This window comes from Pseudomonas sp. Z5-35 (assembly GCF_051131945.1).
GTDB classification, from domain to species: Bacteria; Pseudomonadota; Gammaproteobacteria; order Pseudomonadales; family Pseudomonadaceae; genus Aquipseudomonas; species Aquipseudomonas marvdashtae.
This window is the reverse complement of the sequence record NZ_CP071640.1, coordinates 3,403,438-3,458,623: the sequence shown is the minus strand read 5'-3', so window position 1 is coordinate 3,458,623 and position 55,186 is coordinate 3,403,438. Positions and strand designations below refer to the sequence as shown.

At 61.3% G+C, this 55,186-nt stretch carries 53 protein-coding genes and 2 pseudogenes (1 of these 55 cut by a window edge); 28 read left to right on the top strand and 27 right to left on the bottom strand.

Annotated elements, in window-relative coordinates; translation table 11 throughout:
• Positions 1-128 precede the first annotated feature (128 nt).
• Complete coding sequence (locus J3P95_RS15805; protein ID WP_434580603.1) at positions 129-1,358, top strand: acyl-CoA dehydrogenase; 1,230 nt, start codon at positions 129-131, stop codon at positions 1,356-1,358.
• Between the two features lie 81 nt (positions 1,359-1,439).
• On the opposite strand, the gene J3P95_RS15800 is transcribed toward J3P95_RS15805, so the two are convergent.
• From J3P95_RS15800 to J3P95_RS15785, 4 genes are all read right to left on the bottom strand, one after another.
• Positions 1,440-2,309, bottom strand: a complete 870-nt coding sequence (locus J3P95_RS15800; RefSeq protein WP_434557731.1) for an isocitrate lyase/PEP mutase family protein — start codon at positions 2,307-2,309, stop codon at positions 1,440-1,442.
• 138 nt (positions 2,310-2,447) lie between these two features.
• Positions 2,448-3,482, bottom strand: coding sequence for an arginine N-succinyltransferase (gene astA, locus J3P95_RS15795; protein WP_434557730.1), 1,035 nt, complete (start codon positions 3,480-3,482; stop codon positions 2,448-2,450).
• A 61-nt stretch (positions 3,483-3,543) separates the two neighbouring features.
• Positions 3,544-4,560, bottom strand: a complete 1,017-nt coding sequence (locus tag J3P95_RS15790) for an arginine N-succinyltransferase (protein ID WP_434557729.1) — start codon at positions 4,558-4,560, stop codon at positions 3,544-3,546.
• A 104-nt stretch (positions 4,561-4,664) separates the two neighbouring features.
• Positions 4,665-5,417 carry an N-formylglutamate amidohydrolase gene (locus tag J3P95_RS15785; RefSeq protein WP_434557728.1) on the bottom strand — a complete coding sequence of 251 codons (753 nt, stop codon included), beginning with the start codon at positions 5,415-5,417 and terminating at the stop codon, positions 4,665-4,667.
• A 420-nt stretch (positions 5,418-5,837) separates the two neighbouring features.
• Between J3P95_RS15785 and J3P95_RS15780 the strand changes: the two genes are divergently transcribed.
• A complete protein-coding gene (locus J3P95_RS15780; RefSeq protein ID WP_434580605.1) occupies positions 5,838-6,416 on the top strand; it encodes a histidine phosphatase family protein in 579 nt (192 codons plus the stop codon).
• Entirely contained in the window at positions 6,413-7,168 is a 756-nt protein-coding gene (gene cobF / locus J3P95_RS15775) for a precorrin-6A synthase (deacetylating) (RefSeq protein WP_434557726.1), read from the top strand. Before J3P95_RS15780 ends, cobF begins: the two co-directional genes overlap by 4 nt.
• Positions 7,169-7,215: 47 nt before the next feature.
• Here the strand turns inward: cobF and ftrA are convergent, their stop codons facing one another.
• Complete coding sequence (gene ftrA, locus J3P95_RS15770) at positions 7,216-8,175, bottom strand: transcriptional regulator FtrA (RefSeq protein WP_434557725.1); 960 nt, start codon at positions 8,173-8,175, stop codon at positions 7,216-7,218.
• Positions 8,176-8,276: 101 nt separating this feature from the next.
• Between ftrA and J3P95_RS15765 the strand changes: the two genes are divergently transcribed.
• From J3P95_RS15765 to J3P95_RS15750, 4 genes are all read left to right on the top strand, one after another.
• The gene (locus tag J3P95_RS15765) at positions 8,277-8,711 is read left to right on the top strand and encodes a rhodanese-like domain-containing protein (protein ID WP_434557724.1); all 435 of its coding nucleotides are present in this window, start codon (positions 8,277-8,279) and stop codon (positions 8,709-8,711) included.
• A 252-nt stretch (positions 8,712-8,963) separates the two neighbouring features.
• A complete protein-coding gene (locus J3P95_RS15760) occupies positions 8,964-9,743 on the top strand; it encodes an ABC transporter substrate-binding protein (protein WP_434557723.1) in 780 nt (259 codons plus the stop codon).
• A 104-nt stretch (positions 9,744-9,847) separates the two neighbouring features.
• Positions 9,848-10,960, top strand: a complete 1,113-nt coding sequence (locus J3P95_RS15755) for a succinylglutamate desuccinylase/aspartoacylase family protein (RefSeq protein WP_434557722.1) — start codon at positions 9,848-9,850, stop codon at positions 10,958-10,960.
• A gap of 65 nt (positions 10,961-11,025) precedes the next feature.
• On the top strand, positions 11,026-11,742 hold the full coding sequence (locus J3P95_RS15750; protein WP_434557721.1) for an alpha/beta hydrolase: 717 nt from the start codon (positions 11,026-11,028) through the stop codon (positions 11,740-11,742).
• A gap of 12 nt (positions 11,743-11,754) precedes the next feature.
• On the opposite strand, the gene J3P95_RS15745 is transcribed toward J3P95_RS15750, so the two are convergent.
• Both J3P95_RS15745 and J3P95_RS15740 read right to left on the bottom strand, forming a co-directional pair.
• On the bottom strand, positions 11,755-12,342 hold the full coding sequence (locus tag J3P95_RS15745; protein WP_434557720.1) for a hypothetical protein: 588 nt from the start codon (positions 12,340-12,342) through the stop codon (positions 11,755-11,757).
• A gap of 115 nt (positions 12,343-12,457) precedes the next feature.
• Entirely contained in the window at positions 12,458-13,393 is a 936-nt protein-coding gene (locus tag J3P95_RS15740) for a LysR family transcriptional regulator (RefSeq protein WP_434580609.1), read from the bottom strand.
• A gap of 146 nt (positions 13,394-13,539) precedes the next feature.
• On the opposite strand from J3P95_RS15740, the gene J3P95_RS15735 reads away from it, so the two are divergent.
• Positions 13,540-14,004: a DMT family transporter gene (locus tag J3P95_RS15735; RefSeq protein WP_434557718.1), complete on the top strand. Its 465-nt coding sequence runs from the start codon at positions 13,540-13,542 to the stop codon at positions 14,002-14,004.
• A 1-nt stretch (position 14,005) separates the two neighbouring features.
• Positions 14,006-14,458: a DMT family transporter gene (locus J3P95_RS15730; protein ID WP_434580612.1), complete on the top strand. Its 453-nt coding sequence runs from the start codon at positions 14,006-14,008 to the stop codon at positions 14,456-14,458.
• Positions 14,459-14,463: 5 nt separating this feature from the next.
• On the opposite strand, the gene J3P95_RS15725 is transcribed toward J3P95_RS15730, so the two are convergent.
• Positions 14,464-14,733: a hypothetical protein gene (locus J3P95_RS15725; RefSeq protein ID WP_434580613.1), complete on the bottom strand. Its 270-nt coding sequence runs from the start codon at positions 14,731-14,733 to the stop codon at positions 14,464-14,466.
• A 156-nt stretch (positions 14,734-14,889) separates the two neighbouring features.
• Between J3P95_RS15725 and selD the strand changes: the two genes are divergently transcribed.
• Complete coding sequence (gene selD, locus J3P95_RS15720; protein WP_434580615.1) at positions 14,890-15,924, top strand: selenide, water dikinase SelD; 1,035 nt, start codon at positions 14,890-14,892, stop codon at positions 15,922-15,924.
• Positions 15,924-17,027, top strand: coding sequence for a tRNA 2-selenouridine(34) synthase MnmH (gene mnmH / locus J3P95_RS15715; RefSeq protein ID WP_434580617.1), 1,104 nt, complete (start codon positions 15,924-15,926; stop codon positions 17,025-17,027). Before selD ends, mnmH begins: the two co-directional genes overlap by 1 nt.
• Positions 17,028-17,114: 87 nt before the next feature.
• Here mnmH and J3P95_RS15710 read toward each other — a convergent pair whose 3' ends face one another.
• Positions 17,115-17,789, bottom strand: coding sequence for a histidine phosphatase family protein (locus J3P95_RS15710; protein ID WP_186643213.1), 675 nt, complete (start codon positions 17,787-17,789; stop codon positions 17,115-17,117).
• 326 nt (positions 17,790-18,115) lie between these two features.
• Here J3P95_RS15710 and J3P95_RS15705 point away from each other — a divergent pair, with 326 nt between their 5' ends.
• From J3P95_RS15705 to J3P95_RS15695, 3 genes are all read left to right on the top strand, one after another.
• Entirely contained in the window at positions 18,116-18,814 is a 699-nt protein-coding gene (locus J3P95_RS15705) for a glutathione binding-like protein (protein ID WP_434580619.1), read from the top strand.
• Between the two features lie 202 nt (positions 18,815-19,016).
• The gene (hemB, locus tag J3P95_RS15700) at positions 19,017-19,991 is read left to right on the top strand and encodes a porphobilinogen synthase (RefSeq protein WP_434580620.1); all 975 of its coding nucleotides are present in this window, start codon (positions 19,017-19,019) and stop codon (positions 19,989-19,991) included.
• Between the two features lie 79 nt (positions 19,992-20,070).
• Positions 20,071-21,165, top strand: coding sequence for a DUF1615 domain-containing protein (locus tag J3P95_RS15695; RefSeq protein WP_434580621.1), 1,095 nt, complete (start codon positions 20,071-20,073; stop codon positions 21,163-21,165).
• A 139-nt stretch (positions 21,166-21,304) separates the two neighbouring features.
• On the opposite strand, the pseudogene J3P95_RS15690 reads toward J3P95_RS15695, so the two are convergent.
• Positions 21,305-21,577, bottom strand: a pseudogene (locus tag J3P95_RS15690) (hypothetical protein); the annotation flags it as partial.
• Between the two features lie 197 nt (positions 21,578-21,774).
• Here J3P95_RS15690 and J3P95_RS15685 point away from each other — a divergent pair.
• A complete protein-coding gene (locus J3P95_RS15685; RefSeq protein ID WP_434557710.1) occupies positions 21,775-22,404 on the top strand; it encodes a glutathione S-transferase family protein in 630 nt (209 codons plus the stop codon).
• Here J3P95_RS15685 and J3P95_RS15680 read toward each other — a convergent pair whose 3' ends face one another.
• From J3P95_RS15680 to J3P95_RS15660, 5 genes are all read right to left on the bottom strand, one after another.
• The gene (locus J3P95_RS15680; protein ID WP_434557709.1) at positions 22,405-22,941 is read right to left on the bottom strand and encodes a PqiC family protein; all 537 of its coding nucleotides are present in this window, start codon (positions 22,939-22,941) and stop codon (positions 22,405-22,407) included. It abuts the gene before it with no gap.
• A 17-nt stretch (positions 22,942-22,958) separates the two neighbouring features.
• Positions 22,959-24,614, bottom strand: coding sequence for an intermembrane transport protein PqiB (locus J3P95_RS15675; RefSeq protein ID WP_434625837.1), 1,656 nt, complete (start codon positions 24,612-24,614; stop codon positions 22,959-22,961).
• Entirely contained in the window at positions 24,595-25,254 is a 660-nt protein-coding gene (locus J3P95_RS15670; protein ID WP_434557707.1) for a paraquat-inducible protein A, read from the bottom strand. The genes J3P95_RS15675 and J3P95_RS15670 overlap by 20 nt, the downstream gene beginning before the upstream one ends.
• Complete coding sequence (locus J3P95_RS15665; protein ID WP_434557706.1) at positions 25,251-25,847, bottom strand: paraquat-inducible protein A; 597 nt, start codon at positions 25,845-25,847, stop codon at positions 25,251-25,253. Before J3P95_RS15665 ends, J3P95_RS15670 begins: the two co-directional genes overlap by 4 nt.
• 70 nt (positions 25,848-25,917) lie before the next feature.
• Positions 25,918-26,358, bottom strand: coding sequence for a CBS domain-containing protein (locus J3P95_RS15660; RefSeq protein ID WP_434557705.1), 441 nt, complete (start codon positions 26,356-26,358; stop codon positions 25,918-25,920).
• A 210-nt stretch (positions 26,359-26,568) separates the two neighbouring features.
• Between J3P95_RS15660 and J3P95_RS15655 the strand changes: the two genes are divergently transcribed.
• Entirely contained in the window at positions 26,569-28,932 is a 2,364-nt protein-coding gene (locus J3P95_RS15655; RefSeq protein WP_434580623.1) for a DNA polymerase II, read from the top strand.
• Between the two features lie 29 nt (positions 28,933-28,961).
• On the opposite strand, the gene J3P95_RS15650 is transcribed toward J3P95_RS15655, so the two are convergent.
• Together J3P95_RS15650 and J3P95_RS15645 are read right to left on the bottom strand one after the other, a co-directional pair.
• Positions 28,962-29,783, bottom strand: a complete 822-nt coding sequence (locus tag J3P95_RS15650; RefSeq protein ID WP_434580625.1) for an aldo/keto reductase — start codon at positions 29,781-29,783, stop codon at positions 28,962-28,964.
• A gap of 110 nt (positions 29,784-29,893) precedes the next feature.
• Positions 29,894-31,042 carry an aldose epimerase family protein gene (locus J3P95_RS15645; RefSeq protein ID WP_434580627.1) on the bottom strand — a complete coding sequence of 383 codons (1,149 nt, stop codon included), beginning with the start codon at positions 31,040-31,042 and terminating at the stop codon, positions 29,894-29,896.
• A 297-nt stretch (positions 31,043-31,339) separates the two neighbouring features.
• Between J3P95_RS15645 and J3P95_RS15640 the strand changes: the two genes are divergently transcribed.
• The 4 genes from J3P95_RS15640 (at position 31,340) to J3P95_RS15625 (ending at position 35,088) form a co-directional block, all read left to right on the top strand.
• A complete protein-coding gene (locus J3P95_RS15640) occupies positions 31,340-32,089 on the top strand; it encodes a hypothetical protein (protein ID WP_434580628.1) in 750 nt (249 codons plus the stop codon).
• 101 nt (positions 32,090-32,190) lie between these two features.
• Positions 32,191-32,976 carry a sulfite exporter TauE/SafE family protein gene (locus J3P95_RS15635; RefSeq protein ID WP_434557700.1) on the top strand — a complete coding sequence of 262 codons (786 nt, stop codon included), beginning with the start codon at positions 32,191-32,193 and terminating at the stop codon, positions 32,974-32,976.
• A gap of 69 nt (positions 32,977-33,045) precedes the next feature.
• Entirely contained in the window at positions 33,046-34,404 is a 1,359-nt protein-coding gene (locus tag J3P95_RS15630) for an erythromycin esterase family protein (protein ID WP_434557699.1), read from the top strand.
• Between the two features lie 135 nt (positions 34,405-34,539).
• Complete coding sequence (locus J3P95_RS15625; protein WP_434557698.1) at positions 34,540-35,088, top strand: DUF4174 domain-containing protein; 549 nt, start codon at positions 34,540-34,542, stop codon at positions 35,086-35,088.
• 37 nt (positions 35,089-35,125) lie between these two features.
• Here J3P95_RS15625 and ampC read toward each other — a convergent pair whose 3' ends face one another.
• A complete protein-coding gene (ampC, locus tag J3P95_RS15620) occupies positions 35,126-36,274 on the bottom strand; it encodes a class C beta-lactamase (RefSeq protein ID WP_434581190.1) in 1,149 nt (382 codons plus the stop codon).
• Between the two features lie 227 nt (positions 36,275-36,501).
• On the opposite strand from ampC, the gene J3P95_RS15615 reads away from it, so the two are divergent.
• Together J3P95_RS15615 and J3P95_RS15610 are read left to right on the top strand one after the other, a co-directional pair.
• Complete coding sequence (locus J3P95_RS15615; protein WP_434580630.1) at positions 36,502-37,380, top strand: Dyp-type peroxidase; 879 nt, start codon at positions 36,502-36,504, stop codon at positions 37,378-37,380.
• A gap of 98 nt (positions 37,381-37,478) precedes the next feature.
• Positions 37,479-38,225 carry an SDR family oxidoreductase gene (locus J3P95_RS15610; protein ID WP_434557696.1) on the top strand — a complete coding sequence of 249 codons (747 nt, stop codon included), beginning with the start codon at positions 37,479-37,481 and terminating at the stop codon, positions 38,223-38,225.
• A gap of 30 nt (positions 38,226-38,255) precedes the next feature.
• Here J3P95_RS15610 and J3P95_RS15605 read toward each other — a convergent pair whose 3' ends face one another.
• The 3 genes and pseudogenes from J3P95_RS15605 to J3P95_RS15595 all read right to left on the bottom strand — a co-directional run bounded on the left by J3P95_RS15605 (position 38,256) and on the right by J3P95_RS15595 (position 39,565).
• Positions 38,256-38,687, bottom strand: coding sequence for a hypothetical protein (locus tag J3P95_RS15605; protein WP_434580632.1), 432 nt, complete (start codon positions 38,685-38,687; stop codon positions 38,256-38,258).
• Between the two features lie 131 nt (positions 38,688-38,818).
• Positions 38,819-39,301, bottom strand: a pseudogene (locus J3P95_RS15600) (aminotransferase class I/II-fold pyridoxal phosphate-dependent enzyme); the annotation flags it as partial.
• A 27-nt stretch (positions 39,302-39,328) separates the two neighbouring features.
• Complete coding sequence (locus J3P95_RS15595) at positions 39,329-39,565, bottom strand: DUF3203 family protein (protein ID WP_434557694.1); 237 nt, start codon at positions 39,563-39,565, stop codon at positions 39,329-39,331.
• 138 nt (positions 39,566-39,703) lie between these two features.
• Here J3P95_RS15595 and J3P95_RS15590 point away from each other — a divergent pair, with 138 nt between their 5' ends.
• Complete coding sequence (locus tag J3P95_RS15590) at positions 39,704-40,204, top strand: MgtC/SapB family protein (RefSeq protein ID WP_434557693.1); 501 nt, start codon at positions 39,704-39,706, stop codon at positions 40,202-40,204.
• 66 nt (positions 40,205-40,270) lie between these two features.
• Here J3P95_RS15590 and J3P95_RS15585 read toward each other — a convergent pair whose 3' ends face one another.
• A complete protein-coding gene (locus tag J3P95_RS15585; RefSeq protein ID WP_434557692.1) occupies positions 40,271-40,435 on the bottom strand; it encodes a hypothetical protein in 165 nt (54 codons plus the stop codon).
• Between the two features lie 207 nt (positions 40,436-40,642).
• On the opposite strand from J3P95_RS15585, the gene J3P95_RS15580 reads away from it, so the two are divergent.
• From J3P95_RS15580 to glgB, 3 genes are all read left to right on the top strand, one after another.
• Positions 40,643-42,640 carry an alpha-1,4-glucan--maltose-1-phosphate maltosyltransferase gene (locus tag J3P95_RS15580; protein ID WP_434580634.1) on the top strand — a complete coding sequence of 666 codons (1,998 nt, stop codon included), beginning with the start codon at positions 40,643-40,645 and terminating at the stop codon, positions 42,638-42,640.
• Between the two features lie 192 nt (positions 42,641-42,832).
• A complete protein-coding gene (treS, locus tag J3P95_RS15575) occupies positions 42,833-46,177 on the top strand; it encodes a maltose alpha-D-glucosyltransferase (RefSeq protein ID WP_434580635.1) in 3,345 nt (1,114 codons plus the stop codon).
• 11 nt (positions 46,178-46,188) lie between these two features.
• Complete coding sequence (gene glgB / locus J3P95_RS15570; RefSeq protein WP_434580637.1) at positions 46,189-48,423, top strand: 1,4-alpha-glucan branching protein GlgB; 2,235 nt, start codon at positions 46,189-46,191, stop codon at positions 48,421-48,423.
• A gap of 79 nt (positions 48,424-48,502) precedes the next feature.
• On the opposite strand, the gene gudD is transcribed toward glgB, so the two are convergent.
• Entirely contained in the window at positions 48,503-49,846 is a 1,344-nt protein-coding gene (gene gudD, locus J3P95_RS15565) for a glucarate dehydratase (protein WP_434580639.1), read from the bottom strand.
• 293 nt (positions 49,847-50,139) lie between these two features.
• Here gudD and J3P95_RS15560 point away from each other — a divergent pair, with 293 nt between their 5' ends.
• On the top strand, positions 50,140-50,853 hold the full coding sequence (locus tag J3P95_RS15560; RefSeq protein WP_434557687.1) for a FadR/GntR family transcriptional regulator: 714 nt from the start codon (positions 50,140-50,142) through the stop codon (positions 50,851-50,853).
• Between the two features lie 328 nt (positions 50,854-51,181).
• Here the strand turns inward: J3P95_RS15560 and J3P95_RS15555 are convergent, their stop codons facing one another.
• Genes J3P95_RS15555 through J3P95_RS15545 form a run of 3 tightly spaced genes read right to left on the bottom strand, consistent with a single transcriptional unit; the run spans position 51,182 to position 53,774 of the window.
• Positions 51,182-52,363, bottom strand: a complete 1,182-nt coding sequence (locus tag J3P95_RS15555; RefSeq protein ID WP_434580641.1) for an acetyl-CoA C-acetyltransferase — start codon at positions 52,361-52,363, stop codon at positions 51,182-51,184.
• An 11-nt stretch (positions 52,364-52,374) separates the two neighbouring features.
• Positions 52,375-53,040, bottom strand: a complete 666-nt coding sequence (locus J3P95_RS15550) for a CoA transferase subunit B (protein ID WP_434557685.1) — start codon at positions 53,038-53,040, stop codon at positions 52,375-52,377.
• 35 nt (positions 53,041-53,075) lie between these two features.
• Positions 53,076-53,774, bottom strand: a complete 699-nt coding sequence (locus J3P95_RS15545; protein ID WP_434557684.1) for a CoA transferase subunit A — start codon at positions 53,772-53,774, stop codon at positions 53,076-53,078.
• Positions 53,775-53,941: 167 nt separating this feature from the next.
• On the opposite strand from J3P95_RS15545, the gene J3P95_RS15540 reads away from it, so the two are divergent.
• On the top strand, positions 53,942-54,844 hold the full coding sequence (locus J3P95_RS15540) for a LysR substrate-binding domain-containing protein (RefSeq protein ID WP_434557683.1): 903 nt from the start codon (positions 53,942-53,944) through the stop codon (positions 54,842-54,844).
• A 14-nt stretch (positions 54,845-54,858) separates the two neighbouring features.
• Here J3P95_RS15540 and J3P95_RS15535 read toward each other — a convergent pair whose 3' ends face one another.
• Positions 54,859-55,186, bottom strand: the 3' end of a protein-coding gene (locus J3P95_RS15535; RefSeq protein WP_434557682.1) for an NAD-dependent protein deacetylase. It continues 500 nt past the right edge of the window; the window shows 328 of its 828 coding nt (coding positions 501-828); the start codon falls outside the window, past its right edge; its stop codon occupies positions 54,859-54,861.

The following is a 55,186-nucleotide window of genomic DNA, read 5'->3' as shown; positions in this document are numbered from 1 at the left end:
CGAATCAGTGAAACATATATCGGTGATGAATGTTAATACACGCCGAGAATAGGTTAGGTAAATTTTCGTAGCTGAACTAGCATCGATTTCATGACCTAAAAACAACCTCTGCCAAGAAGGTGCTGCCCATGGATTTTGCCTATTCCCCCAAGGTTCAGGAACTGCGTGAACGCGTCAAGGCGTTCATGGACGCCTATGTCTACCCGGCTGAAGCCGTGTTCGAACGGCAAGTGGCTGAAGGCGACCGTTGGCAGCCCACCGCGATCATGGAGGAACTCAAGGCGAAGGCTCGGGCCGAGGGACTGTGGAATCTTTTCCTTCCGGAGTCAGAGCTGGGAGCCGGGCTGACCAACCTGGAATACGCGCCGCTGGCAGAAATCATGGGGCGTTCGTTGCTGGGGCCGGAGCCGTTCAACTGTTCGGCGCCGGACACCGGCAACATGGAAGTGCTGGTGCGTTATGCCAACGAAGAACAAAAGCAGCGCTGGCTCGAGCCGCTGCTACGGGGCGAGATTCGGTCGGCCTTCGCCATGACCGAACCGGACGTCGCCTCTTCTGACGCCACCAACATGGCCGCCCGTGCCGAGCGCGACGGCGATCAGTGGGTGATCAATGGCAAGAAGTGGTGGACGTCAGGTGCTTGCGATCCGCGCTGTAAAATCCTGATCTTCATGGGCTTGAGTAATCCCGACGCGCCGCGTCACGCCCAGCACTCGATGATTTTGGTGCCCGTTGATACCCCTGGGGTGAAAATCGTCCGGCCGCTGCCGGTGTTCGGCTATGACGATGCGCCCCACGGTCACGCCGAAGTGCTGTTTGATAACGTGCGGGTTCCGTACGAAAACGTCCTGTTGGGCGAGGGGCGCGGCTTTGAAATCGCCCAAGGTCGCCTGGGCCCGGGTCGGATTCATCACTGCATGCGGTCGATCGGCATGGCCGAACGGGCATTGGAGTTGATGTGCCAGCGGGCCATCAGCCGCACCGCGTTTGGCAAGCCGTTGGCGCGCCTGGGGGGCAACATCGACAAGATTGCCGATTCGCGGATGGAGATCGACATGGCTCGCCTGTTGACCTTGAAGGCGGCTTATATGATGGACACTGCAGGTAACAAAGTGGCCAAGAGCGAAATCGCCCAGATCAAGGTCGTTGCGCCGAACGTCGCCCTGAAGGTAATCGACCGTGCGATCCAGATCCACGGCGGCGCTGGGGTTTCCAACGATTTCCCGTTGGCCTATATGTACGCCATGCAGCGCACCCTGCGCCTGGCCGACGGTCCGGATGAAGTCCACCGCGCCGCCATCGGCAAGTTCGAGCTCGGCAAGTACGTGCCCAAGGAAATGCTCCGCAGCGGGCAGTGAGGATTACTTCAATCTGCCTACGCCATCACGAGCCTGCTCGCGATGGCGTACTTGCATTTACCTACCGGTCACTGATCAACCCTACTCTTTGACGCTCATGTATTCCTCGGCCCAGCGGATGTATTCCTCGGGCTGGGTGTAGGTGTGGGTCAGTTCGGTGGCGCTGAGGTCCGACGCCTGCGTGAAGATCTGCCGCTGTTCCCGCAGGCTGTCATAGGTGGCCTTGATCGCGGCGAAATAGGCGCCGTGGCCATCGATGGTGATGCGTACGCCCAGCTCGGCCAGGCGTTTGTCGTCGCGCAGCAGCGGGTTTCCGTAAGTGACCAGCATCAATGGCACGCTCAGGTTCTCGCTGATCTTTTCCAGGTGTTCGAAGTCCTGCACGCCCACCATGCAAATCCCGTCGGCGCCGGCGCGTTCGTATTGCTGGGTGCGGCTGATGATTTCCTGGACTGGCAGGATCCCGGCATTGGTGCGGGCGATGATCGCCATTTCCGAATCGACTCTCGCTTCCAGTGCCGCGCGGATCTTGCCGACGCCTTCGGCCACGCTGATCAGGTCAGTGGATTTGCGGCCAAACTGCGCCGGGAGCAGGGTGTCTTCAATCGTCAACGCAGCTACGCCCGCACGTTCCAGCTCGATGATGGTGCGCATCACGTTCAGCGCGTTGCCATAGCCGTGGTCGGCGTCGGCAATCACCGGCAGTTGAGCCACGCGACCAATGCGGGTGGCCTGTTCGGCGAACTCGCTGAGGGTGATCAAGGCAAAGTCCGGCGCGCCCAGTACCTGCAATGACGCGACGGAGCCGCCCAGGATACCCACTTCAAAACCTAGGTCGGCGGCAATGCGCGCCGACATCGGATCAAACACCGAGGCGGTGTGGTAGCAGGTTTGGGAAGCCAGCAGTTGGCGAAAGTTGCGACGCAAATGTTGATGGGAAAGCCTGGACATGTGAGTTCCACCAATGGGAATGGAAGGGCTTGAGCAAAGATGTCAACGCCGAATGTCCAAAGGCTATCACGTGGCAGGCGAAAAGATGATGACGAATGCGCATGGGCCATGTTCCCGGCGCATCCAACTGTGCCAAGGCTAGGCCGCCACGGCATGTCGCCCATGCTTGAGTAATGTCACGGCGCGAACCGTGTCGCCCGGTTGCACTTGCAAGCGTTTGGCGGTGGCGCGATCGACGAGCAGGCTTTCACCGTGCTGGTGCGCCCGGGCGCTGGTGACGCGGCAGTTTTCCAGGCGACGGTTATGAATCAGCCAGATCGGCGCCTGTTCGTCGGGCGTGCCGATCATCAAGGACAGCGAACGGCTATCACGCACGCTACGGATCGTCGATACCGGCGCCTCGATCACCGGGCCGGCATCGAAAATATCAACGTATCCCTTGTGGACGAAACCTTCGGCGTTGAGGATCTTGAGGGCGGGTTCGGTGTCCGGATGCGCCTTGCCAATGACAGCCTGGGCCTGTTTGGTGAGCAGGCAGGTGTACAACGGTTGACGTGGCATCAACTCGGCGATGAACGACTTGTTGCCCATCCCGGACAACTGATCGGCGCAGCTGAAGTCTTTCTTGAAAAAGTGCCGCCCCAGGCTGTCCCAAAATGGCGAGCAGCCTTGTTCATCCGCTTGGCCTCGTAATTCGGCGATCAGCTTTTCTCCAAACAACCGGGAAAATTCGGCGACGAACAGCAGGCGTGCAAGGGACAACAAGCGCCCGTTGTGGCCGCGACGCAGCTCCGGGTGGAGGAATAACGAGCAGATCTCCGATTGCCCGGTCATTTCATTGTTGAGGAACAACGTGGGGATTTGCCGTTGGATGCCCAGCTCAGGCGCCGAGTTGACCGTTACACCGACGCGATAGTTGTACCAGGGCTCGCGTAGCCCGACCGCGCCGGTCAGTGCGCTGATGCCCACTACTCGACGGTCATCGTCCTCGAGCACGAACAGGTAGTCAGCGTCGGCCCGCTCGACCTGCCCGGCAAAGGTGCGTTGGGCCCAGCGCACGCGGTGCGCCAGGCGCTCCTCATTGCCCGGCAGGCTGGTAAACCCCGGGCCGGCGCAACGGGCCAGTTCCAGCAGGGCGGGGAGGTCGGTCAGGGCGACCGGGCGAACTATCATGACGTGGCTCCTTCATCATGCCGGGCACGGTCTCGGCACAAGGTACGAAATCGAACGCGTTTCATAGGCTGACCACCCGGACCCGATCACCTTCTGCGATACCCAGCGCTGCCAGCATGTCAGGGTGCAGGGACACCGGCTCTTCGGCGTTGACCTCCAGCTCGGCGATGATGGCCCGGAAGTTTCCAAGGCCCTCATTGCTGACCAGGTAACGACCCCGGGCATCGATCTGCCGTCTCTGTCGCGCGATGGTTGAACGGCTGTGGGTGATCGAGCGAATGTTCGTTATCCGGGCATGCAGCGTCGGCCCGCCGTCAAAGATGTCCACGTAGTTATTCGTTTCGAAACCCTCGCGCTCCAAAATGTCGAAGGCTTCCTGGCCATCGGGATGCACCCGGCCGATGCAGGCCTGCGCCTCTGGCGGCAGCATGGGGACATAGATCGGGTATTGAGGCATCAGTTCGGCGAGAAAGGTACGGCTTTGCAGGCCGCACAGACGTTCGGCTTCGGTATAGGGCAGGTCGAAGAAATGCTGGCCGATGGCGTCCCAGAAGGGCGACTGGCCGTCTTCACTGCTGAAACCGACGATTTCGGTGATTACCGCCTCGGCAAAGCGCCGGGGATGAGCACCGATGAACATCAGCCGGGCCCGGGAGAGCAGCTCCGACTCAGGCGTGCGCACGCGCGCGGCGTCGATGTGGAAACCGCGTAGCAGCGTCTGGCCGTTGAGGTCCTGGCACAACGACAGCGCTGGTACGCCATGCTGAATGTTCAGCTCCCGGGACTCGCTGGAAAACGGCCGGTTGCGCAGGCTGTAGAACGGTTCGTTGCAACCGGTCGCGGCGACAATTTCGGAGCAGCCCACCAGACGGCCTGACGCAAGGTCCTGCAAGACAAAAAAGTAGTTCTCTGCGCCAGGGCTCTGCAGATCGGCGTCGAAAGAGGCGCACGAAGCGAGGATTCTGTCCCGCAGGTGATCGGTGTCGTCAGGCAGAGAAGTGACACCTACCAGGCTGTCGCGGGCCAGCTGTTGCACTTGCGGCAAATCGGTTAACCGAACTGGACGTAGAACCAGCATGGATAGCACTCCTGTTCAAAGAGCCCGCGGATAGGTACCGGGCTTGACGATCACTGTCGATGTCCACGCGTTGTAGCTGTAGCCGGAATTTCATCACCGTCGTGTTATAGCAGCGCAGCGAGATAAGCGCTCCAGGTCCGTACTGACTCGGGACTGCGCAACTGGTCATTGCGTACCTCGATCAGCACCGATTCCAGGCCACGGCCGTCGCCGTGTACCGGAACTGTCATGTCGCTCAAGGGACTGACTTTGTAAGGCTGGTTACCGGCCGCCCGCAGCGAATGTCGCCCGAGCCCGTCGACGATGCGCTGGGCGTAGTCCCTGGCTTCGCCAAACAGCACGCCGGCCTCGAGGGCACGCGGTTGTCCATAGAAAACCGGTGTAAAACTGTGGATACCCACCACTCGCACGGTGCGATTTTCGCCCAGGCGTTGGTCGATCAAAGCCCGCAATTGATCATGAAATGGATGGAAGAGGCACTGTTGGCGATATTCGCGCGTTGTGCCGTCCAGGGACTGATTACCGGGAACCTGGTAGATCTCGCTTTGTGCCGGAATGCTGTCGGCGACGTGAAGTGGGCGGTTCAAGTCGATCAACAATCGCGAGTAATTAGCGGACAGCAGGGTTGCTCCGAGGGTTTCGGACAGCCGCTCGGCGAGGGCCAAGGCCCCAATGTCCCAGGCAATATGTTCCTGGGCGGCCGTTTCATCCAGGCCCAGGTCGTTCAGCGCGTCTGGGATGAAGCGGCTGGCGTGCTCGCAAACCAGCAGCACGGGGTGCTCGGATTCCTCCCGGAGCAATCGGAACGCCGGCTTGGTGTACAGACCCCATTCGGTACATTCAATGGATTCACGCATAGAGTTCACAAAGTTTGGCAGGCGACGGTGCCTGGGCCAAGGCCAGCTTCTGGGCCTTCAAGGCTAAACGGGTTTGCACCAACAGGCCAGGTACGGATCGGTGATCGGGTCTCTGGAGAGAGGATCCATGCTCCTTGCCTGGATGGGTACTGAGTTCTTCCGTAACTTCGAAAATAGTATTTGGTTAGCAGGGGCCGCATGTCCAGAGGTTTTTATGATCCGTTTAAAAACCCCTGAAATTATCCGCAAGCCTTGTAGGGCAAGGGTTTGGCTCGAATAATCGAGGTATGTCAGGCATTGCTCCTGTCTGTGTAGGACAAGGCGCCTTTTTGTCTCGAATAATTGATTTCATATAAGGTGCTGTACAAGAAAGCACGGGGCTTTCCCCTCCATCGATTTCCAAATGCCTGAGTATCCAGCGTGCGAGCAACCCACCTGACCCTGATGTGCCATGCGCGTACCGCCGCCCAAAAACAAGCACGCTTCGGGCTGGACGAACCGTTGGATGCCGCCTGGCTGGCGAAGCGTGCTGAGATGGGGCGCGAATATCGGAACGTCCGCGGTCTGCTGTGCGGACCGGAGCTGCGCACGCGCCAGACCGCCGCGTTGTTGGACAACGAGCCGCGGTTGGTACAAGCGTTGGCCGATTGTGACTTCGGTCGCTGGCGCGGGTTGTCCGTCGATGAATTGCTCCAGACTGAACCGCAGCAGCTTCAAGCCTGGCGCGACGATCCGGATGCCGCGCCGCATGGTGGTGAATCCGTCTCCCGTTTGTGTCGCCGTGTCGGCGACTGGCTGGCCTCCCTGGAAAATACACCGGGCCACTGGCTGGCCGTCACCCATCCGTTCGTGATCCGTGCGGCCTTGATCAATGTCCTCAGGTGTCCTGCCGTCATGGTCAACCGGATCGACATTGAACCGCTTTCTGTCATCGACCTGCGGTTCAACAATGTCTGGCGTTTTCGCGCTCGGGGGCCTGCCAGGGAGGTGCTGGAATGAAGAAATTATCGGTGATCGGCATCGGCGCCGGCGATCCGGAACACCTGACGATGCAGGCGGTGAAGGCCTTGAACCTGGTGGATGTGTTTTTCCTGATGGATAAGGGGCCTGCCAAGGACAAGCTGCTGGACCTGCGGCGTGACATTTGCCAACGCTACATCGTCGACCATCCCTACCGTTTCGTCGAAGCCCATAGCCCTGAGCGCCGGCGCAACGACTTGGACTATACGATCAGCGTCGAAGAACTGAATCGTGCGAAGCAGGCCACCTTCGAAAGGCTGATCAACGAAGAATTGTCTGACGGACAGCGCGGCGGTTTCTTGGTGTGGGGCGATCCGTCGCTGTATGACAGCACCCTGCGCATCCTCCAGGCGATCCTTGACTCGGGACGTTGTAATTTTGAATACGACGTGATCCCTGGCATCACCAGCGTCCAGGCCCTTGCGGCTCGCCACAAAGTGTCGTTGAACAGCATCGGTGGCTCGCTGGAAATCACCACGGGCCGACGGCTGGCGGCGGGGCAGGTGGGCGACGCGGGCAGCGTGGTGGTGATGCTCGACGCCGAGGATGCGTATCGGCAGGTGAGCGATCCCGATACCCATATTTACTGGGGCGCCTATGTCGGAACGTCGGATGAGCGACTCATCGCCGGCCGGTTGGGCGACGTGGCCGACGACATCGAACGCACCCGCAAGGCGGCGCGGCAGGCCAATGGCTGGATCATGGATACTTATTTATTGCGCAAGCGTTGATAGCGTTGGCGACTCGCCACGGGGTATGGCTTTAGCCATCCCCATCTTCACCCTCGTCCAAACCGCTCCCGATACACCGATGGCGCCAACCCCACCACACTGCGAAACGCCACGCGGAAGCTTTCCACCGAACGGTAGCCGCACAGCTGGGCGATGATGTCGGTGTTGTCCTCGGTGCTTTCCAATAGCGCCCGGGCCCGCGCCAGGCGTTCATGTTGCAGCCAAGCCTTGGGGGACAGGCCACAGGCCTCGGTGAAGCGGCGCAGGAAGGTCCGTTCGCTCATGGCCGCCTGGCTGGCCAGTTCGCGCACGCCCAGCGGTTCATGCAGACGTTCGCGAGCCCACTGCATAACCCCGGACAGGTCGCTGCGCGGTGTTCGGCTGACCGGCGAGGGAATGAATTGCGCCTGGCCGCCCGTGCGCTGCGTTGCCATGACCAGTCGACGCGCCACGGCGTTGGCGACTTGGGTTCCGAAATCACGTGCCACCAGATGCAGGCAGGCATCGATGCCTGCCGCGCTGCCGGCTGACGTGATGACCTGGCCCGAATCGACGTAAAGCACATCGGGGTCTACAGCAATGGCAGGGTAGTGTTTGGCGAGTTCGTCGGTGTAGCGCCAGTGCGTCGTGGCGCCCAAGCCATCGAGCAGTCCGGTGGCCGCCAGGACAAAAGCCCCGGAGCAGATCGACAGCAAGCGGGCACCGCGGGCGTGGGCTCGGCGCAGGGCCTGGAGCAGGGCATCGGACGGTGGATCGCTGCGGCTGCGCCAGCCCGGCACGATAATGGTCCGGGCCGTGTCGAGCAGCTCCATGCCGCCATCGGCCAATACCCGGAAGCCGCCCATGGCGCGCAACGGCCCGTCGTCGACGGCGACGATGCGGTGCTCATACCAGGGGAAATCGAACTCGGGCCGTGCCAGTCCGAAAATTTCCACGGCGACGCCAAACTCGAAGGTACACAAGCCGTCATAAGCGAGGATTGCAACCAGGCCGGGGGTGGACTGCATTGGCGGAAAATTCCCACAGAGTGTCGTGTGCGCCACTGTAGCGGTTCGCCTCAGGGGGATAAAGTCTCTTACAGCCCTTTCTGTCCCAGGAGACAACACCGATGACCAGTCCCGTGCGCGAAGTGCCTGCTGCCCCGTCCGATCTTGCCCTCCAGCATTTCAGTCGACGCCTGATGTTCGAAACCGATTGTTCCGACGTGCATGCCAGCCAAGCGGCAGGCGAAGCCGATTTTATACTGGTGGATGTGCGTGGCCCGCTGGCCTACGAACGCGGGCACGTGCCAGGGGCGATCAATCTGCCAACCCGTACGCTCACCGCCCAGGCGCTAGGCGCTTATTCCAAGGCCACGTTGTTCGTGGTCTATTGCGCCGGGCCGCATTGCAACGGCGCCAACAAGGCCGCGGTGCGCCTGGCGACCCTGGGCTACCCGGTCAAGGAAATGATCGGTGGCGTCATGGGCTGGCTCGATGAAGGGTTTCGCCTGACCGGCTCGGTGGAGCGCGTGGCGGAGAAGGCCATCAGCTGCGATTGCTGAGACTTTCTACAAGGCAGTTCATCCTGTGGAGAGGGAGCATGCTCCCTCGTCACAGGCGCTTATCTGTCAGGTTTTTCGCAAATCCCATCGTCCTCCGTCAAGCCTGAGGATTTTTATAACTATTTGTCGCCTCAACATAATTCCCCGCCTGAGTGCCTCTCTAGACTCCGTCCACTTCGGTTTTTCGCTGACCGAACGCTGTTTCCGAATCTGCCAATAACATCAAGAAAACCTGCGCACTCAGGAGCAAAAATGAAGAAGCTAGTCATGTTCGGTGCCCTGGCACTGTCCGTATTGTCCCTTTCGGCCGTGGCCGAAGACGCCAAGCCGATCCGCCTCGGGATCGAGGCCGGCTATCCACCTTTTTCGATGAAAACCGCTGACGGCAAGCTGGCCGGCTTCGATGTGGATATCGGCGACGCGCTGTGTGAACAGATGAAGGTCAAATGCACCTGGGTCGAGCAAGAGTTCGACGGGTTGATTCCAGCGTTGAAGGTCAAGAAGATCGACGCCGTCCTGTCGTCGATGACTATCACCGATGACCGCAAGAAAAATGTCGACTTCACCATCAAGTACTACCATACCCCGGCGCGTTTCGTGATGAAGGAAGGCACCGACGTCAAGGACCCGCTGACCGAGCTCAAAGGCAAGAAAGTCGGTGTGCTGCGGGCCAGTACCCATGACCGCTTCGCTACCGAAGTGCTGGTGCCGGCAGGGATCAACCTGGTGCGCTACAGCTCCCAGCAGGAAGCCAACCTGGACATGGTCGCCGGTCGCCTCGACGCCATGCTGGCCGATTCGGTCAACCTCGACCAAGGTTTCCTGAAAACCGACGCCGGCAAGGGCTTTGCCTTCGTAGGGCCGACCTATGAAGATGCCAAATATTTCGGCGGCGGCGCCGGCATTGCGGTGCGTAAGGGCGATAAGGCCCTGGCCGATAAATTCAACGCCGCCATCACCGAAATCCGCGCCAACGGCACCTACAAGAAAGTGCAGGACAAATACTTCGCTTTTGACGTCTACGGGCATTAATCGCTGAAGCAAGCAGGTGGCCCGCCGTTGACCCGGCCGGCCACCTTTTTCATGGGCGATTGTTTTACCCTGCGCCTGTCGAAAACCGTTATCTGGGAGAGCCTATGCAACGCATCGACCATACCCTGCCGTGGAGCCATTTAGGCACGGAGCGCCGGCTCAGCGTGTTTCGCTATGGCCATGGCCCGCGCAAGGTGTATATCCAGGCCAGCCTGCACGCCGATGAGCTGCCGGGCATGCGCACGGCCTGGGAGTTGAAACAGCGACTCAACGACCTTGAAGCGCAAGGGCTGCTCAGGGGCGTCATCGAGCTCGTGCCGGTGGCCAATCCTATCGGCCTTGATCAGCATCTGCAAAGTGCCCACATGGGGCGCTTCGAATTGGGCAGCGGCAAGAATTTCAACCGTTCCTTCGTGGAACTCAGCGCCCCGGTGGCGGAGCGCATCGGGGACCGTCTGGGGGACGATCCGGCCGCCAATATCACCTTGATCCGCCAGACAATGGTCGAGGTCCTCGATGGCTTGCCCACGGCGCCTTCGCAACTCGAAGGGCTGCATCGGCTGTTGCTTCGCCATGCCTGCGACGCCGACGTCACGCTGGACCTTCATTGTGATTTCGAGGCCGCGATCCATCTCTATGCCTTGCCGCAACAATGGCCACAATGGCGCTCACTGGCTGCGCGGCTCAAGGCCGGGGTGGCGTTGTTGTGCGAAGATTCCGGTGGCAGCTCGTTCGACGAGTCCTGCTCCACGCCTTGGTTGCGCCTGGCGAGGATGTTCCCGAACGCGACCATCCCGGCGGCCAACCTGGCGACCACGCTGGAACTGGGCAGCATGAGCGACACCCGAGTCGATCAGGCCCAGGCCAATTGCGAAGCCATCCTTGGATTCCTGGCTGAACAGGGCTTTATTTGCGGCGACTGGCCGGCCGCGCCAGCACAATGCTGCGAAGGTTTCCCGTTCGAGGGCACCCAGTACTTGTTCGCGCCGCATCACGGCGTGGTGAGTTTTCTGCGCGAGGCGGGGGAGTGGGTCGAATGCGCAGATCCGCTGTTTGAAGTGGTCGATCCATTGAACGACCGGGTAACCACCGTTCGAGCCGGAACCAGCGGGGTACTGTTTGCCCTGGATCGCGGACGCTACACACAGCCGGGCATCTGGCAGGCAAAAATCGCCGGGCGCGAGCCGATTCGCGCGGGCAAATTGATCAACGACTGAGAAGTGCTGTCTACCTCACCGCACGGGTCGTTTGCGTGCGGTTATCACTCGATGGAGGAAGACAGATGCTTAAAGCGTTCGCCCTGTTCATGCTGCTGGTATCCGCCGGCGTGCAGGCCCAACCTGCGCTGCACACGGACTTGCCGCTCAATTACCTGGCTCGCGCCGATGAGCAGGCCAGGAACCGGCCGCTGGTGATTTTCCTGCACGGTTCGGGCAGCAATGAAGAAGACTTGCTGTCGCTCGCGGACGAGTTGCCCAAGCATTACAACTACCTCTCGGTGCGTGCCCCCAAGTCCATGGACCCTGGGCGTTACCAGTGGTTTGCCAAAAAAGGCGAGGGCGCCTATGACGGTGACACGTCAGATCTGAAGGCCAGCGGCAAGATGCTGTTGGATTTCATCGAAAAGGCCCGGGCCAAGTACCCGACCGATGCGAGCAACGTGTATCTGGTGGGTTTCAGCCAGGGCGCGATGATGAGTTATGAAGTGGCGCTGCGACACCCCGAAGTTGTCGGTGGCATCGCCGCGATGGGCGGGCGCGTCCTGCCGGTGCTGCGGGCCGAACTGACGCCAGACGAATCGCGGCGGGCGCTGGCCGTGTTCATCGGCCACGGCACGGCGGACCCGATCATTCCCTATCAGGACGGCACCGACGCCGACACGTTTCTCAAGACCCTGGCCCTTGAGCCTGAATTTCACGCCTATCCGGGCCTCGGCCACAACATCAGCGCGCTGGAAGTGAAGGATTTGCGGGCCTGGCTGGAGCGGCTTAACCCGTGAGCGTCAGGCCCGTCACTTGCCGCTGACGATCTGCTTCACTAAAGCCTCATGAGCGGCGCTATCGCTGGCCCTGGAAATGACCTGCACGACCGCCATGCGCGTACCGGAGGCGCCCAGCAGGGTCGTGTCGAGGGTTGGCCCGCCGCCCTGGGTGGCGCGGGTGTCGAGCTGGCGCAGGCCCAGGCCGGAGGTTTTTTGGGTCAGGCTTTTTTCGCTCAGTATCTTGACGTCGGCCAGCGTCTTGTTTTTTTGGGCAGCGAAATCGGCCATGGAAGTGTCGAGGAACGTACCGTCATTATCCTTCACCGTTGTGCCATTGATCAGGGCGTTCTCGGCGGTGATCACCACCGTTCGGGTGGTGGCATTGCTGTACATCGTACCGGTCGCTCCGGCGGTGCCCTGGGCCGCGTCACCGGCGGAAAGGGGGGTGGCGATGAACCCCTTGGGCAAGGTGAAGCTGAATTTGCCGCCGAGCATCGAAACCTTCTGGGCCGGCGCCTGCGCCGCGGCCTTGGGCTGAGCGGCCAGGGCAGGCAATACGACCAGGCTGGCGATCGCCGTCAGCAACAGGGTGGCGGCTTGTTTACGCAGCGATGACATTGAAACTCTCCACGGATGGTCGTGCTTGAGGGCCGATCATCCCATGGGCGTTACCTCGGGTTCCAGCGCAAGACCGATTCCAATCGGGTCAAGTCGATGGCGCCGCACGCGATCGTCAAGGACGATCCCAATACGGCACTTCGCCGAAACACTCCAGGAAAAAGTCGATCACCGTGCGGACCTTCACCGACAGGCGTCGGCTGCCGGGCCAGAGAATGGCGATCTGCTGGGGTTCGAGGCTGTTGGACGTTTCGTAATCTGCCAAGACCGGCACCAGCGTGCCGTTGCGCACGGCTTCGCCGATCAGCCACGACGGAAACATCACCAGGCCAAGGCCTTGCTCGGCGGCCTGGGTCAAGGTGTCGGCGTGGTTGCCAGTGATCGGCCCCCTGACGTTGTAGGGCGTCCAGGCTTGACCCGGCTTGCGGAAAAACCAACGTTGTTGACCGGCCACGCCTTTATAGGCAAGGCATTGGTGGGCGGCGAGGTCCTGAGGCTTACGCGGCGTGCCGTGGCGGGCCAGGTAGGTGGGGCTGGCGGCAATCTGGAAACGGTGCGGCGCGACAATCCGCGCCTGCATGCCGGAGTCATGCAGCGGGCCGATGCGAAAGAGCAGGTCGGCGCCTTCCTGCAGTGGGTCGATGTAACTGTCGGTCTGTTGGATATCCAATTGCAGCTTGGGGTAGCGTTCGCACAATTGGCCCAGCCATGGTGTCAGGTGACGTTGGCCAAACACCACGGGAGCGTTGATCCGCACCAGGCCCGCGGGTTCGCTGTGCTGTTCTTGCAGGGCCTGTTCAGCTTCCTCCAATTGGACCAGCACCAGGCGCGCATGATGCCCAAGCAGGCGGCCGGCTTCGGTGGGCGTGACAGCACGGGTATGGCGATACAGCAACTGCTGGTTCAGCGCCTGTTCCATCAACTGGATCTGCCGGGAAATCGAGGAGGGGGCCAGTCCTTCGCGCCGTGCCACTTCCGAAAAGCTGCCGTGATCGAGCACCGCGACGAACAATCGTAGCGCCTTGAAACCCAATTCGTTGAGGCCGTGCATGAGAAGCGTCCCGCTGTGCGTGTTGCGCAAAAGTGTTATCGGGATGCTCCCATTTATCGCACAGCGACGCCAGCCGATAATAGCCGTCATCTCGTTTCCAGGCAGGTCATCCGATGCAATCAACATCATCCAACGGGGCCGCGTCCATGACGACGGCCACACAACCACGAGCGTTCCTGCGCTGGCTATTGCTGCCGCTGGTCATCCTTGCGGGCATGGGCTTGTCGGTAGAGGCCGGGCTGTTGGGACCGCTCGGTGTCCAGGTCGGTCATCTATGGGCAACGCTGAGCATCTTTGGCGTCGGCTCGGCGCTGTTGTTCCTGCTGTTGCTGTTCAGCGGTCCGCAACAAGGGCCGGCGCTGAACGAACTTCCGCGCTGGCAACTGATCGGCGGCTTGTTGGGGCCGATCTACGTGGTCGTGCTGACGCTGGCCACCCCGCATATCGGCGTCGCCATGACCATGATCGCGATCCTCTCCGGCCAAGTCGGCAAAAGCGTGCTGATTGACCATTTCGGTTGGTTCGGCGCGAGCCGAAAACGGGTCAACGGCGAGCGCTGGCTGGCGTTGGCGTTGATTGTGGTGGCCCTTGTCCTGATTGCCCGAGGTTGATATGAGCGTGTTCTTTTTATTGTTGGTGGTGGTCGCCGCCGGTGCGGTGTTGAGTGTGCAAGCGGCGGTCAATGGCCGCCTGGGCCAGACGGTGGGCGTGTTGCGCAGTAGCCTGCTGACCTTCGTCGTGGGCACTGTGGTCACGGGCCTGCTGATCGTCTTTTTCGAGCCGGCTCACGCGGTCAGCCTGCTGGACGTGCCCAAATGGCAACTGGGCGGCGCGTTGTTCGGCGTCGTCTACATGATCGTCATGGTTGGGGCAGTGCCGCGCATTGGCACGGCCGTGGCAACGGTGGCGGTCATCACCGGGCAACTGGGCATGGGCATGCTGATCGACAACTTTGGCTGGCTGGGCAACCCGGCCATCGAGCTGTCCGGCAGCCGCCTCTTGGCCATGGCCTGCCTGGCACTGGCGCTGGTGTTCATGTACCGCAGCAATACGCGGCGCACCTGAACGGTTCAGTTGGGTTCGACGTCCAGTTGCAGGCTGTCATCGGCCAGACGCTCGGTACGTCGGACAATGCCGCTGACGCGTTGGCCTTCAGCGCTGAACACCACAATCTGGGCTTTTGCCAGGTCTTCCGGCAGCGGTGGGTGCACATGCAGGGCAAACCATGGCGGCTCACCGTCATCGAGGCGCTTGACGTCGAACTGACAGTCGACGCTTTTGGTCTCGCGGCCGAACAGCGTATCGAGACCGTAATCAAGGTGGTTGCTGGCGGTTGGCATCGGCAATCTCCCGAGTTGAGTGTCTGGGTCTAATCAAATGAGTCCTCCAGCGGCGGAAAAATTCCGTTGGATGGCCGGCGATCGATCGCGACGCGGGCGGTGAACGGTTGGCGTTGCTGGTAGAATCGCCCACCTTGACTTACGAGAGGTATGCCCATGAGCGAGCCGATTCGCCTGACCCAGTACAGCCATGGCGCCGGTTGCGGCTGCAAGATCTCGCCCCAGGTGCTGGAAGTGATTCTGGCCGGCAGCGGTGCGCAGAACCTTGACCCCAAGTTATGGGTGGGCAATGCCTCCCGGGACGATGCGGCGGTCTACGCCATCGACGATGAGCGCGGCGTGGTCTCGACCACCGATTTCTTCATGCCGATCGTCGACGATCCGTTCGATTTCGGTCGCATCGCTGCCACCAATGCCATCAGCGACATCTATGCCATGGGCGGTGATCCGCTGATGGCCATCGCCATTCTTGGTTGGCCAGTCAACGTCCTGGCCCCGGAAATCGCCAGGGAGGTGATTCGTGGTGGTCGGTCGGTGTGTGACGAGGCGGGCATTCCCCTGGCCGGTGGACATTCGATTGACGCGCCGGAGCCGATGTTCGGCCTGGCGGTCACGGGCCTGGTGCAAAAGCGCCACATGAAACGCAACGACACCGCCACCGCCGGTTGCCTGTTGTACCTGACCAAACCGTTGGGCATCGGCATCCTCACGACCGCGGAAAAGAAAGGCAAGTTGCGCGCCGCCGACGTTGGCCTGGCCCGGGACTGGATGTGCACCCTCAACAAACCCGGCAGCCGTTTCGGCAAGCTCGACGGCGTGACGGCGATGACCGATGTCACTGGTTTCGGCTTGCTCGGGCATTTGGTGGAAATGGCTGACGGCAGCCAGCTCACCGCCCGCATTCGCTATGACGCGGTGCCGCGCTTGCCGGGCGTTGAGTATTATCTCGATCAGGGCTGCGTGCCGGGTGGCACGCTGCGCAACTACGACAGCTACGCCAGCAAGGTCGGACGTGTCCAGGAACTGCACAAGCGCGTGCTGTGCGACCCGCAGACCAGCGGCGGCCTGCTGGTCGCCGTCACCCCCGAGGGCAACGAACAGTTCCTCGCGGTTGCTGCCGAACTGGGCCTTGCGTTGGCGCCAATCGGTGAGCTGGTCGAGCGACAGAGCTACGCGGTCGAGGTGTCTTGATGCCCAACGACATTACCGATTACCGCGACATCTTTCTCAACGATCGTCCGATGATGGACACCCGCGCGCCCATCGAATTTCACAAGGGCGCGTTCCCCGGCGTGATCAATCTACCGTTGATGACCGACATCGAGCGGCAACGCGTCGGCACCTGTTACAAACAGCAGGGTCAGCAGGCCGCCATTGTCTTGGGCCACCAACTGGTATCCGGTGAAACCAAGGCCCAGCGCATCCAGGCCTGGGCAGATTTCGCCCGGTCCCATCCCGATGGAGTGTTGTATTGCTTCCGTGGAGGCTTACGCTCGCAAATCGTCCAGCAATGGCTCAAGGACGAGGCGGGCATCGACTATCCCAGGGTCGGCGGCGGCTACAAGGCCATGCGCACATTCCTGCTTGAAACGGTCGAGCAGGCCGCTGCCCAGTGCGACCTGGTCCTGCTGGGCGGCATGACCGGCACCGGCAAGACCGAAGTGCTGGCCCGACTGGACAATGCCCTTGACCTGGAAGGCTATGCCAACCATCGCGGTTCAAGTTTCGGCAAACGCGCCACCGGGCAGCCATCCAACATCGATTTCGAGAACCTGTTGGCGGTGGATGTGCTGAAAAAGCGTGCCGCCGGCATCGAACAATTCGTGCTGGAAGATGAAAGCCGCATGGTGGGCAGTTGCGCCGTCCCATTGCCCTTGTACCAGCGCATGCAGCAGGTGCCGATGGTCTGGCTTGAAGACAGCCTGGAGCGGCGGGTCGAGCGGATCCTGCGCGACTACGTGGTCAACCTGTGCGCCGAATTTATCGAGGTGCATGGCGATGAAGGGTTCTCGCTGTTTTCCGAACGGCTGCTCGCAAGCCTGGACAATATTCACAAGCGCCTGGGTGGCGATCGTCATCGGCGATTGATGGACATCATGGAAGCAGCCCTGGCCGAGCAGGCCAGTACCGGCGCCGTCGACTTGCATCGCGGCTGGATCGACGGCCTGCTGCGTGAATATTACGACCCGATGTATGTGTTCCAGCGGGAGAAGAAGGGCGGGCGAATCGAATTTGCCGGAGAGCACGCGGCGGTATTGGCGTATTTGCGTGAGCGCGCTGCTCGGCAAGGATGAACTCGACGCTCATCATCCCGCCGAGCCGAAGCTGGCGCTGGCGGGCTCGTTCCCACGGGTGCTTTGCCCATGGAAACGGCCATCAGGTCAGGTCGGGCAAGTCTCTTGCCCGTTGTCCAGCCCTTGCTTGTAGCTTTGGCTGGTGAGGCTGGCCTTGCCGTTGTGCCAGGTCAGGGTCAGCACATACAGCGAATCGAAATCACTCGATGCCCAGTCATCGGTGATTGTCTGGCGCTTGCCCATCGCTTCACCCGCGACTTTATTGATCAGTTCCGGCAGGTAGCCGTGGGACCAGGCGGTGTAGATGGTGGAGTTGTGGTACTTGTCATGCAGCAACTCGTCAGCCAGGTCGCTGGTATCGTTGGCCGAATATTCGATGTTCACCGGCAACCCGAGCTTGATGGCGCTGGGGCTGATGGTCATCAGCGGGCGAATATAGCTGTAGGAATTATCCAGCTCACCCTCTTCGACGTTTCGAGTCGGGTTGGCCGCGAACACATAGTCGGCCTTGCCGAATTTTTCCGGCAGCAGGGTCGCCAGGTCGATGGCCCGGTTCAGCCCCTGGCAATTGAGCTGGCCGAGCCCGCCGGCGGGTTTTTCGGCGTGACGCAGGAACACCAGGGTCTGGACGCCATCGGCGGGCTGGGCGCGGCTCACGCTGGACTCCAGCGACAGCACCAGGCCACAGGCCACAAGCAACGTCGGTAGCATCAGCCACGAACGGCGTTTGAGGTAACCGGTGAATCTCTGTGGGGTCATCATGGATATAGGTGTCTTCGGTCTTCTTGATTCAGGCTGACAAACCTCGGCACCGCAGAGCGTGTGGCTCGGGTGTTTTCCATGTCGTTATGCCGCTTCGATGCCTCGGGGCACTTATCTGAGTCCCTTTCTGCCCTTTGGTTCGATCCTGGCCGGCGCCATGCACTGTAGCGGCGTCCTTCCGGCAGGTGGGGCGAATGTTAGCGACAGGATGTTGCGGTTTTAAGAACAGGCAGTCCGGTCCCTTGCAGGGGGGCATGATTGAGGCACCAAAACCCCATCAGCTGATTTATGCTCCAGATTTCTGGCTGACACTTGGAATCCACCTCATGCCCAACCTGACCCCGTTTCCCATCACCCAAAAATGGCCCGCCCAATACCCGGAGTGGATCCAGCTCTACTCGCTGCCGACCCCCAACGGGGTGAAGGTCTCCATCATGTTGGAAGAGACCGGCCTGCCCTACGAGCCGCACAAGGTCGACTTTGCCAGCAACGACCAGCTGTCCCCTGAATTCCTGTCCCTGAACCCCAACAACAAGATCCCGGCCATCCTCGACCCCCATGGGCCGGGGGACCAGCCGCTGGCGTTGTTCGAATCGGGGGCGATCCTGATTTACCTCGCAGACAAGAGCGGCCAACTGCTGGCCCAGGAGTCGGCGGCGCGCTACGAGACGATCCAGTGGTTGATGTTTCAGATGGGTGGTATCGGTCCGATGTTCGGCCAGTTGGGCTTCTTCAACAAATTCGCCGGCAAGGACTACGAAGATAAGCGTCCCCGCGATCGTTACGCCGAGGAAAGCAAGCGCCTGCTCAAGGTGCTCGACGGGCGCCTGCAAGGGCGGGACTGGATCATGGGCGAGCGTTACACCATCGCCGATATCGCGACATTCCCGTGGGTGCGCAACCTGATCGGCTTTTACGAGGCCGGTGATCTGGTGGGCATCCACGATTTCCCCAACGTGACTCGGGTGTTGGAGCGGTTCCTGGCGCGCCCGGCAGTGGCGCGCGGCTTGAAGATTCCTGAGTGATGCCGCCGATGACCCGCCGATTCGATCTCAAGCAGTTGAATGAAGGATTGGTGGCGCGGTGGTGACGTGCATCAATGGCTCGCTGACGTTGTAAGCGGATTATTGCGGCGCGGGTAATACTCTGTTCTGTTGTCAGCGTTTGTGCCGTGCCGGGTCAGGGCATAAGCTTTGCCTCGCGATCAATCGTCCACTCAGGAGTCCCATGTCCAGCCAGTTCCCCGAAGCGCGTCCACGCCGTCTGCGCCGCAACGCAAACTTGCGCAGCCTGTTCCAGGAAACCGAGTTCACCTTGAACGACCTGGTGCTGCCTATATTTGTCGAAGAAGAAATCAATGACTTCGTGCCGATCAAGAGCATGCCGGGCGTGGCGCGCATTCCGGAATCCAAGCTGGCCGGTGAGATTGAGCGGTACGCCCGCGCTGGCATCAAGTCGGTGATGACGTTTGGCGTTTCCCATCACTTGGACAACGACGGCAGCGACACGTGGAGCGAGCGTGGCCTGGTCTCGCGCATGGCAGGAATCTGCAAGGATGCCGTGCCGGAAATGGTCGTGATGTCCGATACCTGCTTCTGTGAATACACCGATCATGGTCACTGCGGCGTCCTGCACGGCCATGAAGTGGATAACGATCGGACCCTGGTCAACCTCGGCAAACAAGCCGTGGCGGCTGCACGCGCGGGTGCCGATGTCATCGCGCCGTCGGCAGTCATGGACGGGCAAGTCCAGGCCATCCGCAAGGCTTTGGATGACGCGGGCTTCAGCCAGACGGCAATCATGGCCTACTCGACCAAATTCGCCTCGGCGTTGTACGGCCCGTTTCGCGAAGCAGGCGGCAGCGCTTTGAAAGGCGACCGCAAAAGTTATCAGATGAACCCGATGAACCGTCGCGAGGCGCTGCGCGAGTCGTTGCTTGATGAGCAAGAGGGCGCCGACGCACTGATGGTCAAGCCGGCCGGTGCCTACCTCGATATCATCCGCGACATTCGCCAGGCCTCGAACCTGCCGTTGTCGGCTTATCAGGTCAGCGGCGAATACGCGATGATCAAGTTCGCCGCCCAGGCCGACGCCATCGACGAGGCCCGCGTGGTACGGGAAAGCCTTGGCGCGATCAAGCGTGCCGGAGCAGACCTGATTTTTACCTATTTTGCGATGGACCTGGCGTTGAGCGGAATCTGACCCGACATCGCTTCCCATTGGATTTCTGCTGGCTTTTGATCGTATGGTTGCTCCCGAACATTGGACCTGACGGAACACCATGCCATTCACTCGATTGATGATCAATCTCACCGCATTGCTGGCACTGGCTGGCTGCGGCAGCCGGCAGGCCCAAGAGCCTGAACGCCAGCCAGCCGAAGTCAAGGCGCAGATCGTTCGGCTGTTGCCGGCCAAGACGGCTGATCGGGAAGGCTGGGCCACGGACATCTATGTGGCGCTTTCGGCACAGCAGATCCCGGCCACGACGCAAAATATCTGTTCGGTGCTTGCCGTGACCGAACAGGAATCAACCTTCCAGGCCGACCCGGCAGTGCCGGGGCTCGGCAAGATTGCCCGTCAGGAAATCGACCGTCGCGCGGCGAAAGTGCACATTCCCGGACTGCTGGTCAGCGGCGCGCTCCAGGTGCGCTCGCCCAATGGCAAAAGCTACAGCGATCGACTCAATGCGGCGCGAAGCGAGAAAGAACTCAGCGCGATTTTTGATGACTTTATCAGCATGGTGCCGCTGGGCAAGACGCTCTTCGACGGCTTCAATCCGGTTCACACGGGTGGGCCGATGCAAGTCAGCATCGCGTTCGCCCAGGCCAATGCCCGCAATTACCCTTATGCGGTGTATGGCTCGATTCGTCGCGAAGTGTTCAGTCGTCGTGGCGGAATGTATTTCGGTACGGCGCACCTGCTGGGGTATCCCGTGAGCTACACCGAGCCGTTGTACCGCTTCGCTGATTTCAACGCCGGGTGGTACGCCAGCCGCAACGCAGCTTTCCAGCACGCCGTGAGTCGCGCTTCGGGCATTCCCTTGGCCTTGGACGGTGATTTGATCCTCCCCAATTCGATCATGCCCGGCAGCACGGAACTGGCGGTGCGCACGTTGGGCAAGTCGTTGGGGATGCGCAACCCGACCATTCGTAATCAATTGGAGTTGGGTGACAGCCTGGCGTTCGAGGACAGCAAACTCTACAAGCGTGTGTTCGAATTAGCGGAAAAGTCTGAAGGTAAGCCGCTGCCCAGGGCGATATTGCCGGGCATCGTCCTCAAGAGCCCGAAGATTACCCGCAAGCTGACCACCGCCTGGTTTGCCAAGCGAGTGGACGAACGTTACCAGCGGTGCATGGCGCGGTCCTCGGGGCGCTAACAGGCTGAACACGAAAAAGCCCGGCGGATAAGGCCGGGCTTTTAGTGGGGCTTCAATGCTAGCCGGGTCAGCGTGGCGAGGGGCTTTCCTCGCCACGGATGGTGATGAACAACATCTGAGATTTGCTGGCAACTCATGCGCGGTTCTGAGCCAGGCGATCGGAGCCACCTTCAGCGACGCGGCGTTCCAGCAGGCGATCGGCGCCGCCTTCGGCAACACGGTTTTCGATCAGGCGGTCGGAGCCACCTTCAGCGACGCGGCGTTCCAGCAGGCGATCGGCGCCGCCTTCGGCAACACGGTTTTCGATCAAACGATCGGAGCCGCCTTCGGCAACGATCGGGTGGGAAGAGGCGGCGAATACGTTGGCTGCCAGAACCGAGAAAGCGACGCTGAGAATGATTTGGCGTTTCATGGTGGTGTGCTCCGGGGTTGCAGTTATTGGGTGTGGGCTCATTGTTGCGCCGGGCACTGAGCGTGAGAACTTCATTGACGTGATGGTGAACATCGACAGCGGTGATAGCTGGTTGGCTGGCTGTCGGTCAGGTTGATGGAACATGAATAGGCAAGCGGGGCTCTACCGGCAGAATCCCTTCGCAGGAGGCAAACGACATGTATCAGTTATTCGGCCACAGCCAGTCCGGTTCCTCGGCCGTGGAGATTGCCCTGGCGCTGTGCGGCGTGCCTTACCGCCGGGTGGATACCTATTCGACCGAGGACAACGAGGCGGCAAAAGAGCTCGAGGCATTAAATCCGCAGAAGCAGGTCCCGACCCTGCAACTGGCGGACGGCTCGGTGCTGACCGAGGCGGCAGCGATTCTGATTCACCTGGGCTTGTCCTTTCCAGAATCGAAACTGCTCCCGGATGACCCGGCCCGTCGCGCGCAAATTATCCGTGGCCTGGTGTATATCGCCGCCAATTGCTACACGCCCATCGGCATCATCGATTTTCCGCAACGCTGGCTGCCTGACGGCGACGAGGCTACCCAAGAGCGGCTGGTGGCGGGCACGAAACAACGCTTGTATCGCAACTGGGCGCTGTTTGCCGACCAGTTCCCGGCGACACCTTTCCTCTGTGGGACCGAACCCGGTGCGTTGGATATCCTGGCGGCGGTGATCACCAAGTGGGTCGACACGCGCCAAGCGATGCTCAGCGCTCGCCCTGAGTTCTATGGCTTGCTGGAGCGCATCGACCACCATCCGCGGATCGCACCAGTGCTTTCATTGCATTGGCCGCAGTGATCAAGGGCATGCGTTACCAGAGGCGGCTTGCCTGACAAGGGCGACGAATTGCCGGACGTTGTTCTGATGGCCCTTCACCAAGTCGCCAATACTGCCCGCCGCCGGTGTCTGCAAGCTGCTGCGGCAGGTGAGGGTTCGGACGTCGTCGCCAAGGTTGCGCAAGCGCCATTGCACGTCCATGCGGGCATAGCGCCCGGGGATCGAGTCGAAGCGTTGTACATCTACCCGCAACAGCCGCTTCGGCGCCCCGGGGTTGCTCAGTTGTTCGTCAAGGCTGCTGCGCAGCTCGTCTGCCAGGCTGGAACCCCACCATTCGGTTTCGAGGATGGCCAACCCGCTGTCGCCTTGACGGATGACCATTTGGGTGCGATCCACCTGAGGAGGAACGCTGACATGCTCGATCTGGATGTCCTCGCTGGCGTGCACCAGGCCGCCCGGTTGGACCGGGCTCAGGGTGTGATAGTGAATAGGGTCGCTACGGCAGGCACCGAGTAGCAACGCCAAGGCAATCAACGAGCATTTCAGCATCAGCGGCATCAAGCGTGCTCCTGTGATCATTCTTTCGCCGGAAAGGTCAGGTTCTGCGTCGGAGCGTCTTTCGGACGACCGCGCAGCAGCGATTCAGGGTGACGGCTCAGGTAGTCGGACAGCTCGCGCAGCGATCGTGACATCCGGCCCAGGTCATCCATGGTCTGGGTCAGTTGTTCGCGCTGGGGTGAGTCCTCTGCCAGGGTCGAATTCGCCGATTGCAAGGTCTTGCTCACGTCCTGCAAGGTGCTTTGCACGCCCGGAAGGGTCTTGCTGTTGAATTGCGTCAGGCCTTTGCGCAGCTCCACGAGGTTACCGTCCAGGTTGCTGGCGATGCTTTCCAGCGGCAGCTTGTTGATTCGCTCCACCACCGTCTGGAGTTGTTCCTGCAACTGCTGGAGGCTGCCGGGAATGGTCGGGATCCGGAGGGGCCGGGCGGAGGAGTCGAAGGCGACTTTCTCAGCCTTGGGGTAAAAATCCAGCGAAATGTACAACTGCCCAGTCAGCAGGTTGCCGCTGCGAGCCTGGGCGCGCAGGCCCCGTTCAACGAAACTGCCGACCAGGCGCGCGGCGGCGGCTTCGTCTTCCGGATCGTGGTTGAGCGACTTGAGCAGTTTTTCATGGGCCTTGCCGAGCAGTTGGGGGTAGATCACGATTCCCACGTTGACTGGGAATGTGCGCTGTTTCTCGTCGAAGTCCAGGTTCATGGCGACCACCCGGCCAATCTCGATCCCGAGGAACTCCACCGGCGCGCCGACGCGCAAGCCGCGCAAGGCCTGGTCGAAGCGCAGGGCCAGGTATTGCGCCTTGCCACTGGGCGGAGCCAGGGCGCTCTGTTGATCGGCGAACAGCTCGAAGTTCTTGTTTTCGGCAGCGGGTACATCGTTGGGGCTGTATTCCGGAGCCCGGAAGGCAATGCCGCCAACCAGCAAGGCGGAAAGGGACTCGGTCTTGACCGCGAAACCATTGGCGCCGACGTTGACGTCCACGCCGCTGACGTTCCAGAACCGGGTGTTCTCGGTGACGTACGCATCGTTTGGCGCGTTGACGAACACTTCGATGTTGACGCCTTTGCCCTCGGCGTCCAGTGCGTAGGACACCACCTGGCCTACCGGGATCTTGCGCAGGTACACCGGCGAGCCGATGTCCAGTGAACCGAGGTCCTGGGAATGCAAGGTGAAACGCTTGCCCGGTTCGCCGTAGGTGATCGGTGGCGGTGCCTCCAGGCCGGTGAAGGATTTGGCGCGCACTTTCGAATGTCCGGCGTCGGCACCGATGAAGTCCCCCGACAGCAAGGTGTCGATCCCGGAGATCCCCCCCGCGCCGATGCGCGGCCTCACCACCCAGAACACCGAGTCTTCGTGGGTAAAGGTGTCGGCTGTCTTGGCCAGCTTGACCGTGGCGGTGACGTTCTTCTGATCATTGCTCAGCTGCACGTCAGTAACCTGGCCAATGACCACGTTGCGGTACTTGACCGGGGTCTTGTTGGCGGTCAGGCCTTCGCCTGTCTTGAAGGTGATGGTGATGGTCGGGCCTTCCTGCAGCCAGTTGTTGACCACCAGGGACACGCCCACCAGCACCGCGATGATCGGCACGATCCACACCAGCGACACGGTCCAGCGTCGGGTGGAGACATGGGCGCGGCCCGGTGCGGGCTGTCCGTCAGTGGCTTGCGACTTCATCCATGAGCTCCTCGGAGGGTTGGGTATCCCAGATCAGCCGTGGGTCGAAACTCATTGCCGACAGCATGGTAAACAGCACCACGAGGCCGAAGAAGAGGATCCCCGGTCGTGGTTCGATGTCGCTCAGGGCCTGGAATTTGACCAGCGCCGCCACCAGGGCCACGACCAGCACGTCAAGCATCGACCAGTAGCCGATGACTTCGACCAGCCGGTATAGCTTGGCACGCTGCACCTGCGCCCAGGTACTGCGCCGTTGCACGGTCACCAGCAGCAACGTCAGCACGACGAACTTGATGCCCGGCACCGCAATGCTGGCGATGAAGATTATCAGCGCGATGTCCCAGGCACCACTGTGCCAGAACTCGAGTACGCCGCTGATGATGGTGCTGTCCGCACCGTCACCGAGCATTTGGGTATTCATGACCGGAAGCAGGTTGGCCGGGATGTAGAACACCAGCGCCGCCAGCATGTAGGCCCAGGTGCGGGTCAGGGTATCGGGTTTGCGCCGGTGCAGGGCGGCATCGCAGCGCGGGCAGGTCTCGGGTTCGTCGGTCATGTCGCAAGCCAGGCCGCAGCTGTGGCAAAGACACAAGTTCAGATCGCTGGCCTTGGGAGGGTTGCCCGGCGAAGCAACGTTCACAGGGTGTTCCACAGGTCGCGGACATCGCGACCGGCAATGCGGATCATCAGCAGGCTCAAGGCCGCCAGGGCGAACAGGCCTATGCCGGGAAGCACATCCAGCAACCCGGCAAGCTTGATGACAGCCACCAGGGCCCCCAGCAAGCAGACCTCCAGCATGCTCCACGGTCGCAGGGTCTCCAGGCTGCGCATGCACAGGTTGAACGCCGGTGCGCGCCGGTTGGAATGGGCGTAGCCCAACACCCAGAGCAGCAGCGTCAACTGGAAGGCCGGGGCGATGATGATCGCGACCGCGGCCACCAGGGCGATAAAGGTAATGGGCCCCTGACTCAGGGCCACGACCGAATCCCACAGGGTCGCGCTGTTGCTCAGGCCCTGGAGGCGGATGCTCATCACCGGATAGACGTTGGCGAAGGCCCACAGCACCGCTGCCGTGATGGTCAAGGCCAGGCGCTGTTCGATGGTCAGGCCGTTGTAGCGCTGGATCACCGCGTGGCATTGCACGCACGTGGCTTTTTGATGCGGGACCAGCGCAACAGGCTCGTACACCGCATCGCAATGCTCACAAATGATCAGTCGGTCGGTAACGGCCATGGGAATGCTCGGCAGGGACAACTCCTTCAATATAGAAGTGAGTTGGAAATGAGCAACCCGTGCGCGCCGATCATTCGCCGCGAATGTATTGCTCCAGTTGTCTGATCAGGTCCGCCTGCTCGGCGATGGCTTCCTTGACCAGGTCACCGATGGACAAAAGGCCGACCAGCTTGCCATCCTCCACCACCGGCAAATGTCGCAGGTGCTTGTCGGTCATGATGCTCAGGCAAGTCTCGACGGTTTGGTGCGGATCGATGGTGATGACCGGCGAAACCATGATGTCGCGGACTTTCGTGCCCACCGAGGAGCGGCCATGCAAGACCATTTTGCGTGCATAGTCGCGCTCGCTGATGATGCCTAGCACTTCGTCGTTTTTTACCACCAGCAGGGCACCGACGTTTTTTTCGGCCATGCGCATCAGCGCCTGCAGCACCATGTCGTCCGGTGAAATGGTATGCACTTGCTGGTTCTTCTCGTCTTTTATCCGGAGCAACTGCGCGACGGTTTTCATGGGTGGCCTCGGGTAGCGTTTTGCGGGTGGTTTAAGGATCGTAGACCCAACGGCGCAGAGCAAGCGATAAAGCGGCAGTCAGCCGTCCAAAAGCGTCATGACCGGTAAAATATTCGCCACAACAGCAAGTTGATGGCGTGTCAGTTGAGCAGGTGAAGTTCCCTCGCCGCAGGTAGAATCACCCCTTATGGAAAATCTGAGGTTTCAGCGGTGGATCTACAGCAGGGCTTCGTCCTGACCCGGCATTGGCGCGATACCCCGGCGGGCACTGAAGTCGAGTTCTGGCTGGCCACCGACGCCGGCCCCCGCCGTGTGCGGCTGCCGGTGCAGCCGTCGGTGGCGTTCGTGCCGCAGGTCCAGCGCGGCCAGGTCGAGGCGCTGCTGCAGGGCGAGAAGGATGTCGAGTTGCGTCCCCTGGAGCTGCTGGATTTCGAGCATCGCCCGGTGCTGGGCCTGTATTGCCGGCAACATGCGCAACTGATGCGCCTGGACACCACGTTGCGCCGTGCCGGCGTCGAGGTGTTCGAGGCTGACATCCGGCCGCCGGAGCGTTACCTGATGGAGCGCTTCATCACCGCGCCGGTCTGGTTCGGCGGCACGCCGGCCGCCGATGGCCTGCTGGTCGACGCCCAGATGAAACCGGCGCCTGAGTACCGTCCACCGTTGCGACTGGTGTCCCTGGACATCGAAACCACCGCCCAGGGTGATCTGTATTCCATCGCCCTGGAAGGCTGCGGCGAGCGCCAGGTGTATATGCTCGGGCCGCCCAACGGCGACGCCAGCGCTGTGGATTTTCAGTTCGAATACTGCGAATCCCGCACGCTGCTGCTGAAGAAACTCAACGAATGGTTTGCTCGCTTCGACCCCGACGCGATCATCGGCTGGAACCTGGTGCAGTTCGATTTGCGCGTGCTGCATGAACACGCCCGCCGGCTGGCCGTGCCGCTGCGCCTGGGGCGTGGTGGCGAAGAAATGCAATGGCGCGAGCACGGCGCGCGCAACAACCATTTCTTCGCCTCGGCGGCCGGGCGGTTGATCATCGACGGGATCGAGTCCTTGCGTTCGGCCACTTGGAGTTTTCCTTCGTTCAGCCTGGAAAACGTCGCCCAGACACTGCTCGGCGAAGGCAAGTCCATCGACAACCCCTACCAGCGCATGGACGAGATCAACCGCATGTTCGCCGAGGACAAGCCGGCCCTGGCGCGCTACAACCTCAAGGACTGCGAGTTGGTCACGCGGATCTTCGCCAAGACCGAGCTGCTCAAGTTCCTGCTGGAGCGGGCCAGCGTCACCGGCCTGCCGGCGGATCGCAGCGGGGGATCGGTGGCGGCGTTCACGCATTTGTACATGCCGCTGATGCACCGCCAGGGTTTCGTCGCGCCGAATCTCGGCCAGCGTCCCCCCGAGGCCAGCCCTGGCGGGTTTGTCATGGACTCCCAGCCGGGGCTCTATGAGTCGGTGCTGGTGCTGGACTACAAGAGCCTCTATCCATCGATCATCCGCACCTTTCTCATCGACCCGGTGGGCTTGATCGAAGGCCTGCGCCACCCGGACGATGGCGAGTCGGTGCCGGGTTTTCGCGGGGCGCGGTTCTCTCGCACCCGCCACTGCCTGCCCGCCATCGTGGCGCGGGTCGCCGAAGGCCGGGAAACGGCCAAGCGCGAACACAACGCGCCGCTGTCCCAGGCCCTGAAAATCATCATGAACGCGTTTTACGGCGTGCTCGGTTCCAGCGGCTGTCGTTTCTTCGACACGCGCCTGGCGTCGTCCATCACCCTGCGCGGGCACCAGATCATGCAGCGCACCCGGCAGCTGATCGAAGCCCAGGGGCACGTGGTGATCTATGGCGATACGGACTCGACATTCGTCTGGTTGGGCCGGGCTCACGGCCAGGAAGAGGCCGCACAGATAGGCCGGGACCTGGTGGCTTACGTCAACCAATGGTGGGGCGATCATGTGCGCGACGAGTATGGATTGCAGAGTGCGCTGGAGCTGCAGTTCGAAACCCATTTCAAGCGCTTCCTGATGCCCACGATTCGTGGCACGGAAGAGGGCAGCAAGAAGCGCTACGCCGGGCTGGTGACCCGCGCCGACGGCAGCGACGAAATCATCTACAAAGGCCTTGAAACCGTGCGCACCGACTGGTCGCCCCTGGCCCGGCAGTTCCAGCAGGAGCTGTACGGGCGGATCTTCCACCGCAAGCCCTATCAGGACTACGTGCGCGATTATGTGCAGCAGACGCTGGCCGGGGCGTTCGATGATCGACTGGTCTATCGCAAGCGCCTGCGCCGCCCGCTGGATGACTACGAACGCAACGTTCCGCCCCATGTTCGGGCAGCGCGGCTCGCCGATGAGTTCAACGAGCGCCAGGGCCGTCCACGGCAGTATCAGAACGGTGGCTGGATCAGCTACGTGATCACCGTCGCAGGGCCTGAGCCACTGGAAACCCGTAGTGCGCCGATCGACTACGACCACTACGTGACCAAGCAACTGCAGCCGTTGGCGGATGCAATCCTGCCCTTTGTGGACGATGATTTTTCAACATTGATTGGGGGGCAGATGGGGTTGTTCTGATCGCCACAAGAGTTCCGATTGCGTCAGGACTAAACCATCGCCAACCGCTGCTTGCCCTGTGGCTGCGGGAACATCAGGTCCAACGCCGCCAGATCCTGGGGCTCAAGCTGCAGATTCGCGGCTTCGGCGTTCAGGCGCACATGTTCAGGTTGCACGGCCTTGGGGACGGCGATGACGTTGTCCTGGCGCAAGAGCCAGGCCAGGGCGATCTGCGCCGGCGTCGCGCGGTGGCGCTCGGCGATCTGTTGCAAGGTGTGATCCTTCAGCAAATGTCCACCCTGGCCGACCGGGCAGTAAGCCATGACCGGCATGCGCTGCTGTTGGCACCAGGGCAGCAGGTCGAATTCGATGCCGCGTTCATGCAGGTTGTACAGCACTTGATTGGTGGCGCAGGCCGGCGTGGCCAGTACCTCGAGGTCAGCGACGTCAAAGTTCGACACGCCCCAGCGCCCGATCTTGCCTTCTTCGCGCAAGCGTTCAAACGTTTCGACGGTTTCTTCCAACGGGTACTGGCCGCGCCAGTGCAGCAGATACAGGTCGATGTAATCGGTGTCGAGCCGTCGCAAGCTGCGCTCGCAGGCCAACGGAATGCCCTTACGACTGGCGTTGTGCAGATAGACCTTACTCACCAGGAACACCTGGTCGCGCAGCCCGGTGATCGCTTCGCCAACGACGTGTTCGGCGCCGCCCTCGGCGTACATTTCCGCCGTATCAATCAGCGTCATGCCCAGTTCGATGCCCAAGCGCAGGGCGGCCACTTCCTTCTTGTGATGGGACGGTTCTTCACCCAGGCGCCAAGTGCCCTGGCCGATTACCGGTACCGAAACGCCGGCCAATTCCACGGTTCTCATGCACGTCTCCTGCTCTGCGGGTCGATAAAGCGTGTGGCAGCAGGATAGACCAGGTGTTCCCATCTTGATCGTTCCCGCGTAACGGGCGAGAACGATCAATCGTGGGGAAGTTACTCGGCCGAGAACTTCAGCACCATGGCCTGGGTATAGGCCTGGCCCGGGTCAAGTCGCGTTGAAGGGAAGGACGGCTGGTTGGGCGAGTCCGGGTAGTGCTGGGTCTCGAGGGTGAACGCACCCCAGTGCGAATAGACCTTGCCTTGCTTGCCCTTGACCGTGCCATCGAGGAAATTGCTGGTGTAGAACTGCACGCCGGGTTCGGTGGTATAGAGCTGCAAGCGCCGTCCGGATTGCGGATCCTGGACATCGGCGGCGAGTTTGCTCACGTCACCCTTGGCGTCGAGCACCCAGTTGAAATCGAAGCCGCCCTGTTTCGGCTCGGCAAACTTGAGCTGAGGGTGATCAGCCTTGATATGCGTGCCAATCGCAGTGGGCTTGGTGAAGTCCATCGGCGTGCCAGCGACAGGCGCCAGCTCGCCGGTGGGGATGAGCTTGGCCGTCACTGGCGTATAACGGGACGCGTGCAGGGTCGCGACTTGCTTGAGGATGTCGCCGTTGCCCGCGCCAGCCAGGTTGAAATAGCTGTGGTTGGTCAGGTTCAGCACCGTCGGTTTGTCGGTGGTGGCCTTGTAGTCGATGCGCAGTTCGTTCTTGTCGTTGAGGCTGTAGGTAACGTCCGTCGTCAGGTTGCCGGGAAAACCCATTTCGCCGTCCGCCGATACATACGTCAGGGTCACGCCTACCGAATCCTTGTCATTGCTCGGCTCGGCTTTCCATACCCGCTTGTCGAACCCTTGAGGTCCGCCGTGCAAGGAGTTGTCCTTATCGTTCTGCGGTACTTGGTAGCGCTTGCCGTCCAGCTCGAAGGCGCCGCCGGCGAGGCGGTTGCCGAAGCGGCCGATGGTCGCGCCGAAATACACATTGCCGTTTTTCTGGTAGCCCTGAACATCGTCGAAGCCCAGCACGATGTCGGCGGTCATGCCGTTTTTGTCCGGCACGACCAGCGATTGCAGGATCCCGCCATAGGTGATGACGGTAGCCTCCATGCCATGGCTGTTGCGCAGGATGTATTTTTCAACCGCGGTGCCGTCGTTGGTCTTGCCGAACGCAACGCGTTCGTTGGTCAGGCCCGCGGCCTGGGATGAGGTGGCGATCATCAGAGAGACTCCGAGGGCCGTGAGCAGATATTTGGATTCAAGCATGGTGTGACCTTCCTTCCTGTTGTTTTGTTGTTGTTTTAACGCGGGTCGAGTCCGTTACTTGGTCGGACAGCGATGAAGGTTTTTCTGTTCAGTAGTCTTTCTATTTGAGGCTTGCGAAGGGATTTATAGCCATAAATACAGAATTATCAATTAAAAAGTAAGACTAATTGAGCGAGACGAGCCTGGCCCGAGCGTGAGATTTGCTGGCGACCACTGCACTTTTGGGACTTTTGCCGCTCTATCCATGGCCAGGAAGCGGCGACCCCCACCGTTTCCCCATGCCCAGACCGAGATTCAATGGCCGGTGTTTTCCCTTTCAAAATGGTATTGCCACGGCGCTGCGGCTTGCTGCTGGCAGGGCTTTTGTTGTTGCTTAGCGGCGGCTGCAGTCATCAGCAGGGCCAGGACATGGTCAATCAGTTCAGCAACGCCCGGCCCCAGGAATTCTTGCAGACCAGTGTCGACCGCATGGCCACGCTCTCGATGCATGACAACTTGGAAAGTCTGTACCTGCTGATGCACAAGCTTTACCTGCGCAACCCTGAAGAGCTGCGTAAATCGGGCTTCCTGGATGCGCGTATCGCCGTCAAGCAGGTGCGCCAGGCCATCGAGCAGCAACGACCTTTGCCAACCTTGGGCAACAAGAAGGATCTCGCCGCCCTGAGCTACGCCATGAGCCCGGAGTTTCTCGGCGACCGGGTCGGTGCGTTCATCTACGCCATCGGGAGCATGCTGGTGACGGCCCACGGCAATCGCCTCGAGTTCTACATGACCGACACCATCGACCCGCGTTTCGTCAGCAACGCGGCGCGCAATATCGAGAAAGCCACGTGGTTGCTGGGCCAGCGGCAGAACAAGGACGGCACGCCAGTGCTGTTTTCCAACGAGATTTCGGAGGAGGGCAGTAACCTGAGTTTTGCCGTCGAATTCGGGAAAATTGTTGCGCGGCTGGACTTGCTGACGCAGATGCTCGACGAGCGCTATCGGCGCATAGGGCTCAATTACGCGCAGAGCTTGCTGTTCCTCAATTTCCTGCCGGTTCAGTAAAAAAATGGAATAAAGATAGATCACATCGATATAGGGAGTTATAAGAAAAATCGCTATGCTCGCGGCCAGATTTTTCACGCGGTCGCGCTGAGACGGGTTTGATGGATTTCGGTAATGTCGGTTTAGTCGTAGCGGGCCTGGTGGTCGGTTTCATCGTCGGGATGACCGGCGTGGGTGGCGGATCGCTGATGACCCCCATCCTGTTGTGGTTTGGTATCAACCCGGCGACGGCGGTGGGTACGGACCTGCTGTACGCGGCAATCACCAAATCCGGCGGCGTCCTTGTCCATGCCAAAAATCGCAATATCGACTGGGCGATTACCGGTTGGCTGACCCTTGGCAGTGTGCCGGCGGTCGGGCTGACCCTGTGGTTTCTCAGCAGCCTGGACGGATCGCCCGACGCGATGAACGCGGTCATCAAGCAAGCCCTGGGCTTTGTGCTGTTCGCCACCGCCCTGGCGATTTTGTTCAAGAAACGCCTGCTGCAATTCGCCCATGACCGCGCCGGCGGCCATTACAACCCCAGCGGCTCGCGGCTCAATGTACTCACCGTCATCACCGGCCTGGTGTTGGGCACGATGGTCGCATTGACCTCCATCGGCGCTGGCGCTCTGGGCACCGTCGCGTTGTTTATCCTTTATCCGTTCCTCGTCACCAAGCGCCTGGTGGGCACCGAAATCGCCCATGCCGTGCCGCTGACCCTGGTCGCTGGCCTGGGCCATGCCAGCATGGGCAACATGGACTGGCACATCCTGGGCTTTCTGCTGATCGGTTCGTTGCCGGGCATCTACCTGGGCAGCCACTTGTCGGGACGCATTTCCGACGAACTCCTGCGCCCTTGCCTGGCGGTGATGTTGGCGCTGATCGGCGTCAAACTGGCGTTCTGATTTGCTCGGAGTCATGCGGATGTCGCGATAGTCATACCTGTAAACCAGGTACTGATGAGGCCACGATCCATGAACAGCCCAGCCAGAGATCTGCTGCAACGCCTACGCCGTCGTCGCGCCGAACCGCGCAGCGACATTGCCGACATCTTGCGTCATCACGCCGAGCCGCTGCCCGCCGAGGACAGCCCGGCCTTTGGCCAGATGTTCGATCGCTTCGCCGACGCCAAAGTCGTACTGATCGGCGAAGCCAGCCACGGCACCCACGACTTCTACCGCACCCGCGCCGCCATCACCCGACATCTGATCGAGCATCACGGCTTCGCCATTGTCGCCGTCGAAGCCGACTGGCCCGATGCCGGGCAAGTCGACCGTTGCGTCCGCGACCTCGGCCCCTCGGCCTGGAAACAGCAGGCCTTCGCCCGTTTCCCGAGCTGGATGTGGCGCAACAGCGACGTCCAAGCCTTCGTTCGTTGGCTGCGGGACCACAACCTCGACCAGCCTGCCGCTCGACGCGTGGAGTTCCGCGGCCTGGACGTCTACAGCCTGCGGCATTCCATCGACGAGGTGCTCGATTACCTCGACAAGAGCCATCCACATCTGTCCCGTGACGCCCGACACCGTTATGGCTGCCTGACGCCGTGGCACGACGATCCGGCCTTGTACGGCCATTTCACCGAACGCGGCAACCTGGCGACGTGCGAAGACGCCGTGGTCGAGCAGCTCAACAGCTTGCTGGCCGAGCGCCTCGACCCGTTGATCAAGGATGACGAAGGATTCTTCAGTGCCGTCCAGAACGCCCGCGTCGTGCGCGCTGCCGAACAGTACTACCGCGCCATGTACCGTGGCGGCAAATCGTCCTGGAACCTGCGCGACAAGCATATGTTCGACACCTTGCAGAGCCTGTTGGACCATCGCGGGCCCGATGCGAAGGCGGTGGTCTGGGCGCATAACTCCCACATCGGCAATGCCGCCGCGACGCGCATGGGCTGGGAAGGTGAGTTCAACATTGGCCAGCTGTGCCGCATGGCCTATGGTCGCGGCGCAGTGTTGCTGGGCATGGGCACCGACCATGGCAGCGTGGCGGCGGCCGATGACTGGGACGCGCCGATGAAAATCAAGCAAGTCGTGCCAGCGCTGGCCGGTAGTTGGGAGCGGGAGTTTTTGCTGGCAGGCGTGGGTGCATCGCTGACCGACTGGCGAACCGCGCCCGACGAAGACTTGTTGGACGCGTTGTCGGAGCCGCTGCTTGAACGCGCCATCGGTGTGATCTACCGCCCCGAGACCGAACGCCAGAGCCACTATTTCGAGGCAGTGCTGGCCGAACAATTCGATGCCTGGCTCTGGTTCGAACAGACCGAAGCCGTCACGCCGTTACCAGCGCCTCACCCGCCGGAACACGAGGAAGATACTTTTCCGTTCGGCCTATGAACGCCTGGTGTCACGGTTGCGCTATGGGTCCGGTCGCCTAAGCTTCAGGGCAGGCAGCTGCGTATCGGGCGACTCTCGCGGAACAATCGCCGCCATGTGCAATCAGTACAGCGTAAATATCAAAAGGAGAGGCGCATGCTTATTCGGTCGTTGACCTTCGCTACCCTGCTGGCCATCGCCGGCCCCCTGTTCGCCGCCGATGGCGATTCACCCTTGGTGGCGGAAGTCGGCAAGTCTCGCCCGCTGATCGTCATCGCGCCCAGCTCCGTCGATCCTGCGTGGGTAAGCCTGAAGAAAGCCTTGGATGAGCCGGCGGGCAAGCAGGGTTTTTCCGAGCGCAACTTGGTGCTCTACACCGTGCTCAATACCATCGGGCAGCGTGACGGCAAGGACCTTGATCCGCAGAGCACCATGGCGCTGATTCGTTCTCTCAAACTGGGGGCCGGTGCGCAGACCAAGATCATCCTGGTGGGCAAGGACGGGGAAAAGAAGCTTGAGCATTCGGGCGCGATCGAATTGAAGGAGCTGTTCGACACCGTCGATAAACTCCCCGCAGCGGAAAAAGAAGCGACCCCTCCGGCGCCACCCCCGGCGCCGGAACCTGAGCCGGCCAAAGAGGCGAAAGGCGCGAAGCCGGGCAAGGCAGCCAAGCCTGCGGCTGCGCCGAAAGCGTTGGAGGATTGATTCCAAGAGCGACGAGGTCCCCTGTGGTGAGGGGATCTCATTGCTCTTGCAACGCCATCAGAATCCGATGCGCGGCCTTCACCCGTTCTTCGATCGGGTAGTTTTTATTCGCCAGCATCACAATCCCCACATCCTTCCCGGGCACGAACGCCGCGTACGCACCGAAACCATTGGTAGACCCGGTCTTGTTGATCCAGGCCCCGTCCGGCGCTGCGCGGGGTGGCTCGAGCGGTTCGACTTTTTGCGGGGTCAGGGCCATCCCTGGCGTGTTGCCGGCGAGCAAGTTCTCCAGGGTGAACGGGGCGGGGTAGAGCTCCCAGCCCAGCCCCTGGGTCATTTCGCCGGCCTTGTAGAAACCTGTTTGTGTCGTAGCGATGGCTTGCTTGAGGTCAGCGTCCAGCTTTTCAGGTTGCAGGTTGGCCTCGACGAAACGAATCAGGTCCGATGAGCTGGTCTTCACCCCGTAGGCCTCCGAATCCATCGCGCCGGGGCCGACCCGCACGGGCTTGCCATCCTTTGCGTAGCCTTGGGCATATCGGCCCAGTTGGTCCTGCGGCACCCGCACGTAGCTATGCTTGAGGCCCAGCCCGGGCATCAACGTTTGTTCCATCGCCTCGTCAAACGTTCGGCCCAGGCTGCGGGCCGCCAGATGGCCGAACAAGCCGATGCTCGGGTTCGAATACAGCCGCTGGGTGCCGACCGGGTAGAGCGGTTTCCAACTCTGGTAGTAACTGAACATGCGGTCGGGTCGGTCGGCATCGTCGGGAAACTGCAAAGGAAGGCCGCCCGCGGTATAGGTGGCGAGATCGAGCAGGCGGATGCTTTCCAAGGCACTGCCACGCAGCTCGCGGGCGAAGCGGCCGGCGGGGTCCGTCAGGGACAGTTTGCCTTGGGCCTGGGCGTAGGCGCCAAGCGTCGCGGTGAAGACCTTGCTGATCGAGCCGACTTCGAACAGGGTCTGGTCGGTGACTGCTTTTTTTGTGTCCTTGGAAGCAACGCCATAGTTGAAGTACTGGCGTTGACCGTTGCGGGTGATCGCCACCGCCATGCCGGCGATGTCCTGTTGTTTCATCAGCGGCTGGATCACGGCGTTGACCGTCTCTTCAATGCGCTCCTGGGCGAACCCCGGAGCAGTTGCGCAGACGAGAAAAAACGTCCCGGCGAGTATCGATTTGGCAATTTGCATCATGGACCGCTCTCGTTGGCCTTCCTTGAGGGTGGTCAATCTAGGGCGTTTTCCGCTACGCGGCAAATAGTAGCGGTTGGGCAGGGGCTTGTTTCCGACTGGTCCGACAGCGCGGTGGGCATGCTCCTACGGAAAAAGCTTTATGGCTCAAAGTGACGGGCCTCAAGCCAAACCACACAAAGCGGCGGCCGCCGGGTAAACTCGCGGCTCTTTCCAAAGGAGTTCCCATGAGTTACTACCAGCCCGGCATTCTCGCCACCCCTGTTCCGCCTCAGGCCCGTCATCTGTTTTTTGCCCTGGAGTCGGTCGAGGCACTGCCGGCTGCGCTCGACAAATTGCTGCTTCAATTGGATGGCCGCGCGGTGGTTGGCTTTGGCGAGTCGCTGGTCCAGGCGCTGGGCGGCCAAGTCGAAGGCTTGCGGGCGTTTCCCGCGCTGGCCGGTGTGGGCGTCGACAACCCGTCGACCCAGCATGCGCTCTGGTGCTGGTTGCACGGCGAGGACCGGGGCGAGCTGCTGCACCGCAGTCGCGCCATCGAAGCAGCATTGGCACCGGCCCTGCGCCTGGTGCAGATGAACGAAACCTTCCGCCACATGACCGGGCACGACCTGACCGGCTACGAAGATGGCACCGAAAACCCCCATGACGAAGCGGCCATCGCCGCCGCCCTGGCCCAGGGCAACGACGGGCTGCGCGGTGGCAGTTTTGCCGCGATCCAGCAGTGGCAACATGATCTGGATGGTTTCGCGGCGATGCAGCCCCATGAGCGTGACAACATCATGGGCCGTCGCCTGAGCGACAACGAAGAAATCGAAGACGCGCCGGAGTCCGCCCACGTCAAGCGCACGGCCCAGGAAAGCTTCGCCCCGGAGGCTTTCGTCGTGCGCCGTTCCATGCCCTGGATCGAAGGCGATCGCGCTGGCCTGATGTTCCTCGCGTTCGGTTTCTCCCTCGACGCCTTCGAGGCGCAACTGCGTCGCATGAGCGGGCTGGAGGACGGTATCACCGACGGTTTATACCGCATGAGCCGACCGATTACCGGCGGTTATTATTGGTGCCCGCCGCTGTTGGACGGTCGCCTGGACCTGCGCGCACTCGTACGCTAGGGCGGGTGCCGCGGCCCGGTAAGCGGGCCGCGTTGTGCAAAAACGCAGGTGAACGTTATTCTTGGGCTCGACGTGTTTGCGTGGAACGGAGAGGCAGCGTGGATAAAATCATCGTCATCACCGGCGGCGGGCGCGGGATCGGGGCGGCCACGGCGCTGTTGGCTGCCGACCTTGGCTACCGGATCTGCATCAATTACCAAACCGACGAAAATGCCGCCCAGGACGTACTTGAACAGGTCCGGGCCAAGGGCGCGCAGGCCATCGCGGTACGGGCCGACGTGAGTATCGAGGACGAGGTGGTCGGCCTGTTCAACCGCGTTGACGCCGAGTTAGGGCGTGTCACCGCACTGGTGAACAACGCCGGTACGGTTGCGCACAAATCCCGACTCGATGAAATGTCCGAGTTCCGCATTCTCAAGATCCTCAAGACCAACGTGTTGGGGCCGATCCTGTGCGCCAAGCATGCGGTGCTGCGCATGTCGCCCAGGCATGGCGGGCAGGGGGGCAGCATCGTCAACGTCTCGTCAGTCGCCGCCCGCCTCGGCGCGCCGGCGGAATACGTGGATTACGCGGCCTCCAAAGGGGCGCTGGATACTTTCACCGTCGGACTTTCCAAGGAAGTGGCCGGCGAAGGCATTCGCGTCAACGCGGTCCGCCCAGGCTACATCTATACCGATTTCCACGCCCTCAGCGGCGATCCGGATCGGGTCAGCAAGCTTGAATCGGCGATTCCCATGGCCCGGGGCGGACGCCCTGATGAAGTGGCCGAAGCGATTATCTGGTTACTGTCGGACAAGGCTTCGTATGCGACCGGGACGTTTGTGGACCTGGGCGGCGGGCGCTGAGGCTGTCCTCTCACTGCCCTATCGATAAGCCTATGTTGAAGTGATGAAGATCTCGTCGACTCCTGTCTCAATGTCTTTCATTTGTGCATTTTCATGAGTTGCTGAGATAAAAAAAATATTCGCGTCGGAGGCATCGGCAGTGAATTCACCTTTATATTCATGCCACTTGCCATCTGACTTCGGCATGTTAGGGAAATCAACGCGGGTGGTTGTTTTCATGAGCCCGCACGCTAGTTGGGTGACTTTTTCCCCCTCCGGTACTTTGATCTTGAACTTCATCTCAATAAGGGTGCCTGGAGGCACGGCTGGGGTGAATGTTTTATAAAAGAACAAGCTGGTGTCTACCTCCAGTTTGGCTGGGGCAATGTAATGGTTGTGGCCATCCTTTAATATTCTGGGGGAGGCTTGGGGATTATCCCAGCCATCCAGGTCGTTATTCTCAAACTTTTGCGAGTAGTTCATCGTCTTCTCCAAACAGTAAGGACCTAACCCGTATCGGTGGGCCAGTGAGCCCAAACTACTCGGCCAAGGCCAGGTCATCTACTGTCAGAGTTGACAGGTTGTTACGGTTTTCTGCGGCAGTTTCACTTGTTTCAAAACGAGCGAATAATCCGCCACAACGTCTCCATGGCCTTTTCTGAGACTTCAGTCCACGGGCTGCCATTAGTTCAAGCGAATGCAATTGCTGAAACGCCGGTCGCTGAAAAGATTGGTCCCGGCGCAATGCTGATGCCCTGCGCCAGGGCCACCTGGAACAGTTTCAGCGAATCGATCTGCTCCGGCAGTTCCAGCTACAGGAAATAGCCGCCCCCCGGCTGGCTCACGCGGGTCTTGGCCGGGAAGTAGCGGGCAATGGCAGCGAGCATGGCGCTTTGCTGCTCTTCCAGTGCAGCGCAATTTGCGCAGGTGACGGTCGTAGCCACCGTGTTGCAGTAGTCGGCAATGGCGGCCTGGGCTGGCATCGAGGCGCACAACGACGTCATGAGCTTGAGCCGTTCGATCTTCCGCGCATAGCGCCCGGCGGCGACCCAGCCGATGCGATAGCCCGGGGCCAGGCGCTTGTCGAACGAGCCGCACCAGCCCTTCGGAGCCGTCGATGTGATTCAGATCACCGAGTCACTGTCTGTCGCTTTCAAGTTCTGGCGACCGTCAGCCGCCCCGGCCACGGTCAAGGCATTTACCTCCGCTTCGGTCAAGTAGAACCGCCCGCTATTGAGTTCCACAGCCGACATGGCTTTCTCTGGGTCGGTGATGATGGTCAGTTCGCTGGCCGGACGCTGTTCCTGGAGGTTGGGCGTCTCGAAACGGCAGGTCTGGTTTTCATCGATATGCACAGTCATGGAGGTGCTCCTTTCTGATACCTGATCGTTAGGCGCCTGAGGATCAGCAGGGTTCGTTGCGGCTGATCAGCGGTCGGGGGCGGGCACGTCTGGCCCCGCTTGTGGTCCATCATTTATCGACACGAAAGAGGAAGGTCCATGGAATCGTGGTGGGATGAGGTCTGGATAACCCTGCAAGCGGAATTCGCCGACATCACCGATACCGAGCAAATGACCCGCGTAACGGTGCGTCTGGTGATGGCTGCACTGCTAGGGGGCATCCTCGGGTTCGAGCGTGAACACAAGGGCAAGGCCGCGGGCGTGCGTACCCATATGCTGGTAGCGCTGGGGGCTGCGCTGTTCGTGCTGGTGCCGCAGATGTCCGGCTCCCAGGCTGACGCCATGAGCCGCGTGATCCAGGGCGTTGTGGCCGGCATCGGCTTCCTCGGCGCCGGCACTATCCTGAAAAACGCCGATGGCGACGAAAGTCACGTCAAGGGCCTGACCACCGCCGCCGGCCTGTGGATGACGGCGGCCATCGGCGTCGCTGCCGGGTTGGGGCGCGAAGCAACGGCAGTACTCAGCACGGTGTTAGCGCTGGCGATCTTCAGCGTGATGCCGATGATTGTCCGGGCGTTGGAAAAGGACGACAAGGTGTAAGCCAGGTCTTCCTGGCTTGACGCTCCGGCAGGTTTCACGTCGTTCCTGAGTTGCGACTAGGCTACTTCACACCCGCTCCGGCGGCGCCTCGCTCGGCGGATCTCCCAGAGGCGGTTGCGGGTCGAGCGGTGGGTCTTTTTCTGGAATCGGCTCCGGTTCAGGACCCGGTGGCGGCAGGTTGGGGTCGTCGATATTCGGATCGGGTGTTTCGGCTGGGATGGGAATGCTCATGGAGCGGCTCTCCGGAGGGGATGTGGCTTGAGTCGTGCTTGTTGGGTTGACCATGACTCGACGGATTTGATTCCCCGGAGCCGGCCAGTAAATCTCGCTGAACTTTTGGTCGCCGGTCCGGTTCGGAGCTTAAGTGAGTTAAATCAGGGACCCGTTGGGCCTTTCCGCCACAAGCGCGTCCATGGGGCGTAAAAGGAGCGATGCTCGATGACTGCCGAACAGCCGACCGACCGGGTGTACAACCCACATTTGCTGTTGTCACAGGCCTTGTTGTTGCCACGTATTGCAATTGAAAACACCATGCCAGTGATCGACGGCGGGCAGTTTGCCGCCAAGGCCCTGGCGGGGCGGGATGTGACGGTGACCAGCAAGGTGTTCGCCGATGGCCACGACAAGTTGGCCGTGCGGATCCGCTGGCGGGCCTTGGAAGATGAGATATGGAACAGCGAGGTCATGGCCGAGCTGGGTAATAACAGCTGGAGTGGGCAGTTCAATGCGCCGGTCCAGGGTCGCTACGTGTTTTGCATCGAGGCCTGGCTCGATCAATTCGCCAGCTTTTGTTACGAGCTGCAAAAGAAATACGCCGCCGGGGTGCCCATCAGCCTCGAGCTGCAGGAAGGCCGCAATTACGTGCAGCAGGCCGCCGAGCGTAGCGATGGCGAACTGAGGGAACAGCTGACCGCGCTGCACCATGAGCTTTCAGGCCTGTTGCCGGAAGAGCAGGTCGCCTTGTTCCTCGAGCCCCGCAGCGCCGACCTGATGTCCCTGGCCGATCATCGCCCTTACTTGAGCATCAGTCCCGAGTACCCGTTGGACGTCGAGCGTGAACTTGCCGAGTTCGCCAGTTGGTATGAGCTGTTTCCGCGCTCTATCACCGATGATGCCAGCCGCCACGGCACGTTCAATGACGTTCATTCGCGCCTGGCGGTGATCCAGGACATGGGCTTCGACGTGTTGTATTTCCCGCCGATCCATCCCATCGGCCGCAGCTTCCGCAAAGGGCCGAACAACTCCCTTACCGCGGGTCCAGACGATCCGGGCAGCCCGTATGCCATCGGCAGCGAGGAGGGCGGGCACGAGGCGATTCATCCGCAGTTGGGCACCCGCGAAGATTTCCGCCGCCTGGTGGCCGCTGCCGCCGACCATGGCCTGGAGATCGCCCTCGACTTCGCCATTCAATGTTCGCAGGACCACCCTTGGCTCAAGCAGCACCCGGGCTGGTTCAGCTGGCGGCCGGACGGCACGATCAAATACGCGGAAAACCCGCCGAAGAAGTATCAGGACATCGTCAACGTCGATTTCTACGCCGCCGATGCCATCCCCAGCCTGTGGCTGGAGCTGCGCGACATCGTGGTGGGCTGGGTCAACGAAGGGGTGAAGATATTCCGCGTCGATAATCCCCACACCAAGCCTTTGCCGTTCTGGCAGTGGCTGATCGCCGATGTGCGATCGCAATACCCTGAAGTAATGTTCCTGGCGGAAGCGTTCACCACGCCGGCGATGATGGCGCGTTTGGGCAAGGTCGGTTATTCCCAGAGCTACACTTATTTTACCTGGCGCAACACCAAGGCCGAGCTGGCGACCTATTTCACCGAACTCAATGAATCGCCCCTGCGCGAATGCTACCGGCCGAATTTCTTCGTCAACACACCGGACATCAACCCGGCGTTTCTCCATGAGGCGGGGCGTGCAGGTTTCCTGATTCGCGCGGCGCTGGCGACCATGGGGTCGGGCCTGTGGGGCATGTACTCGGGTTTTGAACTGTGCGAATCGGCGGCGGTGCCGGGCAAGGAAGAGTACCTCGACTCGGAGAAATACGAGATCCGGCCACGGGACTTCACCGCGCCGGGCAACATCATTGCCGAGATCGCCCAGCTCAACCGAATTCGCCGACAGAATCCGGCATTGCACACGCACCTGGGCCTGAAGATCTACAACGCCTGGAACGACAACATCCTTTATTTCGGCAAGCGCACCCCCGATGGCAGCAATTTCATCCTGGTGGCGGTGAGCCTTGATCCGCATAACGTCCAGGAAGCCAATTTCGAGTTACCGCTGTGGGAGATGGGCCTGCCTGACGATGCCCAGACTCAAGGCGAGGATTTGATGAACGGACACCGCTGGAGCTGGTACGGCAAGTACCAATTCATGCGCATCGACCCGGCGTACCAGCCGTTCGGGATTTGGCGGATCAGCGTGGCGTGAAACGCAAGCGATTGCAGTGATCGCTCTTTGTGGCGAGGGAGCTTGCTCCCGCTTGACCGGGCTGGCGCTCCAGTGCGAAGCACTCATCGCCTTTTTTGGGGCCGCTACGCAGCCCAGCGGGAGCAAGCTCCCTCGCCACATGGATCCTGCCAGCCAGCTCAACGGCTTTATCGATTTCTTCAGGAGTTGCAAATGGCCAAGAAACCCCGGTCTGCCGCCTTTATCAACGACCCGCTCTGGTACAAGGACGCGGTTATCTATCAGGTCCACGTCAAATCCTATTTCGACTCCAACAACGACGGGATCGGTGATTTCCCCGGGCTGATCGAGAAGCTCGATTACATTGCCGACCTGGGCGTCAACACCATCTGGCTGCTGCCGTTCTATCCCTCGCCCCGGCGCGATGACGGCTACGACATCGCCGAGTACCGTGGCGTCAGCCCCGATTACGGCACCATGGCCGACGCGCGGCGTTTCATTGCCGAGGCCCACAAGCGCAACTTGCGGGTGATCACCGAGCTGGTCATCAATCACACCTCCGACCAACACCCCTGGTTCCAGCGCGCCCGCAAGGCCAAGCCGGGCTCGAAGGCCCGGGACTTCTACGTCTGGTCCGATGACGATCACAAATACGACGGTACGCGGATCATCTTCCTCGACACCGAAAAGTCCAACTGGACCTGGGATCCGGTCGCCGGCCAGTACTTCTGGCACCGCTTCTATTCGCACCAGCCGGACCTCAATTTCGACAATCCCCAGGTGCTCAAGGCCGTGCTGTCGGTGATGCGCTATTGGCTCGACATGGGCATCGACGGCCTGCGCCTGGATGCGATTCCGTACCTGATCGAGCGCGACGGCACCAACAATGAAAACCTGCCCGAGACCCACGACGTCCTCAAGCTGATCCGCGCCGAGATCGACGCCAATTATCCCGACCGCATGTTGCTGGCCGAAGCCAACCAATGGCCGGAAGACACCCAGCTGTATTTCGGCGACGTCGACGCCCAGGGCCTGAACGGTGACGAGTGCCACATGGCATTCCACTTCCCGCTGATGCCGCGCATGTACATGGCGCTGGCCCAGGAAGACCGCTTCCCCATCACCGACATCCTGCGCCAGACCCCTGAGATTCCGGCGAACTGCCAATGGGCGATTTTCCTGCGCAACCATGATGAATTGACCCTGGAGATGGTCACCGACAAGGAACGCGATTACCTGTGGAATTACTACGCCGCCGACCGTCGCGCGCGGATCAACCTGGGGATTCGCCGTCGCCTGGCGCCGCTGATGGAGCGCGACCGTCGCCGCGTGGAATTGCTCAACAGCCTGCTGCTGTCGATGCCCGGTACGCCGACTTTGTACTACGGCGATGAGATCGGCATGGGCGACAACATCTACCTGGGCGACCGCGATGGCGTGCGCACGCCGATGCAGTGGTCCATCGACCGCAACGGCGGTTTCTCCCGCGCCGATCCGGCAAGCCTGGTGCTGCCGCCGATCATGGACCCGCAATACGGTTATCTGTCGGTGAACGTCGAGACTCAGGCCGGCGACCCGCATTCGTTGCTCAACTGGACCCGGCGGATGCTGGCGGTGCGCAAGCAATCCAAGGCCTTCGGTCGCGGCACGCTGAAGATGCTCTCGCCGAGCAACCGTAGGATCCTGGCCTACACCCGCGAATACACCGGGCCGGACGGCAAGCATGAAATCATCTTGTGCGTGGCCAACGTATCGCGCAGCTCCCAGGCCGCCGAACTGGATCTGTCGGCCTATGCCGGCATGGTCCCGGTGGAAATGCTCGGCGGCAATGCCTTCCCGCCCATCGGCCAGTTGAATTTCCTCCTGACCCTGGCGCCGTATGGCTTTTACTGGTTCGCCCTGGCGGCGGAAAACCAGATGCCGAGTTGGCACGTGGAACCTGCCCAGAGCCTGCCGGATTTCACCACCGTGGTACTGAAAAAACGCCTGGAAGAATTGCTCGAGGCGCCGTCGCGCACCACCCTGGAGCAGGGCATCCTGCCGAACTGGCTGCAGAACCGCCGCTGGTTCGCCGGCAAGGACAGCGCCATCGAGAACATCGACATCGTCTACGGCGTGCGCTTCGGCGATCCGCAACACCCGGTGCTGCTCAGCGAAATCGATGTCACTAGCGCGGGCCAGACGCTGCGCTATCAGTTGCCCTTCGGCCTGTTGGCCGATGACCAAGTAGGCCCAGCGCTGCCTCAGCAACTGGCCTTGTCGCGAGTCCGTCGGGGCCGTCAGGTCGGGCTGATCACCGATGCGTTCACCCTGGAAAACTTCGTACGAGCCGTGATGCAAGGGATGCAGGACAGCACGGTGCTGCCTTGCGCCGATGGCGAATTACGCTTTGAACCCACCGCAGGCCTGGCGGCGCTGAACCTGGGTGCCGAGCCTGAGGTGCGTTACCTGTCCGCCGAACAGTCCAACAGTTCAGTGGTGGTCGGCGGCAGCCTGGTGCTCAAGTTGATCCGCAAGGTCGCGTCCGGCGTGCACCCGGAGCTGGAGATGAGCGCTTACCTGACCGCAGCGGGCTTCAGCAATATTTCGCCGCTGCTGGGGTCAGTGATTCGTCGCGACGCCCAAGGCGAGGATGCGCTGCTGATGATTGCCCAGGGCTACCTGAGCAATCAGGGCGACGCCTGGGAATGGACCCAGAACAACCTGGAACGCGCCTTGCGCGATGAGCTGGCGGACGCCATGTCCGAACAGGAACAGCATTACAACGCCTTGGGCGAGCTGAAGGATTTCGCCGGCATGCTCGGCCAGCGCCTGGGGGAAATGCACCGGGTACTCGCCGAGCCCACCGACAACCCGGACTTTGCGCCGCAGGCCACCAGCGCCAAGGAAGCCCAGGCGATCGGCAAGGACGTCGTCGCCCAGGTGGAAAACGCCTTGCGCCTGCTCAAGCAGAACCAGGGCCAATTGAACCCGGCGGACCAAGCTATGGTCGCACGCTTGCTGGAGCACAAGAAAACCGTGCTGGCCCATGTCCAGGAACTCGCCGGCAAGGCTGCCGGTGGCTTGCGCATCCGCGTCCATGGCGACCTGCACCTGGGGCAGGTGCTGGTGATCAAGGGCGATGCCTACCTGATCGACTTCGAAGGCGAGCCGGCGCGGCCGTTGCATGAGCGACGTGGCAAGCACAGCCCGTACAAGGACGTCAGCGGTGTGCTGCGTTCCTTCGATTACGCGGCGGCGATGGCGATCCAACTGCACACCGTCGACACCACGGCCGATGCCGATGCGGCGCGCAAACGGGTCGCCGAGCGTTATTTGACTGAGGCCCGCCAGGCATTTGTCCAGGCATATCGGCTAGCGGCAGCTAGTCTTGCCCATGAGTGGAAGGATGCTGAAGGCGAAAACGCCGCGCTGGCGTTGTTCGGCCTGGAGAAGGCGGCCTATGAGGTGGCTTATGAAGCCGAGAATCGCCCCGCCTGGCTGCCCGTGCCGTTGCACGGTCTGTACGGGTTATTGAGTGGGTTGCAACCCTTTTCCGATTTAGCCGGACCGATTTAGTGGAGAGAATCATGAGCGTCTCGAACAAGGAATCCCAGGGGCAGGCCAAAGAGTCATTACTGCCGGCCCCCCATGACATCGACGCGCTGGTGCGCGCCGAGCACCAAGACCCGTTTTCGATCCTGGGTCCCCATGGTGATGGCGCGGGCGGACAATTCATCCGCGCGTACCTGCCCGGTGCACTGAGCGTGCACGTGCTCGCCCGCGACAGCGACGAAGAGCTGGGCGAGTTGCAGATCACCGAAACCCCGGGCCTGTTCGTCGGCCATTTCGACCGCGCCCAGCCGTACCTGATGCGCACCCGGTGGGCGGGTGGCGAGCAAGTCGCCGAAGACCCCTACAGTTTCGGCCCGTTGCTGGGGGAAATGGACCTTTACCTGTTCGCCGAAGGCAATCACCGCGACCTCAGTTCCTGCCTCGGTGCGCAACTGACCACCGTCGATGGCATCGACGGCGTGCGTTTCGCCGTTTGGGCGCCGAATGCGCGGCGGGTATCGGTGGTGGGGGATTTCAACGTCTGGGATGGCCGTCGGCACCCGATGCGCATCCGTTATCCGTCCGGTGTATGGGAAATTTTCATTCCGAGGCTGGGTCCGGGGGAGGGCTACAAATATGAAATCCTCGGCGCCCACGGCATCCTGCCGCTCAAGGCCGACCCGGTGGCACTGGCCACCCAGATGCCGCCGGACACGGCGTCCAAGGTTGCCGCGCCACTGAAAATCGAATGGCGTGACGACGAATGGATGCAAAGTCGCCGTGAGCGCCAGCTGCCAGGCGCGCCGTTGTCGATCTACGAATTGCACGCCGGTTCCTGGCAGTGCGAGATCGACGAGGCGGGCGAAGTGGCCCGGCAATACAACTGGCACGAGTTGGCCGATCGGCTGATCCCCTACGTCAAGGACCTGGGCTTCACTCACATCGAACTGATGCCGATCATGGAGCACCCGTTCGGCGGCTCATGGGGCTATCAGCCGCTCTCGCAGTTTGCGCCGACGGCGCGGTTCGGCTCGCCCGACGATTTCGCTGCGTTCATCAACGCCTGCCACCAAGCCAATATCGGTGTGATCCTCGACTGGGTGCCCGCGCATTTCCCCACGGACACCCACGGCCTGGCCCAATTCGACGGCACTGCGCTGTACGAATATGGCAACCCTCTGGAAGGCTTTCACCAGGATTGGGACACGCTGATCTACAACCTGGGCCGCACCGAAGTGCACGGCTTCATGCTGGCGTCGGCGTTGCATTGGCTGAAGCATTTTCACATTGATGGCCTGCGGGTGGATGCCGTGGCCTCGATGTTGTATCGCGACTATTCGCGCAAGGCCGGTGAATGGGTGCCCAACCGCCACGGTGGCCGGGAAAACCTGGAAGCGATCGATTTCCTGCGCCACCTCAACGATGTGGTCGCGCTGGAAACCCCCGGCGCGCTGGTCATCGCCGAGGAGTCCACGGCGTGGCCGGGCGTCAGCCAGAGCACGCAGCAGGGCGGGCTGGGTTTCGCCTACAAATGGAACATGGGCTGGATGCACGACTCGCTGCATTACATCCAGCAGGACCCGGTGTACCGCGCCCATCATCACAACGAGCTGAGTTTCGGCCTGGTGTACGCCTGGTCCGAGCGATTCGTCTTGCCGATTTCCCATGACGAAGTGGTCCACGGCAAACGCTCGCTGATCGACAAGATGCCAGGCGATCGTTGGCAGAAATTCGCCAACCTGCGTGCCTACCTCAGCTTCATGTGGGGCCATCCGGGCAAGAAATTGTTGTTCATGGGCTGCGAGTTTGGTCAGTGGCGCGAGTGGAACCACGACCAGCAGCTGGACTGGTACCTGATGCAATACCCCGAGCACCGCGGGGTGCAGAAGCTGGTGAGTGATCTGAACCGACTCTATCGCGAAGAGCCGGCGCTGCACGACCAGGACGATGCGCCGCAGGGCTTCCAGTGGTTGATTGGCGACGATGCGGTCAACAGCGTCTATGCATGGCTGCGCTGGAGCAAGGATGGCCGGCCGGTGCTGGTGGTCGCCAACTTCACGCCAGTGCCACGGGAGGCTTACCGCGTGGGCGTGCCGTTTGGCGGGCGATGGGTAGAGCTGCTCAACAGCGATGCCGACACCTACGCCGGCTCCAACTATGGCAACGGCGGCGGTGCCTCCACCGAGGAAGTCCCGAGCCACGGCCAGGCGCTGTCGTTGGAACTGAACCTGCCGCCGTTGGCGGTGTTGATCTTGCGGCCGGAGGGTTAGTACAGCAAAGATTGCTGAGTGGATAATGACTGTGGCGAGGGGATAAATCCCCTCGCCACAAAAGATTGCGTTCTGAGCTTCAGCGCACCAGGCACGGCTGTTTGTTGTTGAAACTCCAGCCCGGAATCAGATACTGCATCGCCACCGAATCATCCCGCGCCCCGAGTCCCATGCCCTTGTAGAGCTCATGGGCCTTCGCCAACTGGTCCATGTCCAGCTCAACCCCCAGCCCCGGTTTCTTCGGCACCTGCACGCAACCGCCCTTGATCTGCAGGGGCGCCTTGGTCAGCCGCTGGCCGTCCTGCCAGATCCAGTGGGTGTCGATGGCAGTGATATCGCCCGGTGCCGCAGCGGCCACGTGGGTGAACATCGCCAAGGAAATATCGAAGTGGTTGTTGGAGTGCGAGCCCCAGGTCAGGCCCCATTCATTGCACATCTGTGCCACCCGGACGGAACCCTGCATCGTCCAAAAATGCGGGTCGGCCAGTGGAATATCCACTGACTGCAAGGTAATCGCGTGACCCATTTCACGCCAATCGGTGGCGATCATGTTGGTGGCGGTCTTCAGGCCCGTGGCGCGACGGAACTCGGCCATGACCTCGCGGCCCGAGTAACCGTTCTCGGCACCGCACGGGTCTTCGGCGTACGCCAGCACTTTATGCTGGTCACGGCACAGGCGGATGGCTTCCTTCAATGACCAGGCGCCGTTCGGGTCCAGAGTGATACGCGCTTCGGGAAAACGCTCAGCCAGGGCCGTGACCGCTTCGATTTCTTCATCGCCCCTGAGCACGCCGCCCTTGAGCTTGAAGTCTTGGAAACCGTAATGCGCTTGGGCCGCTTCGGCCAGGCGCACCACCGCATCGGCGTCCAGGGCCGTTTCGTGGCGCAGGCGGAACCAGTCGTTTTCAGCCTGCGGCTCGCTGCGGTAGGCCAGGTCGGTCCGCTGGCGATCACCGACATAAAACAGATAGCCGAGCATCTTCACTTCGTCGCGCTGCTGGCCTTCGCCGAGCAGGGCGGCGACCGGTACGTCCAGGTGTTGACCGAGCAAATCGAGCAATGCCGCTTCCAGGCCGGTGACCGCGTGGATGGTGATACGCAGGTCGAACGTCTGCAGGCCACGGCCACCGGCATCGCGGTCGGCGAAGGCTTGGCGCACGCTGTTGAGGATTTTCTGGTAGGTGCCGATTGGGCTGCCGACCACCAGTGAGCGGGCATCTTCGAGGGTCTGGCGAATGCGCTCGCCACCGGGCACTTCGCCCACGCCGGTGTGCCCGGCGTTGTCCTTGATAATCACGATATTGCGAGTGAAAAACGGGCCATGGGCACCGCTGAGGTTCAGCAGCATGCCGTCGTGGCCAGCCACCGGCACGACTTGCATGCTGGTGATGATCGGGGCTTTGCGGGTGTCTTGGGTATGCATTGTTCCCACTCATTGTTTTTATACGGGACGTCGCATGGCGACGATGTTGATAGACATCATACAACCCAATTTTTTTTGGTGACAAGAGCGCTTTGGCGTTTAGGCAGGGTTTTATTTTGAGGATTATTTCTACTTATTGATTTAAAAAGAAAATTTGTTAACGAATTAAACGTCGGTATGAATCCCCCGTAAGCGACGAATCTGCCGGAGGATTGACACGGTTGCACTTGTCATACAAGTTCGTGGTGCTGGTTGCTTCCGCAACCAGCCTGTCGTTTCAAGGAACAGTGACCATGCAGCACGACGTCGAAGCGCCCTTGCGCAAACGCACCCACAACCTGGCCCATGACTTGGTGACAAAGTTGAGCCAGAGCATCTTGCTTGGGCAGTTGAAGCCTGGGGAGAAGCTGCCGTCCGAAGGCGCCATCGTGCGGGAGCACGGCGTGAGTCGCACCGTGGTGCGCGAGGCGATTTCCAAGTTGCAGGCTTCGGGGTTGGTGGAAACCCGGCACGGCATCGGCACCTTTGTGTTGGAGCAGACCGGGGAGCAGGGACTGCGCCTCAATGTCGATACCGCGGCCGGCGTGCGGGGCATTCTGGAATTGCGCCTGGGCTTGGAAACCCAGGCCGCCGCGTTGGCCGCACAGCGTCGCAGCGAGCAGCAACTGCAGCAGATGCGCCAGGCGCTGGATGACTATCAGCGTTTGCTCAGCAACAACGACAGCTGCGCCGAAGCCGACCGGCGTTTCCATCTGCTGATTGCCGAAGCCACGGAAAACAGCTGCTTTGTCGAAATCATGCAGCACTTGGGCAGTTCGATGATTCCGCGCACGCGGGTCAATGTGGCCGAACGCGGCCAGGCGGACCTGGGCAAGCTGGCGCAGTTGGCGAACCTTGAGCACGAAGCGATTTTCAACGCGATCAGACGCCAGGACCCGGACGCTGCCCGTGCGGCCATGTGGCTGCACCTGACCAACAGCCGCGACCGATTTGGCGCAGGCGCCTGAAGTCTCAGCGTCGCCTGAACTACCGCCATTACGAGCAGGCTCGCTCTCACATTCGATCGCAGGGGTTGCCGAGTTCTGCGCCATGGCGAATCCCCCGTGGCGAGGGAGCTTGCTCCCGCTGGCCTGCGCAGCAGGCCCTTTGCATTCCTGCAGTCGGATCGCATTAGCCGGTTTTGCGACCGCTGCGCAGCCGAGCGGGAGCAAGCTCCCTCGCCACGGGTTCGGTGTAGGCAAAAAAAAACCGGCGCAACCCAGGTTGCGCCGGTCTGCCACCAGTGGTTACGCGGATATCGTGGGTCCGCGCAGCCACCGTTGTGCCTGTTGTCGATTACCCCCGTTCCAACGCCAGGGCCACGCCCTGGCCGCCGCCGATGCACAGTGTCGCCAGGCCTTTCTTGGCGTCGCGCTTGATCATCTCGTGCAGCAGCGTCACCAGCACCCGGCAGCCCGAAGCGCCAATCGGGTGGCCCAGGGCGATGGCACCGCCGTTGACGTTGACCTTGGCCATGTCCCATTCCAGTTCCTTGGCCACCGCCAGCGACTGGGCGGCGAAGGCTTCGTTGGCTTCGATCAGGTCCAGTTGGTCCAACGACCAGCCGGCCTTGTCCAGGCAGCGGCGGGTGGCCGAGACCGGACCGATGCCCATGATGGCCGGGTCGACGCCAGCGTTGGCATAGGCGCTGATTTTCGCCAGCACCGGCAAGCCCAATGCCTTGGCTTTTTCCGCGCTCATCAGGATCACGGCGGCGGCACCATCGTTTAGCGAAGAGGCATTGCCCGCAGTCACGCTGCCGTCCTTCTTGAACGCCGGCTTGAGTTTGCCCAGGGCTTCGGCGGTGGTACCGGCGCGCGGTTGTTCGTCAGTGGCGAACGCCACCGGGTCGCCTTTGCGCTGGGGGATGAGGATCGGCGTGATCTCATCGGCGAAACGCCCGCCTTCGATGGCGGCGACGGCTTTCTGTTGCGACGCCGCGGCGAAAGCATCCTGCGCCTCGCGGCTGATGCTGTACTTGTCCACCAGGTTCTCGGCGGTGATGCCCATGTGGTAATCGTTGAACGCGTCCCACAGGCCGTCGGTGATCATGCTGTCGATCATCTTCGCGTGGCCCATGCGCAAACCGGTGCGGGCGGCTGGCAACACGTAGGGGGCCAGGCTCATGTTCTCCATGCCGCCGGCGATGATGACCTCGGCATCGCCACAGCGAATCGCCTGGGCGCCGAGGTGCAAGGCCTTGAGGCCCGAGCCGCAGACCTTGTTCAGGGTCAGGGCCGGCACCGCGTGAGGCAAGCCGGCGAGGATCGACGCCTGGCGTGCCGGGTTTTGCCCGGAACCTGCGGTCAGCACTTGGCCAAGAATCACTTCATCGACCTGTTCGCCGGACAGGCCGGTCTGTTCCAGCAGGCGACGAATCACCGCCGCGCCGAGTTCCGGCGCGGGAATGGCAGCCAGCGAGCCCTGGAAGCTGCCGATGGCGGTGCGGGTGGCGGCGACAATCACGACTTCTTGCATCGAATCTCTCCTCACTGGGCAGCGAACTGCATTTCAGGCACGTGGTCCGGCACGATCAATTTGCCGGCGGTCTTGGCGACGATTTCCTCGACGCTGACGCCTGGCGCACGTTCTTTCAGGATGAAGGCGCCGTCCTGGATTTCCAGGTAGGCCAGGTCAGTCAGCACGCGCTTGATGCAGCCGGCGCCGGTCAGCGGCAGGCTGCAGCGTGGCAGCAGTTTCGACTCACCGTCCTTGGACGCGTGGGTCATGGTGACAATGATGTTCTCGGCACCGGCCACCAGGTCCATCGCGCCGCCCATGCCCTTGACGAGCTTGCCGGGGATCATCCACGAGGCAATATTGCCTTCGACGTCCACCTCGAACGCGCCGAGCACGGTCAGGTCGATGTGGCCGCCACGGATCATCGCGAAGGACTCGGCGGAAGAGAAGATCGACGCGCCGATGCGCGCGGTGACGGTCTGCTTGCCGGCGTTGATCATGTCGGCATCGACTTCGGCATCGGTGGGAAACGCGCCCATGCCGAGCAAGCCGTTTTCCGATTGCAGCATGACTTCCATGCCTTCGGGGATGTAGTTGGCGACCAGGGTCGGAATGCCGATGCCGAGGTTCACGTAGTAGCCGTCCTGCATTTCGCGGGCGACGCGTTGAGCCATTTGTTCGCGGGAAAGTGCCATGGTGTTATTCCTTCATTCGGGCCGGGGGCAGGGGATCACTTGCGCACGGTGCGCTGTTCGATGCGCTTTTCGAACGTGCCGCAAATGACCCGGTCGACGTAGATGCCAGGGGTGTGGATCTGCGCCGGGTCCAGCTCGCCGGGTTCGACGATTTCCTCGACTTCCACCACGGTGATCTTGCCCGCCGTGGCGGCCAGCGGATTGAAGTTCTGGGCGGTGTGACGATAGATCACGTTGCCGAAATGGTCGGCTTTCCAGCCTTTGACGATGGCGAAGTCGCCGGTGATGGATTCTTCCATCAGATACTGGCGGCCATGGAATTCACGTACTTCCTTGCCTTCGGCCACGGGCGTGCCGACGCCGGTGGCGGTGAAAAACGCCGGGATGCCCGCGCCGCCCGCGCGCATTTTTTCGGCGAGGGTGCCTTGGGGAGTGAGCACCACTTCGATTTCGCCGCTGAGCAATTGCTGCTCGAACAAGGCGTTCTCGCCCACATAGGAGGCCACGACCTTGCGGATCTGCCGGTCTACGAGCAGCACGCCGAGGCCGAAACCGTCGACGCCGCAGTTGTTGGATACCACGGTGAGGTCTCGGGTGCCCTTGCGCTTGATCTCGGCGATCAGGTTCTCCGGGATGCCGCACAGGCCGAAGCCGCCGGCGATGATGGTCATGCCGTCCTCCAAGCCTTCCAGCGCCTCCTCGTAGGAGCTCACGCGTTTGTCGAAACCTGCCATAGACACCTCTTTTATTCTTGAGTGGGGTCGCAATGGAATGCAGTGTTGCGCCAAGTCATATATTTGTTAAGTTGATTTTTGCGTGTGATTGATTGATAAAACTCAATAATTGCTGTCATTCACTTGCAGCTTGAAACTCACCGCTTGCCGCTGGGAGCGCAGCCACCATGACCCTCAAGCAAATCCGCGCGTTCCTAGCCGTGGCCCAAAGCCTGAGCTTCGCCGTGGCGTGCGAGCGGTTGCATCTTTCCCAGTCGGCCCTGAGCTTGACCATCAAGGCGCTGGAAGAAGGGCTCGGAGGTCGTTTGTTCAGCCGCAATACCCGTAATGTCGCGTTGACGCCGGAAGGCGAATCGCTGCTGCCCTTGGCCCGTCGACTGATCGCCGATTGGGACAACGCCGAAGACGAGATGCGCCAGCGCTTCACCTTGCAACGCGGTCGCGTGACATTGGCGGCGATGCCGTCCTTTGCCGGCAACCTGCTGCCGCCCATCCTGAAGACCTTCCGCGCCCGGTTCCCGAATGTCAACGTCACGGTGAACGACGTGATCAACGAGCAGGTGCTGGAAATGGTTCGTGATCGCCACGTGGAACTGGGCGTGGCGTTCGAGCCGCTGCAGAGTTCGTCGCTGGTCTTCACGCCGTTGTACCTCGATCGTTTCGTTGCGGTGGTGCCGTTGGATTCGCCCTTGGCCCAGCTCGCCGAGATCGATTGGCAAGCGTTGCTGGAGCATCCGTTCATTACCCTGCAACGACCCTCCACCGTGCGAGTCATGCTCGAAGAGCACCTTCAGGCCCGGGGCATGAAACTGCCGGTGGAGTTCGAGAGCCATCAGTTGGCGACCGTCGGGCGGATGGTTGCCAGCGGCCTGGGCGTGAGCGCCGTGCCGGCCTTGTGCGTCGGCCAGATGCACGAGCTGGGCGCGCGCTGCATCACGCTCAGCGATCCGGTGATCGAGCGGGCTATCGGCGTGCTGACCAAGCCGGGGTATGAACTGTCGGCCGCGGCCCAGGCGTTGTTCGATACGTTCAAGGATCAGGACTTGGCTGTTCGGCTGTCGGCGCGATAAATCGCCAGCCGTCGTCAGATCAGCAAGGGCAACAGTTGCTCACACGGCGCCTCGACCTTGAGGTCCAGGAGGTCATCGGCGCGGGTCTTGCCCCGATTGATCGCCAGCAGCGGCTTGCCTTGTTCCTTGATTGCCCGGCACAGGCGAAACGCCGAATACGCCATCAACGAAGAACCCACCACCAACAATCCATCTGCTTGGCCGACTGCCTCGGTGGCGCGAGTCGCGGTGGCGGCGGCGACGTTTTCACCAAAGAAAACCACATCGGGTTTCAAGCGCTCGCCGTCGCAATGAGGGCAGCGGGGAATCTGGAAGCGCGCTTCGAATGCCGGATCCAACAAA

What these genes read in the sequence shown, in the direction of transcription:
- J3P95_RS15735 (WP_434557718.1), top strand. Translation starts at nt 13,540, where the DNA reads ATGACGACGGCCACACAACCACGAGCGTTCCTGCGCTGGCTATTGCTG.
- J3P95_RS15580 (WP_434580634.1), top strand. Translation starts at nt 40,643, where the DNA reads ATGACTGCCGAACAGCCGACCGACCGGGTGTACAACCCACATTTGCTG.
- J3P95_RS15800 (WP_434557731.1), bottom strand. Translation starts at nt 2,309, where the DNA reads ATGTCCAGGCTTTCCCATCAACATTTGCGTCGCAACTTTCGCCAACTG.
- J3P95_RS15635 (WP_434557700.1), top strand. Translation starts at nt 32,191, where the DNA reads ATGGATTTCGGTAATGTCGGTTTAGTCGTAGCGGGCCTGGTGGTCGGT.
- J3P95_RS15615 (WP_434580630.1), top strand. Translation starts at nt 36,502, where the DNA reads ATGAGTTACTACCAGCCCGGCATTCTCGCCACCCCTGTTCCGCCTCAG.
- mnmH (WP_434580617.1), top strand. Translation starts at nt 15,924, where the DNA reads ATGCCCAACGACATTACCGATTACCGCGACATCTTTCTCAACGATCGT.
- J3P95_RS15630 (WP_434557699.1), top strand. Translation starts at nt 33,046, where the DNA reads ATGAACAGCCCAGCCAGAGATCTGCTGCAACGCCTACGCCGTCGTCGC.
- J3P95_RS15665 (WP_434557706.1), bottom strand. Translation starts at nt 25,847, where the DNA reads ATGGCCGTTACCGACCGACTGATCATTTGTGAGCATTGCGATGCGGTG.
- J3P95_RS15590 (WP_434557693.1), top strand. Translation starts at nt 39,704, where the DNA reads ATGGAATCGTGGTGGGATGAGGTCTGGATAACCCTGCAAGCGGAATTC.
- J3P95_RS15595 (WP_434557694.1), bottom strand. Translation starts at nt 39,565, where the DNA reads ATGACTGTGCATATCGATGAAAACCAGACCTGCCGTTTCGAGACGCCC.
- J3P95_RS15750 (WP_434557721.1), top strand. Translation starts at nt 11,026, where the DNA reads ATGCTTAAAGCGTTCGCCCTGTTCATGCTGCTGGTATCCGCCGGCGTG.
- cobF (WP_434557726.1), top strand. Translation starts at nt 6,413, where the DNA reads ATGAAGAAATTATCGGTGATCGGCATCGGCGCCGGCGATCCGGAACAC.
- J3P95_RS15760 (WP_434557723.1), top strand. Translation starts at nt 8,964, where the DNA reads ATGAAGAAGCTAGTCATGTTCGGTGCCCTGGCACTGTCCGTATTGTCC.
- glgB (WP_434580637.1), top strand. Translation starts at nt 46,189, where the DNA reads ATGAGCGTCTCGAACAAGGAATCCCAGGGGCAGGCCAAAGAGTCATTA.
- selD (WP_434580615.1), top strand. Translation starts at nt 14,890, where the DNA reads ATGAGCGAGCCGATTCGCCTGACCCAGTACAGCCATGGCGCCGGTTGC.
- J3P95_RS15650 (WP_434580625.1), bottom strand. Translation starts at nt 29,783, where the DNA reads ATGAGAACCGTGGAATTGGCCGGCGTTTCGGTACCGGTAATCGGCCAG.
- gudD (WP_434580639.1), bottom strand. Translation starts at nt 49,846, where the DNA reads ATGCATACCCAAGACACCCGCAAAGCCCCGATCATCACCAGCATGCAA.
- J3P95_RS15640 (WP_434580628.1), top strand. Translation starts at nt 31,340, where the DNA reads ATGGCCGGTGTTTTCCCTTTCAAAATGGTATTGCCACGGCGCTGCGGC.
- treS (WP_434580635.1), top strand. Translation starts at nt 42,833, where the DNA reads ATGGCCAAGAAACCCCGGTCTGCCGCCTTTATCAACGACCCGCTCTGG.
- J3P95_RS15730 (WP_434580612.1), top strand. Translation starts at nt 14,006, where the DNA reads ATGAGCGTGTTCTTTTTATTGTTGGTGGTGGTCGCCGCCGGTGCGGTG.
- J3P95_RS15725 (WP_434580613.1), bottom strand. Translation starts at nt 14,733, where the DNA reads ATGCCAACCGCCAGCAACCACCTTGATTACGGTCTCGATACGCTGTTC.
- J3P95_RS15545 (WP_434557684.1), bottom strand. Translation starts at nt 53,774, where the DNA reads ATGGCAGGTTTCGACAAACGCGTGAGCTCCTACGAGGAGGCGCTGGAA.
- J3P95_RS15550 (WP_434557685.1), bottom strand. Translation starts at nt 53,040, where the DNA reads ATGGCACTTTCCCGCGAACAAATGGCTCAACGCGTCGCCCGCGAAATG.
- J3P95_RS15765 (WP_434557724.1), top strand. Translation starts at nt 8,277, where the DNA reads ATGACCAGTCCCGTGCGCGAAGTGCCTGCTGCCCCGTCCGATCTTGCC.
- J3P95_RS15745 (WP_434557720.1), bottom strand. Translation starts at nt 12,342, where the DNA reads ATGTCATCGCTGCGTAAACAAGCCGCCACCCTGTTGCTGACGGCGATC.
- astA (WP_434557730.1), bottom strand. Translation starts at nt 3,482, where the DNA reads ATGATAGTTCGCCCGGTCGCCCTGACCGACCTCCCCGCCCTGCTGGAA.
- J3P95_RS15755 (WP_434557722.1), top strand. Translation starts at nt 9,848, where the DNA reads ATGCAACGCATCGACCATACCCTGCCGTGGAGCCATTTAGGCACGGAG.
- J3P95_RS15645 (WP_434580627.1), bottom strand. Translation starts at nt 31,042, where the DNA reads ATGCTTGAATCCAAATATCTGCTCACGGCCCTCGGAGTCTCTCTGATG.
- J3P95_RS15540 (WP_434557683.1), top strand. Translation starts at nt 53,942, where the DNA reads ATGACCCTCAAGCAAATCCGCGCGTTCCTAGCCGTGGCCCAAAGCCTG.
- J3P95_RS15685 (WP_434557710.1), top strand. Translation starts at nt 21,775, where the DNA reads ATGTATCAGTTATTCGGCCACAGCCAGTCCGGTTCCTCGGCCGTGGAG.
- hemB (WP_434580620.1), top strand. Translation starts at nt 19,017, where the DNA reads ATGTCCAGCCAGTTCCCCGAAGCGCGTCCACGCCGTCTGCGCCGCAAC.
- J3P95_RS15805 (WP_434580603.1), top strand. Translation starts at nt 129, where the DNA reads ATGGATTTTGCCTATTCCCCCAAGGTTCAGGAACTGCGTGAACGCGTC.
- J3P95_RS15585 (WP_434557692.1), bottom strand. Translation starts at nt 40,435, where the DNA reads ATGAGCATTCCCATCCCAGCCGAAACACCCGATCCGAATATCGACGAC.
- J3P95_RS15740 (WP_434580609.1), bottom strand. Translation starts at nt 13,393, where the DNA reads ATGCACGGCCTCAACGAATTGGGTTTCAAGGCGCTACGATTGTTCGTC.
- J3P95_RS15785 (WP_434557728.1), bottom strand. Translation starts at nt 5,417, where the DNA reads ATGCGTGAATCCATTGAATGTACCGAATGGGGTCTGTACACCAAGCCG.
- J3P95_RS15710 (WP_186643213.1), bottom strand. Translation starts at nt 17,789, where the DNA reads ATGATGACCCCACAGAGATTCACCGGTTACCTCAAACGCCGTTCGTGG.
- ampC (WP_434581190.1), bottom strand. Translation starts at nt 36,274, where the DNA reads ATGCAAATTGCCAAATCGATACTCGCCGGGACGTTTTTTCTCGTCTGC.
- J3P95_RS15555 (WP_434580641.1), bottom strand. Translation starts at nt 52,363, where the DNA reads ATGCAAGAAGTCGTGATTGTCGCCGCCACCCGCACCGCCATCGGCAGC.
- J3P95_RS15605 (WP_434580632.1), bottom strand. Translation starts at nt 38,687, where the DNA reads ATGAACTACTCGCAAAAGTTTGAGAATAACGACCTGGATGGCTGGGAT.
- J3P95_RS15695 (WP_434580621.1), top strand. Translation starts at nt 20,071, where the DNA reads ATGCCATTCACTCGATTGATGATCAATCTCACCGCATTGCTGGCACTG.
- J3P95_RS15680 (WP_434557709.1), bottom strand. Translation starts at nt 22,941, where the DNA reads ATGCCGCTGATGCTGAAATGCTCGTTGATTGCCTTGGCGTTGCTACTC.
- ftrA (WP_434557725.1), bottom strand. Translation starts at nt 8,175, where the DNA reads ATGCAGTCCACCCCCGGCCTGGTTGCAATCCTCGCTTATGACGGCTTG.
- J3P95_RS15660 (WP_434557705.1), bottom strand. Translation starts at nt 26,358, where the DNA reads ATGAAAACCGTCGCGCAGTTGCTCCGGATAAAAGACGAGAAGAACCAG.
- J3P95_RS15560 (WP_434557687.1), top strand. Translation starts at nt 50,140, where the DNA reads ATGCAGCACGACGTCGAAGCGCCCTTGCGCAAACGCACCCACAACCTG.
- J3P95_RS15705 (WP_434580619.1), top strand. Translation starts at nt 18,116, where the DNA reads ATGCCCAACCTGACCCCGTTTCCCATCACCCAAAAATGGCCCGCCCAA.
- J3P95_RS15675 (WP_434625837.1), bottom strand. Translation starts at nt 24,614, where the DNA reads ATGAAGTCGCAAGCCACTGACGGACAGCCCGCACCGGGCCGCGCCCAT.
- J3P95_RS15625 (WP_434557698.1), top strand. Translation starts at nt 34,540, where the DNA reads ATGCTTATTCGGTCGTTGACCTTCGCTACCCTGCTGGCCATCGCCGGC.
- J3P95_RS15790 (WP_434557729.1), bottom strand. Translation starts at nt 4,560, where the DNA reads ATGCTGGTTCTACGTCCAGTTCGGTTAACCGATTTGCCGCAAGTGCAA.